This window comes from Peribacillus frigoritolerans (assembly GCF_040250305.1).
Taxonomy (GTDB): domain Bacteria; phylum Bacillota; class Bacilli; order Bacillales; family DSM-1321; genus Peribacillus.
The window spans coordinates 100,001-157,316 of sequence record NZ_CP158190.1; the positions used below are offsets into that span (position 1 = coordinate 100,001).

Sequence of the window (57,316 nt, forward strand, 5' to 3'; positions counted from 1 at the left end):
GTGAGAATGCCGGTATGAGTAGCGAAAGAAGGGTGAGAATCCCTTCCACCGAATGCCTAAGGTTTCCTGAGGAAGGCTCGTCCGCTCAGGGTTAGTCGGGACCTAAGCCGAGGCCGAAAGGCGTAGGCGATGGACAACAGGTTGATATTCCTGTACCACCTATACATCGTTTGAACGATGGGGGGACGCAGAAGGATAGGGTAAGCGCGCTGTTGGATATGCGCGTCCAAGCAGTTAGGCCGGAAACGAGGCAAATCCCGTTTCCATTAAGGCGGAGCTGTGATGGCGAGGGAAATATAGTACCGAAGTTCCTGATTCCACGCTGCCAAGAAAAGCCTCTAGTGAGATGTAAGGTGCCCGTACCGCAAACCGACACAGGTAGGCGAGGAGAGAATCCTAAGGTGTGCGAGAGAACTCTCGTTAAGGAACTCGGCAAAATGACCCCGTAACTTCGGGAGAAGGGGTGCTTTTTAGGGTGAATAGCCCAGAAAAGCCGCAGTGAATAGGCCCAGGCGACTGTTTAGCAAAAACACAGGTCTCTGCGAAGCCGCAAGGCGAAGTATAGGGGCTGACACCTGCCCGGTGCTGGAAGGTTAAGGGGAGAGGTTAGCGCAAGCGAAGCTTTGAACCGAAGCCCCAGTAAACGGCGGCCGTAACTATAACGGTCCTAAGGTAGCGAAATTCCTTGTCGGGTAAGTTCCGACCCGCACGAAAGGTGTAACGATCTGGGCACTGTCTCAACGAGAGACTCGGTGAAATTATAGTACCTGTGAAGATGCAGGTTACCCGCGACAGGACGGAAAGACCCCGTGGAGCTTTACTGCAGCCTGATATTGAATTTTGGTACAGCTTGTACAGGATAGGTAGGAGCCTGAGAAGCCGGAGCGCCAGCTTCGGTGGAGGCGTTGGTGGGATACTACCCTGGCTGTATTGAAATTCTAACCCGCGCCCCTTATCGGGGTGGGAGACAGTGTCAGGTGGGCAGTTTGACTGGGGCGGTCGCCTCCTAAAGAGTAACGGAGGCGCCCAAAGGTTCCCTCAGAATGGTTGGAAATCATTCGTAGAGTGTAAAGGCACAAGGGAGCTTGACTGCGAGACCTACAAGTCGAGCAGGGACGAAAGTCGGGCTTAGTGATCCGGTGGTTCCGCATGGAAGGGCCATCGCTCAACGGATAAAAGCTACCCCGGGGATAACAGGCTTATCTCCCCCAAGAGTCCACATCGACGGGGAGGTTTGGCACCTCGATGTCGGCTCATCGCATCCTGGGGCTGTAGTCGGTCCCAAGGGTTGGGCTGTTCGCCCATTAAAGCGGTACGCGAGCTGGGTTCAGAACGTCGTGAGACAGTTCGGTCCCTATCCGTCGCGGGCGCAGGAAATTTGAGAGGAGCTGTCCTTAGTACGAGAGGACCGGGATGGACGCACCGCTGGTGTACCAGTTGTCTTGCCAAAGGCATAGCTGGGTAGCTACGTGCGGACGGGATAAGTGCTGAAAGCATCTAAGCATGAAGCCCCCCTCAAGATGAGATTTCCCATGGCGCAAGCTAGTAAGATCCCTGAAAGATGATCAGGTTGATAGGTCAGAGGTGGAAGCATGGTGACATGTGGAGCTGACTGATACTAATAGATCGAGGACTTAACCAACGCTTTTTAAAAAATGAAATACCTTCTTATTATCTAGTTTTGAAGGAACAACGTTCCTTTTATGTTTGGTGGCGATAGCGAAGAGGTCACACCCGTTCCCATTCCGAACACGGCAGTTAAGCTCTTCAGCGCCGATGGTAGTTGGGGGTTTCCCCCTGTGAGAGTAGGACGCCGCCAAGCCATTTATTAAGATCAGCCATCCAGCTGGTCTTTTTTGATGTTCGTAATTAAAAAAGTTTTTTATTTCAGGGACAGCATGGGCTGGCCTTATTTTTGGTGAGCTGAGAATTGGGCAGAATTTAAGTTGTGAAACCTTAAGGAGAAGGAAAAAATAGCAGGTTTTGCATTTATCTTTTTAGGGTATTAATGTAAGATATTTCAACTTTAATGTTCAATGGGGTATGTAACTACATATAATTTGGAGAAAATGGATATTACAGAAAGAAAGTGCGTTTAAGTTGCAAAATGCATTTTTCCTTGTATAATAATAGTCAAATATAGTCAAAGTCAGAATGGAGGAGGCTGAGTGAGAAACATATCTGATGTTATCGAAACTTATTTGAAGCAAGTACTTGAAATAAGTCAAAAAGATATCTTGGAGATTAAAAGAAGTGAAATAGCAGATAAATTTCAGTGTGTTCCTTCTCAAATCAATTACGTAATCAATACCAGGTTTACCATCGAGAGAGGTTATGTTGTAGAGAGTAAGCGTGGGGGCGGCGGTTATATACGCATCATGAAGGTGGAATCACAGGATTCCGTGCAACTTATCAACCAATTATTATCGCTTATTGGTTCCAGGGTAACTCAATCGATGGCTGAAGGAGTAATTTCACGGCTGATGAATGAAGACGTCATTAATGAAAGAGAAGCAAAGATAATGATGAGCGTCATAGATAGATCGGTGATTTATATCGACCTACCTGACCGCGATGAACTTAGGGCTAGAATTTTAACTGCGATGCTTACGACTTTAAAATATAAATGAAACTGGCAGAGGTGATGAACGTTGATTTGCCAAGAATGTCATCAAAGGCCTGCTACCCTGCACTTCACCAAAATCATCAATGGAAAAAAGACTGAAGTCATGATTTGTGAGAAATGTGCTCAGGAAAAAGGCGAAATATTCATGGATGCAGGCGGACCTGGTTTTTCAATAAATAATTTATTAGCAGGATTGTTGAATATGGAGTCGAATATTCAACAGACGAAGGCAAATGCATTTCCTAAAACGGAAGAGAGGCGTTGTCCGCATTGTCATCGATCTTATAAAGAATTTGTCCATATTGGCAAGTTTGGCTGTGCCGAATGTTATAAAACGTTCAATGAACAGTTAAATCCCATTTTAAAGAGAGTTCATAGCGGAAATACAGCACATATAGGGAAAATTCCAAAAAGGATCGGTGGCACCATCTATCTTCGAAAGCAAATTTCAGATTTGAAAGAAGTTTTAAAGGCCCACATTGATCAAGAGGAATTCGAGAAAGCGGCAGAGGTAAGAGATAAGGTACGTTCCCTTGAAAAAAGGTATGAAGCCCAAGAGGGAGGCGAGGAATTATGAGCTTGGAAAAGTTTGTAGAAAACGCTTTGAGTTCCTGGATGAGTGCCGAAGGGCCGGAAATTGATATTGTATTGAGTTCGCGGATTCGGCTGGCCAGGAATTTCAAAGACTTTACCTTCCCAACCTCCTTTTCTAACGAAGAAGCTAAAAAAATAATTGAATTGGTCAAAAAAAGAAGTGAAGAGGAAGTGACTCCAGAGATTGGGAAACTGGAACTTTTAGAGATTGACCAATTGCAGCCACTGGAAAAGCGCGTTCTCGTTGAAAAACATTTAATCAGTCCTCATTTAGTCGAAGATTCAGCGAAAAGCGCATGTCTCCTTTCGGAAAATGAAGAAATAAGCATCATGATAAATGAAGAGGATCATCTCCGTATTCAATGTTTAATGTCGGGATTGCAGCTGAAGGAAACCTTAAAGATTGCAAATGTTCTTGACGATTGGATTGAAGAATCCATAGACTATGCATATGATGAAGAAAGAGGATACCTAACTAGTTGTCCGACTAATGTGGGAACAGGATTAAGGGCTTCAGTCATGATGCATCTTCCCGGCCTGGTCCTTACACAGCAGATGAATAATATCATACCGGCTATCAACCAATTGGGGTTGGTGGTTCGAGGGATTTATGGAGAGGGCAGTCAAGGTTTAGGGAATATTTTTCAAATCTCAAATCAAATTACTCTTGGAAAGTCGGAAAGGGATATCGTTGAAGACCTAAAAAGTGTAGTGCAACAAATCATAGCCCAGGAACGGTCAGCGAGGGATGCATTAGCGAGGACTTCCCACATACAATTAGAAGATAGAATTTTCCGCTCATATGGAATTTTGTCCAATGCTCGAATCATCGAGACCAAGGAGGCAGCTACCTGTATCTCCGACGTTAGGTTAGGGATAGATCTTGGGTATATAAAAAATATTTCCAAAAGCATTTTAAATGAGTTGATGATTTTGACGCAGTCGGGATTTTTACAAAAGTACGCAGGCGGCCCTTTAAGAACCCATGAAAGGGATATTCGTAGAGCAGCACTCATCCGGGAACGCTTGAATTTCACGGAATCTTCCTCCACTTAGAGGTCATTGACCTCTTTAGGGAGTATCAAATTTCATGTAATAGATATGGAGCAAGAATAAGCTTCTGCCATTACTTAGAGAATTGCCAGCAACTTTATTCAAAACGAAAATTCTTAAGGAGGAATTCCCTATGATGTTTGGTCGTTTTACTGAAAGAGCCCAGAAAGTATTAGCATTAGCCCAAGAAGAGGCAATCCGTTTAGGTCATAATAATATTGGCACGGAACATATTTTACTGGGTCTTGTCCGAGAAGGTGATGGTATTGCAGCCAAAGCGTTATATGCTCTTGGATTGGGTCCGGAAAAGATTCAGAAAGAAGTGGAAAATTTAATTGGCCGTGGACAGGATACGGCTCAAACGATACATTATACCCCGAGAGCCAAGAAAGTCATTGAACTTTCCATGGATGAGGCAAGAAAATTAGGTCACTCATATGTTGGGACAGAGCATGTTCTTCTAGGTCTTATACGAGAAGGGGAAGGTGTAGCTGCCCGCGTATTGAATAATCTCGGTGTAAGTTTAAATAAAGCCAGGCAACAAGTATTACAGCTTTTGGGCAGCAATGAATCAGGTGGTCATCAAGGTTCTGCCGCTTCAAATGCGAGCACACCGACACTGGATGGCTTAGCCCGTGATTTAACGGCGATTGCCAGGGAGGGAAGCCTGGATCCCGTTATCGGAAGAAGTAAGGAAATACAGCGTGTCATTGAGGTATTAAGCCGTCGTACAAAAAATAACCCAGTATTGATCGGTGAACCTGGGGTAGGTAAAACAGCCATTGCTGAAGGGCTTGCCCAACAGATCATCAATAATGAGGTACCTGAAATTTTACGCGATAAACGCGTAATGACACTTGATATGGGTACTGTTGTGGCTGGTACTAAATACCGTGGTGAATTTGAGGACCGGTTGAAGAAAGTCATGGATGAAATACGTCAGGCGGGTAATATCATCCTATTCATCGATGAATTGCATACATTGATTGGTGCAGGTGGTGCAGAAGGTGCCATTGATGCCTCCAATATCCTAAAACCATCATTGGCCCGTGGTGAATTACAATGTATCGGTGCTACAACATTGGATGAATACCGTAAGTATATTGAAAAGGATGCTGCGCTTGAACGTCGCTTCCAGCCAATCCAAGTCGATGAGCCGACTATTTTGGAATCCATCCAAATTCTCAAGGGGCTGCGTGACCGTTATGAGGCACATCACCGCGTATCGATTACTGACGAAGCGATTGATGCCGCAGTCAAATTATCCGACCGTTATATTTCCGATCGCTTTTTACCGGATAAAGCAATTGACTTGATTGATGAAGCTGGCTCCAAGGTTAGACTGCGCTCATACACAACGCCACCTAACTTAAAGGAACTTGAAGTGAAGCTAGATGATGTTCGCAAGGAAAAGGATGCTTCCGTTCAGAGTCAGGAATTTGAAAAAGCTGCTTCGCTTCGCGATACGGAACAACGCTTAAGAGAACAATTGGAAGAAACGAAAAAAACTTGGAAAGAAAAACAAGGGCAGGAGAACAGTGAAGTCACTGTGGATGACATTGCACATGTCGTATCCAGCTGGACGGGAGTGCCAGTCACTAAATTGGCGCAAACAGAGTCAGATAAACTGCTTAATATGGAGTCAATCCTCCATGATCGTGTAATTGGGCAGGAAGAGGCCGTCATTGCGGTTTCTAAAGCAGTACGACGTGCCAGGGCAGGTTTGAAAGATCCTAAACGTCCAATTGGTTCATTCATCTTCTTGGGACCTACAGGGGTCGGTAAAACCGAGCTTGCCCGTGCTTTGGCTGAATCCATATTTGGTGATGAAGATGCCATGATTCGCATCGATATGTCTGAATATATGGAGAAACATTCGACTTCACGTCTTGTTGGATCCCCTCCAGGATATGTTGGATACGAAGAAGGCGGTCAGTTAACGGAAAAAGTGCGGAGGAAACCATACTCCGTCGTTCTGCTTGATGAAATAGAAAAGGCGCATCCGGATGTCTTCAATATCCTTCTTCAAGTATTGGAAGACGGAAGACTGACAGATTCCAAGGGGCGTACTGTCGATTTCAGGAATACCATTCTGATCATGACATCGAATGTAGGTGCGTCGGCCTTGAAAACCGATAAGTATGTCGGCTTTAACATCCAGGATACTGGCCAGGACTATAAAAATATGAAAGGGAAAGTGATGGAAGAACTCAAACGTGCATTCCGTCCGGAATTCCTGAATCGTATTGATGAAACCATCGTGTTCCACTCATTAGAGAAGGATCATTTGAAACAAATCGTTACATTAATGTCAAATCAGCTTACTACCCGTTTGAAAGAACAGGAGATATACTTGGAGCTGACAGATGCGGCTAGAGAAAAAATTGCTACGGAAGGTTTTGATCCGGAATATGGGGCAAGGCCAATCCGTAGGGCGCTTCAGAAGCATGTAGAAGATTATCTATCCGAAGAGTTGCTTAAGGGCAACGTGAAAAAAGGGCAAACGGTCGTAATGGATGTCGTTAATAATGAGTTTGCAATCCGGCAAGGCGAGCCTGTTAATGTAAGTGAATAACCTGATCCTAAACTTCGAGGTACACGCAGATTCTTTTGCAGTGTACCTCTGTTTTTTATCTATAGGTAGATATGAGTATAAACGGGACAAGCAAAGTGAATATTTTTTTAAAAAAACTTAGCCTTAAGAAGGTTTAAATAAAACAGAGATATAATATCCTTAATATAGATATTTTTTCCAAAGGAAGAGGAGTAATTTATGGCTGTAAAAAAGAAAACAAAATTTATGTGTCAGTCTTGTGGATATGAGTCCGCGAAATGGATGGGGAAATGCCCAGGCTGCGGTGAATGGAACAAAATGGTCGAGGAAACCGAAATTGTTAAACCTGCTAGAAAGGGCGCTTTTACCCATTCGGAGGTTAGAGGTTCCGGGGAACGAGAGAAGGCAGCACCCATAACGACCATTCAATCAGAAAAAGAACCACGGATTAAGACGGATTTAATGGAATTGAATCGTGCTCTTGGGGGCGGGATCGTACAGGGGTCACTTGTATTGATCGGAGGGGACCCGGGTATCGGTAAGTCCACCCTGCTTTTACAGGTATCATCCCAATTGGCGCATAAACAGAAAAAAGTGCTATATATATCAGGTGAAGAATCAGTCAAGCAGACCAAATTGAGAGCGGACCGGCTTGGGACCATGTCGGAACATCTATTCGTTTATGCTGAAACCGATATGGACTATATCCAACAGGCCATTACAGAGGTAAAACCGGATTTGGTCATTATTGACTCCATTCAAACGGTATATCATTCGGAGGTTACATCTGCCCCGGGAAGCGTTTCACAAGTGAGGGAATGCACAGCCTCACTCATGCGCATAGCTAAAACGAACGGGATCGCGATTTTTATCGTCGGTCACGTTACAAAGGAAGGGGCCATTGCAGGGCCGCGACTGCTTGAGCACATGGTTGACACCGTTTTATATTTTGAAGGAGAAAGACACCATACATATCGAATTATACGCGCGGTCAAAAATCGCTTTGGTTCGACGAATGAGATGGGTATTTTTGAAATGAAAGAACATGGATTGGAAGAGGTTGCGAATCCATCGGAAATTTTCCTTGAAGAACGGTCGCAAGGAGCTTCGGGTTCCACGGTCGTCGCATCCATGGAGGGCACAAGGCCGGTGCTTGTCGAAATTCAAGCATTGATTTCACCTACGAGTTTTGGAAACCCAAGGCGAATGGCCACGGGAATTGACCACAATCGAGTTTCGCTTTTAATGGCTGTTCTGGAAAAGAGAGTGGGCTTGCTGCTCCAAAACCAGGATGCGTATTTAAAGGTTGCTGGTGGGGTCAAGCTTGATGAACCGGCGATTGACCTCGCTGTCGCAATAAGCATTGCATCAAGCTTCCGTGATAAACCAACAAACCCTGCCGATTGCATCATTGGTGAAGTGGGGCTGACTGGGGAAGTCAGAAGGGTGTCACGGATAGAACAAAGGGTGCAGGAAGCAGCGAAGTTAGGGTTTGAGCGGGTTATCATACCGGCTAATAATATAGGGGGATGGACCGCCCCGAAAGGTATTAAGATCGTTGGTGTTTCATCGGTTTCGGAGGCTCTTAAACAAACGTTAGGGGGTTAAGTATGACAGATAAAAAAGGGTATGAGAAAACAAAATTGGAAATTCTGCAAATTGTAGCACCGGGTACCCCGCTTCGGGAGGGCATTGAAAATGTCCTGAGGGCAAATACAGGTGGTTTGATAGTTGTCGGATATAACGAGAAGGTGCGAACGATCGTGGATGGCGGCTTCGAAATCAACTGCAACTGTACCCCCAGCACATTATATGAGTTGGCGAAGATGGACGGGGCCATCATTTTAAATGAAACGGCCGATAAGATCATTTTTGCAAATGCCCAATTAGTGCCGGATAATAGCACACCTTCCACTGAAACGGGAATGCGGCATAGGACAGCGGAACGTGTGGCAAGGGAGACCAAGTCGTTGGTCGTCGCAATCTCACAACGCCGGAATGTCATCACTTTATATCAGGGCAATTTCCGGTATGCCCTTAAAGATATAGGTGTCATACTCGCCAAGGCTAATTTGGCCATCCAGACCCTGGAAAAATACAAGGTGGTCCTGCAGCAGAGCATATCGGTTTTAGGAGCGCTCGAGTTTGAGGAAATCGTGACCTATGCCGACCTTTTGCAGGTATTTCATCGTTATGTAATGGTGCTCAGAATCAAGGCCGAGCTACTAACGTACCTTAATGAGCTTGGTACGGAAGGAAGATTGATCCGTTTGCAAATGAATGAAATCCTGGCAGATATTGAAACGGAAGGAAAATGGCTTATCAAGGATTATACCTCCAGTAATGATGAAAATCCCGAGGAAATCATTTTTAGGCTTCAAGAGTTGGCCATGCAGGAAAAACTGGATGAAAGCATTCTTCTAAAGGTGCTGGGCTATCATGGATACATACATCTTGATGAGTCAGTACATCCCCGTGGTTACCGTATTCTTCATAAAATCCCACGCCTGCCGGGTTTGATCATCGAAAATTTAGTGAAACAGTTCGGAAGCTTTAGTGAAGTCAATAAAGCAACGGTTGAAAACCTTGACGATGTGGAGGGTATAGGCGAAGTCCGCGCCAATAAAATCAAAGAAGGACTCCGCATTTTAAAAAATCAGCTGGTCACAAATAGAAGGATGTAAGGAGCAGCTGGCCTTTTAACATTCACCTGAACCAGCTTGAAATTGATTGGTGTTTATTTTTGACACTCAAAACTCAGGGTGCTAGGCTAATATTACGAAAAAGAGAAGAAGTCGTATTTGTAAATCCACTAATTCCTTAAGTGAATTTAACGTATATAATGAAAACGAATTTTCGAAGGTTTCATTTTATTTTATTGGTCAATAATGAGTAGAGGGAGGTGAAAGGGATGTTAAAACGCATTATACAAGCATGCTTCTTAATAGTCGGCGGAACACTTGGTATGTTACTAATTCCTGAATTATTAATTGTTTTACATGCAGACGATATTGCTTTATTAAACAATCCTTATGTAAGTGTACTGTTGGGTGCCATTATCTTTTATCTTATAACTTTTTGGGCAGTAGATCATGTGATCTATTTTATGAAGTGGCTGGAGGAACAGCTTGTTAAGATACCGATTACGGATATAATCTTTGGCAGCGTCGGCCTTTTAGTGGGACTGCTTGCGGCGTTCTTGGTTGGCTCCGCCTTCAGTGCCATCAAGGTTCCTATTTTAAATACAGTGGTACCTATCATCCTTACGCTTTTATTTGGTTATCTTGGTTTTCAGGTGGGCTTTAAAAAACGTGATGAGCTATTGAGTTTATTCATGAAAAGCAATAAGAAAAAGAATACTGATGGTGAAGCGAGCGAAGAGGATGAAGAGGGGTATAGCAAGCGGCTGAAGATTCTCGATACTAGCGTCATCATTGATGGTAGAATTGCGGATATCTGTCAGACGGGCTTTCTGGAGGGTACCATAGTCATTCCTCAATTCGTATTAAACGAACTGCAGCACATTGCCGATTCATCTGATGCATTGAAAAGGAATCGCGGAAGACGCGGTTTGGATATCTTGAATCGAATTCAAAAAGACCTACCGATTAAAGTGGAGATGTACGAGGGGGATTTTGAAGACATTCAGGAAGTGGACAGTAAACTAGTGAAGCTTGCCAAAATATCGGGCGGAATGGTCGTTACCAATGATTTCAATTTAAACAAAGTATGCGAGTTTCAAAATGTGGCGGTCCTTAATATCAATGACCTGGCCAATGCCGTAAAACCTGTTGTACTTCCTGGGGAAGAGATGAATGTTCAAGTCATCAAGGACGGGAAAGAGCAGAACCAAGGCATCGCTTATTTGGATGATGGCACCATGATTGTAGTCGAGGGTGGCCGTGATCATATCGGGAAACGGATCGATGTACTTGTCACAAGTGTATTGCAAACCTCTGCAGGCCGGATGATATTCGCTAAACCGAAACTATTAGAAAAAGCATTATAAAGAAGAGTAGGAGAAACCGTTATGTTTTATGAAGTAGTGATACCTGCAGCTGGACAAGGCAAAAGAATGAAGGCGGGCAAGAATAAACTTTTTATTGAACTATCGGGTATCCCGATCATTGTTTATACACTGCGTGTCTTCGAAGAAGATCCTGACTGTCGGGGGGTTATCCTTTCGATAAACCCGGCAGAAAAGGATTATTTCAATCAATTGATAGCAGCGTATGGGCTTAAAAAGGTCAAGAAACTGGTCATGGGCGGCAAGGAGCGCCAACAAAGCGTGTATAATGGACTGCAACATGCAGAAGAAGACATCATCCTGGTCCATGACGGTGCCCGCCCTTTTATCAATCTTGGGCAAATCAGTGAATTGACTACTTCCGCCTCCCTGCATGGAGGTGCCGTAATTGCAGTGCCCGTTAAGGATACGATTAAAAAAGCGGCAAACAAAGAGGTAGTGGAAACAGTGGAACGATCAAGCTTGTGGGCGGTACAAACTCCACAAGCTTTTCGTTTATCCATATTAAAAAATGCGTATGAACAGGCAGAAGCTGAAGCATTTTTAGGGACGGATGATGCAAGTTTGCTAGAGCGGATCAATGAACAGGTAGTTATTATTGAGGGCAATTATGATAATATTAAAATTACGACTCAGGAAGACCTTTATTTTGCAGAAGCGATTTTACATAAACAACAACATGGAAAAAGATGATTGGGGAGAATGATATGTTTAGAATAGGACAAGGATATGACGTTCATCAGCTTGTGGAAGGAAGACCTTTGATAATTGGCGGGATTACGATTCCGTATGAGAAAGGTCTGCTAGGTCATTCGGATGCGGATGTCCTTCTGCATACTGTTGCCGATGCTTGCTTGGGGGCAATTGGTGCAGGGGATATCGGTAAGCATTTTCCGGATACCGACCCTGAATTTAAAGATGCCGATTCGGCAAAACTGCTGCAGCATATTTGGGCGATCGTAAAAAAAGAAGGATATTCCCTAGGCAATGCGGACTGTACAATCATTGCACAAAGCCCAAAAATGGCACCGTATATCGAGGAAATGCGAGGCAGGATTGCTGAACTTTTAGATGCGTCGATAGACAGAATTAATGTAAAGGCGACCACTACCGAGAAACTTGGATTTACAGGCAGGAGCGAAGGAATCGCGGCACAGGCTGTAGTCTTATTGGTTAAATCAAACTAAATTCGTTTTTAGGGTGGATGCCTTTATCCCAATGTATTTAAATGATAATATATACAATAGAATTGAACGACTGGGAGGTCTATATATATCATGAGCAGCGATATTCGAGTTCGCTATGCACCGAGTCCGACTGGACATTTACATATTGGTAATGCACGGACTGCTTTATTTAATTATTTATACGCACGAAATAAAGGCGGGAAATTCATCATCCGTATTGAAGATACCGACCAAAAGAGAAATATTGAAGGCGGAGAGGAAAGTCAGCTTAAATATTTGAAATGGCTTGGCATGGATTGGGATGAAGGTGTTGATGTAGGCGGTGAATACGGGCCATATCGTCAATCCGAAAGGAACGACCTTTATCAGGAATTGTATCAAGAGCTTTTGGATAAGGGTTTAGCATATAAATGCTATTGTACGGAAGAAGAGCTTGAAGCAGAGCGTGAAGGACAGGTCGAACGCAATGAAACGCCAAAATATTCTGGGAAGTGCAAGCATTTAACTGAGGAAGAGCAAGCGGAACTAGTGGCACAAGGAAGAAAACCGAGCATTCGCTTTGCCGTTCCAGCTGGGAAGGTCCTTACTTTCAAAGATATGGTCAAGGATGAGGTTTCATTTGAAACAGATGGCTTTGGTGATTTTGTTATCGTTAAAAAAGATGGCATTCCAACTTATAACTTTGCAGTGGCCGTCGATGATCATTTGATGAAGATTTCACATGTCCTTCGCGGTGATGATCATATCTCCAATACTCCAAAACAATTGATGATTTATGAAGCTTTCGGCTGGGAACCGCCGGTATTCGGACATATGACGCTGATTGTAAACGAAAGCAGGAAGAAACTGAGTAAACGTGATGAGTCGATCATTCAATTCATTGAGCAATATGAAGAGCTAGGTTATGTTCCTGAAGCGTTATTCAATTTCATTACATTACTAGGATGGTCTCCGGTCGGGGAGGAAGAGATTTTCACGAAGGAAGAATTCATTAATAATTTCGATGCTGACCGGCTGTCTAAATCACCTGCACTTTTCGATAAACAAAAGCTTACATGGATGAATAACCAATATGTGAAGCAATTGGACGTCAATCGTGCAGTGGACTTGTCAATGCCTCACTTAATTAAAGCGGGGAAGGTTTCAGAGACACTGACCGCCGAAGAAGAAGAGTGGGTACATGGGCTAGTTTCCCTTTTTCAAGAGCAGATGAGTTATGGAGCGGAAATAGTCGAGCTATCTGAACTGTTTTTCAAGGATGAGGTCGTGTTCGAGGAAGAAGCTAAGGAAGTGCTGGCTGAAGAACAGGTGCCGGAAGTCATGAAAGCTTTCCTTCAGGAGATTGAAGGGCTTGAAGAATTTAACGCGGATGAAATCAAGAAGTCCATTAAAGCCGTACAAAAAGGCACAGGTCATAAAGGGAAAAAATTATTCATGCCTATAAGGGCTGCCGTCACGGGCCAAACACATGGTCCTGACTTGCCTAAGGCGATTTCATTACTGGGCAAGGAAAAAATTAAACAGCGTATTCAGAGTATTTTATATTAACAATTTGTCGAAAATGTAATATAGTATTTAATAATCTTACAAAAGAACGCGTAGATGGGGAGAAGTAAGTAAACGAAGCTTTTTAGAGAGAACCATAACCTGCTGAAAGTGGTTCAAGCCTCTCGTTTTCTGAAATGCACCCTTGAGTCCTTTGCTGAACTAACTTATAGTAGGCACAGGCGGAATTTCCTCCGTTACAGGGATTAAAGTTGGGGATGAAAAAAACAGGAAAAAGCTTTATCTGGTTTTTACATTCCAAACAGAGTGGAACCGCGCTTCAAGCGTCTCTGTCTATTTGGACAGAGACGCTTTTTTATATGCTTTAAAAGCTTCAAAAGGGGATGTTGGAAAAGGACGGCACATAGGGGGGAATCATTTTGTTAAAGATGTTTAAAGAGGATATCGAAGTGGTTTTTGATCAAGATCCTGCTGCGCGCAGCTATTTGGAAGTCATATTGACGTACGCGGGTTTACATGCGATTTGGAGTCATAGGATGGCTCACGCACTATTCAAGAAGAAATTCTTTTTCCTGGCAAGAAGTATATCTCAAATCAGTCGGTTTTTTACCGGAATTGAAATTCATCCAGGGGCTACGATTGGCCGTCGTTTCTTCATTGACCATGGAATGGGGATCGTCATTGGCGAAACTTGTGAAATTGGCGACAATGTATCCGTCTTTCAAGGTGTAACCCTCGGGGGGACAGGAAAGGAAAAGGGAAAACGTCATCCTACGATAAAGGATAATGTCCTGATTGCTACAGGAGCAAAAGTGCTGGGTTCCATCACTGTTGGGGAAAACTCAAAAATCGGTGCAGGATCGGTTGTTTTAAAAGAGGTGCCGCCTAATTCTACAGTGGTTGGCATTCCAGGTAAAGTGGTCATTCAAGATGGTATCAAAATCAACAAAGACCTAAATCATTGTGATCTTCCTGATCCAATCGCTGATCGCTTTAAGGAATTGGATAGTGAACTCAGGGCCTTAAGAGAGAAGTTGGCTGAACAGAAGCAGGAAGAAAGGAGTCTATAATATGGCGATTAAAATATATAACACAGCAACAAGAAAAAAGGAAACCTTCGTCCCGATTGAAGAGGGAAAGGTGAAGATGTATGTATGCGGGCCCACTGTCTATAATTACATTCATATAGGTAATGCAAGACCGGCAATCGTATTCGATACCGTTCGTAGGTATTTGGATTACCGTGGATATGATGTGCAATTCGTTTCGAACTTTACGGATGTGGATGATAAGCTGATTCGCGCGGCAAAAGAATTGGGTGAAGATGTACCGACCATCTCAGAGCGTTTCATCAAGGCTTATTTTGAAGACGTGTCGGCATTGGGCTGCAAAAAAGCGGATGCTCACCCAACCGTAATGGAGAACATGGATGCAATCATTGAATTCATCTCGGCATTAATTGAAAAAGGATTCGCTTATGAATCTGAAGGGGATGTGTATTACCGCACTCGTAAGTTTGAAGGATATGGAAAGCTTTCACATCAGTCCATCGATGAGCTGCGAGTGGGGGCCCGTATTGAAATAGGGGAGAAAAAACAAGATGCCCTTGATTTTGCCCTTTGGAAAACGGCCAAGGATGATGAAATATCTTGGGAGAGCCCATGGGGTAAGGGGCGTCCTGGCTGGCATATAGAATGCTCCGCAATGGTCAAAAAGTATTTGGGCGATACGATCGATATTCATGCAGGGGGTCAAGATCTGGCTTTTCCGCATCATGAAAATGAAATTGCACAATCCGAGGCATTGACGGGTAAGACCTTTGCGAATTATTGGATGCATAACGGGTATATAAATATTGAGAATGAAAAAATGTCTAAGTCCTTAGGCAATTTCGTCCTTGTGCATGACATCATTCAGAAGCATGATCCACAAGTGTTACGCTTCTTCATGTTATCTGTACATTACCGTCATCCCATCAATTATAGCGAAGAAGTGCTTGAAAATGTAAAAGCGTCCCTTGAACGCTTAAGGACATCTTATCAAAACTTAAAGCATCGTCTTCAAGTAAGTGACGGATTGACTGAGAATAATGATGTTTGGTTGGAGAAGCTTAATGAATTACAGGAACAATTCATTAAGGAAATGGACGATGATTTCAACACAGCTAATGCAATATCCATGCTCTTTGAACTTTCCAAACAGGCGAATTATTACTTGATGGAGAAAAACACAGACAAGGAAGTAATTAATGCTTTCCTTGATAAATTCAACATCTTATTTTCTGTCCTGGGGTTATCCCTTGAAGAAGAGGGGCTTTTGGATGAAGAAATTGAAGGGTTGATACAGCAGAGAATTCAAGCGCGGAAAGACCGCAATTTTGGGTTATCTGATGAAATTCGTGATCGCTTGAAAAACATGAATATCATATTAGAGGATACCCCTCAAGGTACAAGATGGAAAAGAGGGTAATTAATGCTTCATTACGATAGTAAGGTAGATGCAAAAATGCTGAACAGTCTTGCTTTAGCATATATAGGTGATGCCGTATTCGAAACATATATACGGCATCACCTCATTCAAAAAGGATCGGTCAAGCCTAATCTACTTCATAAAAAAGCTACATCTTTTGTAGCGGCTAAGGCGCAAAATAAAGTCATCCACTTTTTCCTGGAGTCAGATTGTTTATCGGAAGAGGAATCCGCAGTCGTTAGGCGCGGGCGAAATGCAAAATCCGGTACGGTACCGAAGAATACAGATGTGCAAACGTATCGCTACAGTACAGCCTTCGAGGCACTTATGGGATTTTTGTATTTATCCGGCCGAATAGAAAGAATGGAAGAACTCATCAAAAAATCCATTGAATACATTGAAGAAGAAAAGGGGAGTAACCCATGAGCGAAGAATATATCATTGGCAGAAACCCCGTATTGGAAGCTCTTCGCTCCGAACGGGATATTAACAAAATTTGGATAGCCGAAGGCTCGCAAAAAGGCTCGATGCAACCACTCATCGGTCTGGCGAAGGAAAAGAAGGTATTCGTGCAAATCGTACCGAAGAAAAAAATTGACCAAATGGCAGAAGGCATCCATCAAGGCGTTGTCGCACAAGTTGCTGCATATGAATATGTGGAGCTGGATGATTTATTCGCAAAAGCGGCTGAACGGGACGAAGCACCTTTTTTCATGATTCTTGATGAAGTTGAAGATCCGCATAATTTAGGGTCGATCATGAGGACGGCTGATGCAGTCGGTGCCCATGGAATCATCATTCCAAAAAGGAGAGCGGTGGGCTTGACTGCAACAGTGGCAAAAGCCTCGACGGGTGCAATCGAGTATATTCCGGTAGCTCGCGTTACAAATTTGGCAAGAGCGGTTGAAGAGTTGAAAGAGCGTGGGGTATGGATAGTCGGTACCGATGCGAAAGGCAGCGATGATTACCGTAACATGGATGGAAAGATGCCTATCGGACTTGTTATCGGCAGCGAAGGAAAAGGCATGGCCCGGTTAATGAAGGATAAATGTGATTTTCTCGTCCGTCTCCCTATGGCAGGTCAAGTAACTTCGTTAAATGCATCGGTAGCAGCCGGTTTATTGATGTATGAGGTTTATAGAAAAAGAAATCCTCTAGGGCAATGATGAAATGAATATTCTGTTGGTGGACGGTTATAACATTATTGGAGCTTGGCCGGAACTGAGAGAATTAAAGGAACGGGATCTTGCTGCTGCAAGGGACCGGTTGATAGAAATGATGGCGGAATATCAAGCATTTACCGGATACCGTGTAATTGTCGTATTTGACGCTCAATATGTTCAGGGAATTGCCCGCATATTCAAAAATCACAAAGTTGACGTAATTTTTACAAAAGAAAATGAAACTGCGGATGAAAGAATTGAAAAGATGGCCATTGAACTGAATAATGTCAAAACGCAAATTCAAGTGGCAACCTCTGACTTCACGGAACAGTGGGTGATCTTCGGCCAAGGGGCCCTAAGGAAATCCGCTCGTGAACTGCTTATTGAAATGGAAGAAATTCAAGGCGAAATCAAGAAAGATGTAAGAAAAACAACGACGATAAGACCCGTGGCTAAAATTCCTTTAAGTGAAGAAGTGGCAGAAATTTTCGAAAAATGGCGCCGGGGTAAAATATGAACCATTGACGGGTAAAATTTACCTGCTGTATAATATTTCTATCTGAGTCAGGTCAGGGGGATATAATGTGGGTCTCAAATTCGGAATGAAGCTTAACGAAAAGTATCTGCAGTTTGAGGATGATGAATTGATAGGGTTGGTGCACACTGGAGACAGTGAAGCGCTGGATTATTTGATCCAAAAGTATCGTAATTTTGTAAGAGCGAAGGCAAGGACTTATTTCTTGATTGGTGCCGATAAGGAAGACATCGTGCAAGAAGGTATGATTGGTTTATATAAGGCCGTCCGTGATTTTAAAGGGGATAAATTATCTTCTTTTAAAGCATTTGCAGAACTATGCATTACGAGGCAGATCATTACAGCTATCAAAACAGCAACACGTCAAAAACATATTCCGCTCAATTCCTATGTTTCCCTGGACAAGCCCATTTACGATGAGGAATCGGATCGAACTCTAATGGATATTATATCGGGTACGAAAGTTTTGGACCCGGAAGAACTGATCATCAACCAAGAAGAGTTTGACGATATCGAATTAAAGATGGCCGAGCTCCTGAGTGATCTTGAGAGAAAAGTGTTAGCTCTTTACCTGGATGGACAAACCTACCAAGAAATTTCGGAAGAGTTGAACCGGCATGTTAAGTCAATCGACAACGCCCTTCAGCGGGTGAAAAGAAAGCTCGAGCGCTATCTGGAAGTAAGGGAAATCAGTTTATAATCCCTCCGCTTTTTCCGCTTAATTTCATCTGTCCCTTCTCCACATGGAAGTTTATTATTCACAAAGATTTTTAATGGATGTCAAGTAAACCGATATTCTGATTTCCGGTGCCCATAATCGTCGAAACCCGCTTTGATATTGACAATAAAAAACAGCCGTGATAAGGTTTTATGGATATAGTAGATAGGATAGGTGTATCTAATGCGAAAAAAAATAGTTCTTGCCTGCACTGATTGCGGTACAAGGAATTATAGTTATGAGAGCAAACAATCGACAAGCGGCGAACGACTGGAAATCAAGAAATTTTGCAGTACGTGCAACTCACACTCGATTCATAAGGAAACGAAATAACCGTTCTATAAATAGATTGACAGAAGCTTCTAATGCTTGGAGGTACATTCATGAAACGTTTTACCGAATTTTTCAGCGGAGTCGCCCGCGAAATGCAAAAAGTAAGCTGGCCGAAACGCAAGGAGCTTACCAAATATACAATCGTGGTGGTAACGACTGTAGTATTTATGGCTTTATTCTTTACAGTGGTGGATTTGGGCATTTCCGAATTAATTCGCTTAGTTATTGAATAAGAGATTCGAAAATAAGGTATAATAGTGATAGAATAATATGTGTCAGCAGAAAAGCCCGGAAACGGGTTTTTTAATTTGTCTTTTTTAATAAGTGAAGAAGTTCAAAATCGAGCACTGCTGTAATATGTTCACCACAATATATTCTAGTTAAGTCGGGATGACGCCGTATGGTTTTTTGGCTAAAACGTTCAAAGATAAAGATTAATAAAGAAAATGATTGATTGCAGGGAGGGAAGGACGTTAAAGTCCTAACACATGGAAAAGAATTGGTATGTAGTTCACACCTATTCAGGTTATGAGAACAAAGTTAAGGCTAACTTGGAAAAACGTGTTGAAACTATGGGGATGGAAGACAAGATCTTTCGCGTTGTAGTTCCAGAAGAAGAAGAAACAGAAGTGAAAGATGGCAAAAAGAAAGTGACCAAAAAGAAAGTATTTCCAGGATATGTGTTGGTTGAGATCATCATGACTGATGATTCATGGTATGTTGTCCGGAATACGCCTGGAGTAACAGGTTTCGTAGGTTCATCTGGAGCTGGTTCAAAACCGACTGCATTGCTGCCGGAAGAAATTGAAGTCGTTCTTAAACGAATGGGCGTAGATGAAAGCAAAATCGAGGTTGATTTTGAAATCGGTGATACGGTTCAAGTTAAGGAAGGACCATTTGCAACATTTGCCGGCCCTATTGAAGAACTTGATAAAGACAAAGGTAAAGTAAGGGTTCTAGTCAATATGTTCGGCCGTGATACACCGGTTGAACTTGATTTTAATCAAGTGGAAAAATTATAAACGGAAAAAAACTTGAAATTGCCTTTTGAAAGTGGTAAAATTTCAAAGGTCAGTATGTTTCAATTTTTAGGCCTCAACGATACAAGCATTCTTTATTAATATATAAAGAATTCAAGATGAGTGGGAGGGTATTACCCTATTACCACATCACGGACTTATAAGGAGGTGTGTCTCGTGGCTAAAAAAGTAATTAAAATGGTTAAATTGCAAATTCCTGCTGGTAAAGCGAATCCGGCACCGCCAGTCGGTCCTGCATTAGGTCAAGCTGGTGTAAACATCATGGGATTCTGTAAGGAGTTCAACGCTCGTACAGCAGATCAAGCTGGTCTAATTATTCCTGTTGAAATCACGGTATTTGAAGACCGTTCATTTACATTCATTACAAAAACTCCACCGGCTGCAGTATTGCTTAAGAAAGTAGCTGGTATCGAGTCTGGTTCTGGTGAACCTAACCGTAATAAAGTTGCTACAGTCAAGCGTGATCAAGTGCGCGAGATTGCTGAAACTAAAATGCCTGACCTAAACGCTGCAAGCGTTGAAGCTGCAATGCGTATGGTTGAAGGTACTGCTCGCAGCATGGGTATTGTCATCGAAGACTAATCCATGTAATTGCTATTTGTTTCTACGGGGTTGCGATTGATACTCGCAACCTTTATTCGTGGGAGGTCATTCCGTTAAAACCACAATTTAGGAGGATTTATATCATGGCTAAAAAAGGTAAAAAGTATCTTGAAGCAGCTAAGCTTGTAGAAGTATCTAAGGCTTATGCTGTAACTGAAGCAATCGAAGTTGCTAAAAAAGCAAACTTCGCAAAATTCGATGCGACTGTTGAAGTTGCTTTCCGTTTAGGCGTAGACCCTAAGAAAGCCGACCAACAAATTCGTGGAGCTGTTGTTCTTCCGAATGGTACTGGTAAAACTCAACGCGTATTAGTATTCGCAAAAGGCGAAAAAGCAAAAGAAGCGGAAGCTGCTGGTGCTGACTACGTTGGCGAATCTGACTACATCAACAAAATCCAACAAGGATGGTTCGAATTCGATGTAATCGTTGCGACTCCAGACATGATGGGTGAAGTTGGTAAACTTGGCCGTGTATTAGGACCTAAAGGTTTAATGCCTAACCCTAAAACTGGCACAGTAACTTTCGATGTAACGAAAGCTGTTAATGAAATCAAAGCTGGTAAAGTTGAATACCGCGTAGATAAAGCTGGTAACATCCACGCTCCAATCGGTAAAGTATCTTTCGAAGATGCTAAACTAGTGGAAAACTTCACTACTATCTATGATACATTATTGAAAGTTAAACCTGCGGCTGCTAAAGGAACTTACATGAAAAACGTTTCTGTAACAACTACAATGGGCCCTGGTGTGAAAGTTGATCCTTCTTCTTTCAAATAAATAATTGACATACCAAAACTATTATTGTTATAATAAGTTTTGTTGTGAATAAATGAATACTATTTGTACCGTAGACAGTAGGTGCTCATTACGAGCTTAATTCCCTGCCGAGGTAATTCGATAATAATAGTCCTGGACTATGACTTTTGAAATTACTGCCTTCATGTCTGCAATAGAGATGAAGGCTTTTTCTTTGAAACGGTATAAATGTTTTCAAGCAAATCTACAGGAGGTGTAAGGATGAACGCAATTATTGAACAAAAGCAAAAAATCGTTGCTGAGATTTCTGAAAAGTTAACTTCAAGCCAATCAACAGTAGTTGTTGACTACCGTGGATTGACTGTTGCTGAAGTAACAGAACTTCGTAAGCAACTTCGTGAAGCTGGCGTTGAGTTTAAAGTTTACAAAAACTCTATGACTCGCCGTGCTGCTGAAAGTGCTGAACTTAGCGCTTTGAACGAATCATTAACAGGTCCAAACGCAATTGCATTCTCAACTGAAGATGTTATTGCGCCAGCAAAAATCCTTAACGATTTTGCGAAAAAACATGAAGCTTTAGAAATCAAAGCTGGAGTAATCGAAGGAAATGTTGCAACTGCTGAAGAAATTAAAGCTCTTGCAGAACTACCTTCACGCGAAGGCCTACTTTCAATGCTACTCAGCGTGCTACAAGCACCTATGCGCGGACTTGCTCTTGCTACAAAAGCTGTTGCAGAGCAAAAAGAAGAACAAGGCGCGTAAGCTGACCGCTTATTTAGCCTGCTGATTCAAAAAAAAACCAACCATTTCGAGGAGGAAATAAAAATGACTAAAGATCAAATCATTGAAGCAGTTAAAAATATGACTGTTTTAGAATTAAACGACCTTGTAAAAGCTATCGAAGAAGAATTCGGCGTAACTGCTGCTGCACCTGTAGCTGTAGCTGCTGCTGGTGGCGCTGCTGCTGAAGAAAAAACTGAGTTTGATGTAATCCTTACATCTGCTGGAGATCAAAAAATCAAAGTTATCAAAGCTGTACGTGAAGTTACAGGTCTTGGACTTAAAGAAGCAAAAGAACTTGTTGACAACACTCCAAAAGCAATCAAAGAAGCTGCTTCTAAAGAAGAAGCTGAAGAAATCAAAGCTAAACTTGAAGAAGTTGGAGCTGGCGTTGAAGTTAAGTAATCTTGCATAAACAAAAAGCTCGCTATCACTGGCGGGCTTTTTTTCTTCATTTTTAAAGAAATGACGGAAATTAGCCGTTAATGGTTTGATAACGAGGATTTCGTTATTACGACATTCCGGCATGCAAGCATCCATTCTTCAATTCTCTTCTCTCATTAAATCTTCAATATTCCTTTCTGATAGGGGGAGATGACTCTGACAGAGCATTACTACTCACAAAAACCGGATGTCGTAAGCAATCCGAAATTTTGGGATTTCACATTAAAGGGACGTACATTTCGCTTCAAAAGTGATAATGGTGTTTTTTCGAAAAAGGAAGTTGATTTCGGATCGCGTCTTTTGGTTGAGAGTTTTAACCTTAATGAGGCTGTGGAAGGAAATATTCTCGATGTTGGTTGCGGTTATGGACCAATTGGAATATCGATTGCGGCAGCTTATCCCAATAGAACGATAGAAATGATTGATATAAATAGCCGGGCAGTTGAATTGTCAAGAGAGAACGCTGCATCTAATGGGATCGCAAACGTGAAGATTTACGAAAGTGATCGTTTTGACAAAGTTGCCTCCAATCAATTCGCAGCGATTCTTACGAACCCTCCCATTCGCGCAGGTAAAAGTGTAGTCCACGAAATTTTAGAAGAAAGCTATCGCAGTTTGGTAGCTGGTGGAGAATTATGGGTTGTCATTCAAAAAAAACAAGGAGCTCCATCCGCAATGGATAAAATGGAGCAATTATTTGGAAATGTTGAGGTGCCCGTTAAGAAAAAGGGTTACTATATACTATTATCCAAAAAGGTTTGACTCTAAATTTTCGCTATGTTAGTATTATAAAATGCATATATATAATTCCGTAACTATGCAATTTTTATACCATTGGTGTATAATCAATGGATAATATGGGAAAAATATATAAATAATAGTTCGTTTTATGAGAAATAGTGGTTTTTAAAATAAAAACCATTTTCTTTTTGTCTATGGAAATGATTCCTTTTCCGAGGCAAATGGATCCTTATAACGCTTGATTTAAGGGGTGAATCAGTTGACAGGTCAACTTGTTCAGTATGGACGACACCGCCAACGTAGAAGTTATGCAAGAATCAGTGAGGTTTTGGACCTTCCGAATCTGATTGAAATTCAAACAGCTTCTTATCAATGGTTTCTAGATGTAGGTTTAAAGGAAATGTTCCAGGATATTTCTCCTATTGAGGATTTTACAGGTAATTTATCGTTAGAATTCATCGATTACAGCTTAGCTGAGCCGAAGTATTCTGTGGAAGAAACAAAGGAACGCGATGTTACGTATTCTGCACCACTTCGTGTGAAAGTGCGCCTTGTTAACAAAGAAACAGGGGAAGTGAAAGACCAGGATGTATTTATGGGTGACTTCCCGCTGATGACTGAAACAGGTACATTTGTCATCAATGGTGCTGAACGGGTAATTGTATCCCAATTAGTGCGCTCACCGAGTGTTTACTATAATGGGAAAATGGATAAAAACGGTAAGCTTGGATTCTCTGCGACCGTTATTCCTAATCGTGGCGCATGGCTCGAATATGAAACAGACGCCAAGGATGTTGTGTATGTTCGAATCGACCGCACCAGGAAATTACCGATCACGGTATTAATGCGTGCTCTTGGATTCGGAACAGATCAAGAAATCATCGATTTGATCGGAGACAACGAATACCTTCGCAACACTCTTGAAAAGGATAACACCGAGAGTGTGGAAAAAGCATTACTGGAAATCTATGAGCGTCTACGCCCAGGTGAACCGCCTACTGTCGAAAACGCGAAAAGTCTTTTAGTATCACGCTTTTTTGATCCAAAACGTTATGATTTAGCTAATGTAGGCCGTTATAAAATAAACAAAAAACTGCATATCAAGAACCGTTTATTCGGACAACGTATTGCAGAGACTTTGATTGATCCTGAAACAGGTGAAATCATCGTTGAAAAAGGTACAATGCTTGATCGTCGGACTCTTGATAGGATCCTGCCTCATATCGAAGGTGGAATCGGATTCAAAACATTCCATCCATCAGGTGGTGTAGTGGAAGAAGAAACTCTTCTACAACCTATTAAAGTGTTTGCACCAAACGATGCCGAAGGCGAAAAAGTGATCAATATCATCGGTAATGCATATGTGACCGACCAGGTCAAAAACATTACACCGGCTGATATCATTTCTTCCATCAGTTATTTCTTTAACTTATTGCATGGTGTGGGAATCACGGATGACATTGACCATTTAGGTAACCGTCGTCTGCGTTCCGTTGGTGAATTGCTGCAAAACCAATTTAGAATTGGTTTATCCCGTATGGAGCGTGTTGTTCGTGAAAGAATGTCCATTCAGGATACGAATACAATCACTCCGCAGCAACTAATCAACATTCGCCCGGTCATTGCATCAATTAAAGAGTTCTTTGGAAGCTCACAGCTTTCCCAGTTCATGGATCAAACGAATCCGCTTGCTGAATTGACGCATAAACGTCGTCTATCTGCATTGGGACCTGGTGGTCTGACACGTGAGCGTGCTGGCTTTGAAGTACGTGACGTTCATTATTCCCACTATGGTCGCATGTGTCCGATTGAAACGCCTGAGGGACCGAATATTGGTTTGATTAACTCGTTATCCAGTTTTGCAAAGGTAAACCCATATGGCTTCATTGAAACACCATATCGTCGTGTGGACCCTGAAACAGGTAGAATTACAAGCCAAATCGATTACTTAACAGCTGATGAGGAAGATAATTATGTAGTTGCCCAAGCGAATGTACGACTGTCGGATGACGGCTCATTCCTTGATAATGATGTTGTTGCACGTTTCCGCGGTGAAAATACCGTTGTTCCGCGTGACCGCGTAGATTACATGGATGTATCTCCTAAACAAGTTGTATCTGCTGCGACTGCATGTATTCCTTTCTTGGAAAACGATGACTCCAACCGTGCCCTTATGGGAGCGAACATGCAACGTCAAGCAGTTCCTTTGCTTCAACCGGAAGCCCCTCGAGTCGGAACGGGTATGGAGTATGTTTCAGCGAAAGACTCCGGTGCTGCTGTAATCTGTAAACACCCTGGTATCGTAGAGCACGTTGAATCACGTGAAGTATGGGTACGTAGGGTAAGTGAAGTAGACGGACAGCAAGTAAAAGGAAATCTTGATAAATATCGTCTATTAAAATTCATTCGTTCCAACCAAGGAACGTGCTATAATCAACGCCCTATCGTCAGTGTTGGCGACAACGTCGTAAAAGGTGAAATTCTTGCTGATGGTCCTTCAATGGAAAAAGGTGAGTTGGCACTTGGACGTAACGTATTGGTTGCCTTCATGACATGGGATGGATATAACTATGAAGATGCCATCATCATGAGTGAACGATTGGTTAAAGATGATGTGTACACTTCTATTCATATTGAAGAATATGAATCTGAATCACGCGATACAAAATTAGGGCCTGAAGAAATCACCCGTGATATCCCTAACGTAGGGGAAGATGCGCTTCGTAATCTTGATGAGCGCGGAATTATCCGTGTGGGTGCTGAAGTGAAAGACGGAGACCTTCTCGTTGGTAAAGTAACGCCTAAAGGTGTAACGGAACTGACTGCCGAGGAACGTCTATTACATGCAATCTTCGGTGAAAAAGCACGTGAAGTAAGGGATACATCACTTCGTGTACCTCACGGCGGCGGAGGAATCGTTCTTGATGTTAAAGTATTCAACAGAGAAGACGGCGATGAACTGCCTCCTGGTGTAAACCAACTCGCACGTGTATATATCGTTCAAAAACGTAAAATCCATGAAGGCGATAAAATGGCTGGACGACATGGTAACAAAGGGGTAATCTCCAGGATTCTTCCTGAAGAAGATATGCCTTATTTACCGGATGGCACTCCAGTCGACATCATGTTAAACCCATTGGGTGTACCTTCACGTATGAACATCGGTCAGGTGCTGGAGCTTCACTTAGGTATGGCTGCACGCGCACTTGGCATCCATGTAGCATCTCCTGTATTCGATGGTGCCACAGAGGAAGATGTTTGGGGTACGATTGAAGAAGCCGGGATGTCCCGTGATGCAAAAACTGTCCTTTATGATGGCCGTTCAGGTGAAGCTTTCGATAACCGTGTATCAGTTGGTGTCATGTATATGATCAAACTGGCACATATGGTCGATGATAAACTTCATGCACGTTCAACTGGTCCTTACTCCCTTGTTACGCAGCAACCACTTGGTGGTAAAGCGCAATTTGGTGGACAGCGTTTCGGTGAGATGGAAGTATGGGCACTTGAAGCTTATGGTGCTGCTTATACATTACAAGAAATCCTAACCGTTAAATCAGATGATGTCGTAGGTCGTGTGAAAACGTACGAAGCGATTGTCAAAGGTGAAAATGTCCCTGAACCAGGCGTTCCTGAGTCATTCAAAGTATTGATTAAGGAGCTTCAAAGTTTAGGATTGGATGTTAAAATCCTCAATGCCGAAGATCGTGAAATCGAAATGCGTGATTTGGAAGATGAAGATGAAGCCAACCAAGCAGACAAATTAAGCCTTGATTCAGAAACTAAAGATATGGTTGCTTCCGAAGTAGGGGCACCTGTCAAAGAATAAAATTAAATATAAACATATCTAGTTATATATTACCCGCTCTGACTGGCAGCGAGATGTTCATTGGAAGATCATGCTGCCTTGTTAGAGCCTTATTGATTCAATCAACCATCATCCGGTGTAAGATTGCCTGATATTTGACGGCAATCAAGGGTTAAACCTGGAGATTAAAAGGGAGGTAGGCCCCTTGTTAGACGTTAATAATTTTGAGTATATGAAAATTGGTCTTGCTTCACCAGACAAGATTCGTTCTTGGTCCCATGGAGAAGTTAAAAAACCAGAAACAATCAACTATCGTACGCTAAAGCCAGAAAAAGACGGTTTATTCTGTGAGAGAATTTTTGGACCTCAAAAGGACTGGGAATGTCATTGCGGAAAATATAAACGTGTTCGTTATAAAGGCGTAGTCTGTGACCGATGTGGCGTTGAAGTCACTCGTGCTAAGGTGCGTCGTGAGCGTATGGGTCATATTGAGCTGGCAGCTCCAGTTTCTCACATATGGTATTTTAAAGGAATTCCTAGCCGTATGGGACTTGTACTTGACATGTCTCCACGGGCTTTGGAAGAAGTTATTTACTTTGCATCTTACGTCGTAACTGAAACGGGCGATACAACTTTAGAAAAGAAACAGCTTCTTTCTGAAAAAGAATATCGTACATACCGTGAAAAATACGGTAAGAAATTCCAAGCTGCCATGGGTGCGGAAGCTATTAAAAAACTTTTACAAGATATTGATACGGAAAAGGAAGTAGAGTCGTTGAAAGAGGAGCTTAAAACAGCTCAAGGACAACGCAGAACCCGTGCAATCAAACGCTTGGAAGTGCTTGAAGCATTCCGTAACTCCGGAAATGAGCCTTCATGGATGATCCTTGACGTGCTTCCGGTAATTCCACCGGAACTTCGTCCTATGGTTCAACTTGATGGAGGACGTTTTGCCACATCTGATCTAAATGATTTATATCGCCGTGTTATCAACCGTAATAATCGTTTGAAAAGATTACTGGATCTTGGAGCACCAAGCATTATCGTTCAAAATGAGAAGCGTATGCTGCAAGAAGCTGTCGATGCTCTTATCGATAATGGCCGTCGCGGCCGTCCGGTAACTGGACCTGGTAACCGTCCGTTAAAATCTTTATCTCACATGTTAAAAGGTAAACAAGGTCGTTTCCGTCAAAACCTTCTTGGTAAACGTGTTGATTACTCTGGCCGTTCCGTTATCGTAGTAGGACCAAACTTAAAGATGTACCAATGTGGTCTTCCTAAAGAAATGGCGATTGAATTATTCAAACCATTCGTTATGAAGGAGCTTGTTCAAAGAGGTCTAGCGCATAACATCAAATCCGCTAAGCGTAAAATTGAACGTTTATCTCCTGAAATATGGGATGTGCTTGAAGAAGTTATTAGAGAACACCCAGTACTATTGAACCGTGCACCGACTCTTCATAGACTTGGTATCCAAGCGTTTGAACCAACGTTGGTTGAAGGTCGCGCAATTCGTTTGCATCCGCTCGTATGTACAGCTTACAACGCTGACTTTGACGGTGACCAAATGGCGGTCCACGTTCCTCTATCTTCTGAAGCCCAAGCCGAAGCACGTATGCTTATGCTTGCAGCACAGAACATTTTGAACCCTAAAGATGGTAAACCTGTCGTTACACCTTCTCAAGATATGGTGTTAGGTAACTATTACTTAACGTTGGAAAGAGAAGGCGCTATCGGCGAAGGTATGATCTTTAAAGATACAAGTGAAGCATTGCTTGCATACCAAAACGGATATGTACACTTACATTCCCGTTGTGCCGTACATGCATCATCACTGAATAATGAAACATTCACTGAAGAACAAAACCGCCAACTGCTTATTACCACTGTCGGTAAATTGATCTTCAATGAAATTTTACCAAAATCATTCCCGTATATTAACGAGCCGACACGATATAATTTGGAAACCAAAACTCCAGAGAAATATTTTGTGGAAAAAGGCGCTAATATCCCTGAATTGATTAAGGCTCAACCTGCTATCGATCCTTTCAAGAAAAAAATTCTTGGAAATATCATCGCGGAAGTCTTTAAACGCTTTAAAATTACCGAAACATCCAAAATGCTTGACCGGATGAAAGATCTTGGATTCAAATATTCGACAAAAGCCGGTATTACCGTTGGTGTGGCTGATATTGTCGTTTTAAAAGAAAAACAAGAAATCATTACTGAGGCTCAAACCAAAGTGGATAACGTCTTGAAACAGTTCAGACGTGGTCTAATTACAGAGGATGAGCGTTATGATCGCGTCATTTCCATCTGGAGTGCTGCCAAGGATACCATCCAGTCCAAACTTATGGACTCACTGGACCGACGCAACCCGATCTTCATGATGAGTGACTCCGGTGCCCGTGGTAATGCTTCCAACTTTACGCAGCTTGCGGGTATGCGTGGTTTGATGGCCAACCCGGCTGGACGTATCATTGAATTACCGATCAAATCAAGTTTCCGTGAAGGTTTAACAGTGTTGGAGTACTTCATCTCTACACATGGTGCGCGTAAAGGTCTTGCCGATACAGCCCTTAAAACAGCCGATTCCGGTTACCTTACCCGTCGACTTGTTGACGTTGCCCAAGATGTCATCATCCGTGATGACGATTGTGGAACGGACCGCGGCTTGAAAATTTCAGCCTTAAGAGAGGGTACTGAAATAATCGAGCATCTTGAAGAGCGCCTAGTGGGCCGTTATGCAAGAAAAGCGATCAGACATCCAGAAACAAATGAAGTAATCGTGGCTGAAAACGATCTTATTACTGAAGATCTTGCTAATTATATTGAATCACTTGGAATTGAAACAGCATGGATCCGTTCTGCCTTTACATGTAACACCAGCCATGGTGTATGTAAAAAATGTTATGGACGCAACTTGGCTACCGGTCAAGAAGTTGAAGTGGGTGAAGCAGTCGGTATTATTGCCGCTCAATCCATCGGAGAACCTGGTACACAGTTGACGATGCGTACATTCCATACAGGTGGGGTTGCCGGGGACGATATCACTCAAGGTCTTCCTCGTATCCAAGAAATATTTGAAGCGAGAAATCCTAAAGGTCAAGCTGTCATTTCTGAAATTGAAGGAACGATTGTTTCGATCAATGAAATTCGGGATAAACAACAGGAAATCGTCGTTCAGGGTGCTGTTGAATCACGCACGTATACTGCGCCGTACACAGCGCGTCTAAGAGTAACTGTTGATACACCTGTCCGTCGTGGTGAAGAGTTGACAGAGGGTTCCATCGATCCGAAAGAATTGCTGAAGGTTACAGACGTGCTTACTGTTCAGGAATACCTGCTTCATGAAGTTCAAAAAGTATACCGGATGCAAGGTGTTGAAATCGGTGATAAACATATCGAGGTAATGGTTAGACAAATGATGCGTAAAGTCCGTGTGCTTGATGCAGGTGAAACTGAAGTACTTCCAGGAACATTATTGGATGTTAACCAGTTCACTACTGCAAACACAGATGCATTGCTGACCAACAAATTACCAGCTACAGGCCGCCCTGTATTGCTAGGTATCACAAAAGCATCTCTAGAAACGGATTCCTTCTTGTCCGCAGCGTCATTCCAAGAAACGACTAGAGTCTTGACTGATGCAGCAATAAAAGGGAAACGTGATGAATTGCTTGGTCTTAAAGAAAATGTCATCATCGGTAAACTTGTCCCAGCAGGAACGGGAATGCTTAGATACAGAAAAGCAAACCCTGTCGTCGTTGGTGACGAAAGTGCCGATACAGTAACAGTGGATTAAAGGAAAATGGACCAGCTCAATCATTTATACTGAAAACCGCGCTCCTGTTTACTATTGGAGCTGAAGGATCAGAATTTATTGAGCTGGTCTCTCTTATTACTCATGGCCGGCTGAAAAGCCTTATGAGGATTTGATATATTCCGTTTAGGCAAATTAATAATCTTGATAGAATTATGTAAGGAAAACCTTTTGCTAGAATTATTTTTTTGAAAGAAGTTGACAGTATCCGACTAATAATGATACTATAGCAAAGGTGCTCCTATGTTACCCTGTAACTTTGGAGGATATGGACCATGTCTTATGAAAAAGTAATACAGGCAAAGTCAGTGATTATAGGGACGAAGCAAGCAGTTAGAGCTCTTAAAAACAATTTAATTCAAGAAGTTATCATCGCTGATGATGCAGATATATACTTGACTGGGCGTGTCGTTGAGACTGCCAAAGAATTGGATGTTCCTATCACATATGTTGATTCGATGAGAATGCTTGGCAAAGCATGTGGTATTGATGTCGGAGCAGCAACTGTTGCCATCAAAAAGTAAAGATGTTTTTGCAATAATATTTGCAAAGACTTTGTTTTTACCCATTTATGAACCACCTGGATGTGTGGTACTAGAAATGAAAACGTGAAGGGAGGAAAAATGTAATGCCTACTATTAATCAATTAGTGCGTAAAGGACGCGAGTCTAAAGAGGTTAATTCAAAATCTCCAGCACTTAACAAAGGCTACAACAGCTTTAAAAAAGCACAAACTAACGTATCATCTCCGCAAAAACGTGGTGTTTGCACTCGTGTGGGTACTATGACACCGAAAAAACCAAACTCCGCGTTACGTAAATATGCGCGTGTACGTTTAACAAACGGTATCGAGGTAACAGCTTATATCCCAGGTATCGGTCACAACCTACAAGAACACAGCGTGGTTCTTATCCGTGGCGGTCGTGTAAAAGATTTACCAGGGGTACGTTACCATATCGTACGTGGTGCTCTTGATACAGCTGGAGTTAACAATCGTATGCAAGGCCGTTCTAAATACGGTACTAAGCGTCCGAAAGCAGCAAAAAAATAATCTTAAACAAAAATTGAACTTTCTTGAAAGGAGGAAATACAATGCCTCGTAAAGGACCTGTAACGAAAAGAGACGTATTACCAGATCCAATATATAATTCAAAACTTGTGACTCGCTTAATCAACAAATTAATGGTTGATGGACAAAGAGGTAAATCACAAAAAATTCTTTACTCTGCATTTGATTTAATCAAAGAACGTACTGGCAATGAGCCGATCGAAGTTTTCGATCAAGCACTTAAAAACATCATGCCTGTACTAGAAGTAAAAGCACGCCGTGTGGGTGGAGCTAACTACCAAGTACCAGTTGAGGTGCGTCCAGATCGCAAATCGACTCTAGGACTTCGTTGGTTAGTAAACTACTCTCGCCTTCGTGGAGAAAAAACGATGGAAGAACGTTTAGCTTATGAAATCATGGATGCTGCCAACAACACTGGAGCAGCAGTTAAGAAACGTGAAGATACACACAAAATGGCTGAAGCCAACAAAGCTTTCGCACATTATCGCTGGTAAGATCAATCACTATAAAATCCTTATAGAAGGAAGGAGAAAGACAAATGGCAAGAGAGTTCTCCTTAGCAAACACTCGTAATATCGGTATCATGGCTCACATCGATGCCGGTAAAACGACAACAACAGAACGTGTTCTATATTACACTGGTAAAATCCACAAAATTGGTGAAACGCACGAAGGTGCATCTCAAATGGACTGGATGGAACAGGAACAAGAACGCGGAATCACGATCACTTCCGCTGCAACAACTGCACAGTGGAAAGGTCACCGTGTAAACATCATCGATACACCAGGACACGTAGACTTCACAGTTGAAGTTGAACGCTCTTTGCGCGTACTTGATGGAGCTGTAGCTGTACTTGATGCCCAATCAGGTGTTGAGCCTCAAACTGAAACAGTTTGGCGCCAAGCTACAACTTACGGTGTACCACGTGTTGTATTCGTAAATAAAATGGACAAAATCGGTGCAGATTTCTTGTATTCAGTTGGAACAATCCACGATCGTTTACAAGCTAACGCTCACCCAGTTCAGTTACCAATCGGAGCAGAGGATCAATTCTCTGCAATCATCGACCTTATTGAAATGAAAACTCATTTCTATGGTAATGACCTAGGAACTGACATCACTGTCGGTGAAATTCCTGAAGAACACCGGGAATTAGCTGAAGAATACCGTGAAAAGTTAATTGAAGCAGTAGCGGAAGTAAATGAAGACTTAATGGAAAAATACCTTGGCGGCGAAGAAATCAGCATTGCTGAATTGAAAGCAGCTATTCGTACAGCAACCGTTAATGTTGAGTTCTTCCCTGTTATTTGTGGATCAGCTTTCAAAAACAAAGGTGTTCAATTAATGCTTGATAACGTTATCGACTTCCTTCCATCTCCATTGGATGTACCAGCTATCAAAGGTACATTACCGGATTCAGAAGAAGAAGTAGAACGTCATTCGGATGATTCTGAACCGTTCTCAGCTTTAGCGTTTAAAGTTATGACTGACCCTTACGTTGGTAAACTTACATTCTTCCGTGTGTACTCAGGTACATTAGAATCAGGATCTTATGTAATCAACTCAACTAAAGGAAAACGTGAACGTATTGGACGTATCCTTCAAATGCACGCTAACAGCCGTGAAGAAATCTCTACTGTATACGCAGGGGATATCGCAGCTGCAGTCGGATTGAAAGATACTACAACTGGAGATACTCTATGTGATGACAAGAACCAAGTAATTCTTGAATCCATGGTGTTCCCAGAGCCAGTTATCTCACTATCAGTTGAACCGAAATCAAAAGCAGACCAAGACAAAATGTCTCAAGCTTTACAAAAGCTACAAGATGAAGATCCAACATTCCGTGCGCATACTGACCAAGAAACTGGTCAAACAATCATCGCTGGTATGGGTGAACTTCACTTGGACATCCTTGTTGACCGTATGCGTCGTGAATTCAAAGTGGAAGCAAACGTTGGTGCTCCTCAAGTAGCATACCGTGAAACTTTCCGTGGTTCAGCAAAAGTTGAAGGTAAATTCGTTCGCCAATCTGGTGGTCGTGGACAATTCGGACACGTATGGATCGAATTTGGTCCAAACGAAGAAGGTAAAGGTTTCGAATTTGAAAATGCTATCGTCGGTGGTGTAGTACCACGTGAATACATCCCTGCTGTACAAGCTGGATTAGTTGATTCACTTGACCGTGGTGTACTTGCTGGTTACCCGCTAGTCGACATCAAAGCAAAATTATTCGACGGATCTTACCATGACGTTGACTCCAATGAAATGGCATTTAAAATCGCTGCATCAATGGCACTAAAAAATGCAGCATCTAAATGTAGTCCTGTCATCCTTGAACCTATCATGAAAGTGGAAGTAGTTATTCCAGAAGATTACCTAGGCGACATCATGGGAGATATCACATCTCGTCGTGGTCGTGTAGAAGGTATGGAAGCTCGCGGTAACACGCAAATGGTTAAAGCGATGGTTCCACTATCTGAAATGTTCGGATATGCTACATCTTTACGTTCTAACACTCAAGGACGCGGAACATTCTCTATGCACTTCGATCATTATGAAGAAGTACCTAAGAGCATTTCTGAAGAAATCATCAAAAAAAATAAAGGTGAATAATTGATTTTCATCTCTTATTAAAGTATAACTATCTTATGTAAGCTGTGATGGAAGAATTAGTCTTCTTTCACAGCCCTTATATACTTAATCTTTTATTTATAATTTTAAGGAGGAATTCCTAATGGGAAAAGCTAAATTTGATCGTTCAAAACCGCACGTTAACGTTGGAACAATTGGTCACGTTGACCATGGTAAAACAACTCTAACTGCTGCAATCACAACTGTACTTGCTAAATCTGGTGGCGCAGAAGCTCGCGCTTATGACCAAATCGATGGTGCTCCAGAAGAAAGAGAACGTGGTATCACAATCTCTACTGCACACGTTGAGTACGAAACAGCTACTCGTCACTATGCACACGTTGACTGCCCAGGACATGCTGACTATGTTAAAAACATGATCACTGGTGCTGCACAAATGGACGGCGGAATCTTAGTAGTATCTGCTGCTGATGGCCCAATGCCACAAACTCGTGAGCACATCCTTCTTTCTCGTCAAGTAGGTGTACCATACCTAGTAGTATTCATGAATAAATGCGACATGGTAGATGACGAAGAACTTCTTGAATTAGTAGAAATGGAAATCCGTGATCTTCTATCTGAATACGAATTCCCTGGCGATGACATTCCAGTTATCAAAGGATCTGCACTAAAAGCTCTTCAAGGAGAAGCAGCATGGGAAGAAAAAATTCATGAATTAATGACAGCTGTTGACGAGTATATCCCAGAACCAACTCGTGACACTGACAAACCATTCATGATGCCAGTTGAGGATGTATTCTCAATCACTGGTCGTGGAACAGTTGCTACTGGTCGTGTTGAGCGTGGACAAGTTAAAGTCGGTGACGTTGTTGACATCATCGGATTCAACGAAGAGTCTAAACCAACAACAGTAACTGGTGTTGAAATGTTCCGTAAACTTCTTGACTATGCTGAAGCTGGTGACAACATCGGTGCACTACTTCGTGGTGTATCCCGTGAAGATATCCAACGTGGACAAGTACTTGCTAAACCAAGCACTATCACTCCACACACAAAGTTCAAAGCTGAAGTTTATGTTCTTTCTAAAGAAGAAGGTGGACGTCACACTCCATTCTTTACAAACTACCGTCCTCAGTTCTACTTCCGTACAACTGACGTAACTGGTATTTGTAACCTTCCTGAAGGCGTAGAAATGGTTATGCCTGGAGACAACATTGAAATGACTGTAGAACTTATCGCTCCAATCGCTATCGAAGAAGGTACTAAATTCTCTATCCGTGAGGGTGGACGTACTGTAGGCGCTGGCGTAGTTGCTACAATCCAAGAATAATTGATTCGTAAAACAATATTGGAAGGGACGCCTTCCGGGAGAAGCAGATGGGACGCCATCTGCTTCTTTTCTTTTTCTAAAGAATATTGAATCTTTCTTCTATAATACCTGTAAAAGTGAAGTGTATTTAATCGGTATCATGAGGATTATCGAATTGAAGAAAATGGATATGAAAGACCATATAGAATGTACTTGTAAATACTTGTGATAGTATGTATAATAATAAAAGTGTGCTGCACAAGAAAAATTCAAGTTTAACTTGCGTTCTGCTTGTGTTTTATGTATAATAGACAATGTTGGTCTTTGACTGCGATGATATGGAAGGTTGCTGACACACCCGGCCGCTTTGCCATGGCGAGTGTGTGGGAAATTTCCATTGAGAAGGTCTATTTCAAAATAGGCGAAAAGGAGGGAAAATTATGGCAAAACAAAAAATTCGTATCCGTTTAAAAGCATATGATCACAGAATTCTTGATCAATCTGCTGAGAAAATTGTTGAAACTGCAAAACGTTCTGGTGCGGCTGTATCTGGTCCAATTCCATTACCTACTGAAAGATCGGTATATACGATCCTACGTGCGGTTCATAAATACAAAGATTCTCGTGAACAATTCGAAATGCGTACGCATAAACGTCTAATCGACATCGTTAATCCAACTCCACAAACAGTTGATTCATTGATGCGTTTAGATTTACCATCAGGCGTTGACATTGAAATCAAATTATAATTCATATAAATATGAACAATTACTCTAGGAGGTGTGACTTATGACCAAAGGAATCTTAGGAAGAAAAATCGGTATGACTCAAGTTTTTGCTGAAAACGGTGAACTTATTCCAGTAACAGTTATCGAAGCTGCTAATAACGTGGTTCTTCAAAAGAAAACTGTTGAAACTGATGGCTATGAAGCAGTTCAAGTTGGTTTTGAAAACAAACGTGAAAAGCTTTCTAACAAACCTGAAAAGGGCCATGTTGAAAAAGCAAATACTACTCCTAAGCGCTTCATTCGCGAATTCCGCGGAACGGATCTTACTGAATATGAGATCGGTCAAGAAGTCAATGTAAGTATTTTCGCTGAAGGCGATTTAGTAGATGTATCAGGAATTTCAAAAGGTAAAGGATTCCAAGGCTCTATCAAGCGTCATGGACAATCTCGCGGACCTATGTCTCATGGTTCTCGTTACCACCGTCGCCCAGGTTCAATGGGTCCTGTAGCTCCAAACCGCGTATTCAAAGGTAAACTTTTACCAGGACGTATGGGTGGAGAGCAAATCACTGTTCAAAACTTAGCTATCGTTAAAGTTGATGTTGAACGTAACCTACTATTGATCAAAGGTAATGTACCTGGTGCTAGAAAAGCATTGATCAAAGTTAAAACTGCTGTTAAAGCAAAGTAATTTCTGAGAAAGGAGGAGCAATAGAATGCCAAAAGTTACATTGTTCAACCAAACAGGTTCACAAGTTGGCGACATCGAACTAAATGAATCCATCTTTGGTATCGAACCTAATAATCACGTATTATTTGAAGCAATCATCATGCAACGAGCTTCCTTACGTCAAGGAACTCATAAAGTTAAAAACCGTTCTGAAGTTGCAGGCGGTGGACGTAAACCTTGGAAACAAAAAGGAACTGGACGTGCGCGTCAAGGTTCTATCCGTTCTCCACAATGGCGTGGCGGTGGCGTTGTTTTTGGACCAACTCCAAGATCTTACGCTTACAAGCTACCTAAAAAGGTACGTCGTTTAGCTATTAAATCTGCATTGTCTGCAAAGGCATTGGAAGAGAACATTTTGGTACTTGAAAGCTTGTCTTTCGAAGCTCCAAAAACAAAAGAGTTTGTAGCTGTACTTAAAAACCTTTCTGTTGATACTAAAACGTTGGTAGTTACTGACGGTTTAGATGAGAAAGTTGCTCTTTCTGCACGTAACATCCCTGGTGTTACTGTAGTTGAAGCTGATGGTCTTAATGTTCTTGATGTTGTTTCACACAACAAATTGATCTTGACTAAATCAGCTGTCGAAAAAGTAGAGGAGGTGCTTGCATAATGGATGCACGCGATATCATTAAGCGCCCCGTAATCACTGAACGCTCTTCAGACATAATGGCTGAAAAGAAATATACTTTTGAAGTTGATGTTAGAGCTAATAAAACTCAAGTTAAAGATGCTGTTCAAGAAATTTTCGGCGTTAAAGTTGAGAAAGTAAACATCATGAACTACAAAGGTAAATTCAAACGCATGGGCAAACATGCAGGCTATACTAACAAGCGCCGTAAAGCTATTGTTAAATTAACTGCTGACAGCAAAGAAATCGAGCTATTCGAGGCTTAATTCATTAGAGAAGGAGGGAAATACAAATGGCGATTAAGAAGTATAAACCTACCTCTAACGGTCGACGTAATATGACAACTTCCGATTTTGCTGAGATCACTACAGACAAACCGGAAAAATCATTACTTGCTCCTTTACACAGCAAAGGCGGCCGTAATAACCAAGGTAAGTTAACAGTTCGTCATCAAGGTGGCGGCCACAAGCGTCAATACCGTATCATCGATTTCAAACGGAATAAAGATGGTATACCAGGACGCGTTGCTACTATTGAGTACGATCCAAATCGTTCTGCAAACATTGCATTAATTAATTACGTTGATGGAGAAAAACGTTATATCCTAGCTCCGAAAAACCTAGAAGTAGGTTTGGAAGTTATGTCAGGTCCAGAAGCTGACATCAAAGTGGGTAACGCACTTCCTCTTATTAACATCCCAGTTGGTACAGTAATTCATAACATCGAACTTAAACCAGGAAAAGGTGGACAATTAGTCCGTTCAGCAGGAACATCTGCTCAAGTACTTGGTAAAGAAGGTCGTTATGTACTTGTACGTTTAAACTCAGGTGAGGTTCGTATGATTCTTGCTACTTGCCGTGCTTCAATCGGTCAAGTTGGTAATGAACAACATGAACTTATCAACATTGGTAAAGCTGGCCGTAACCGTTGGTTAGGTAAACGCCCAACAGTTCGTGGATCTGTAATGAACCCGAATGATCACCCACACGGTGGTGGTGAAGGTAAAGCGCCAATCGGACGTAAATCACCAATGTCTCCATGGGGTAAACCTACTCTTGGATTCAAAACTCGTAAGAAGAAAAACAAATCCGATAAATTTATCGTACGTCGTCGTAAAAAATAACGGGATTGAGCTACGGTTCATATATAGAACCGTAGAACAGTCACGAAGGGAGGTACTCGCATGGGTCGTAGCTTAAAAAAAGGGCCTTTTGTTGATGATCATTTATTGGTAAAAGTTGAAAAATTAAATGAAGCTGACAAGAAACAGGTAGTAAAAACTTGGTCTCGTCGCTCAACAATCTTCCCGCAATTCATCGGACACACAATCGCCGTTTATGACGGTCGTAAGCATGTGCCGGTTTATGTAACAGAAGATATGGTAGGTCACAAACTAGGCGAATTCGCGCCTACACGCACTTATAAAGGTCACGCAAGTGATGACAAGAAAACAAGACGTTAATGAGAGGAGGGCATCTCATGCAAGCTAAAGCTGTCGCTAAAACAGTTCGTATTGCTCCTCGTAAAGTGCGTTTAGTCGCAGATTTAATTCGAGGAAAACAAGTAGGTGAAGCAGTAGCGATTCTTCGCTTAACACCAAAATCTGCTTCTCCAGTCGTAGAAAAAATTCTGAAATCTGCTATCGCAAATGCAGAACACAACTACGAAATGGATATTAATAACCTAGTCGTTTCAGAGGCATACGTTAACGAAGGACCAACATTAAAACGTTTCCGTCCTCGCGCTCAAGGTCGTGCGAGTGCAATTAACAAACGTACTAGTCATATTACAATCGTTGTATCAGAAAAGAAGGAGGGGTAATCTGTGGGTCAAAAGGTAAATCCAATCGGTATGCGTATCGGGATAATCCGTGACTGGGAATCCAAATGGTACGCTGATAAAGACTACGCAGTTCTTTTGCATGAAGACATCAAAGTTCGTGAATATATCGCGAAACGTCTAAATGATGCTTCTGTTTCAAAAGTTGAAATCGAGCGTGCAGCTAACCGTATCAATGTATCTGTCCACACTGCTAAACCAGGAATGGTTATCGGTAAAGGCGGTACTGAGGTCGAAGCACTTCGTAAAGCTTTGAACCAGTTGACTGGCAAAAGAGTTCATATCAATATCATCGAAATTAAAAGAGCAGATCTTGATGCAAAATTGGTTGCAGAAAACATCGCTCGTCAATTAGAAAACCGTGTTTCATTCCGTCGCGCTCAAAAGCAAGCTATCCAACGTACTATGCGTTCTGGAGCAAAAGGAATCAAAACACAAGTTTCTGGTCGTCTTGGCGGTGCTGATATTGCTCGTGCTGAACATTACAGCGAAGGAACAGTTCCACTTCACACACTTCGTGCAGACATAGATTATGCTCATGCTGAAGCAGATACTACTTACGGTAAGCTAGGCGTGAAAGTTTGGATCTACCGTGGAGAAGTTCTTCCTACTAAGAAGAAATCTGAGGAAGGAGGAAAATAATATGTTATTGCCAAAACGCGTAAAATACCGTCGTGAACACCGCGGTAAGATGAGAGGGATGGCTAAAGGCGGCACTGAAGTTCATTTCGGAGAATTTGGACTTCAAGCTCAAGAAGCTTCCTGGATCACGAACCGTCAAATCGAAGCAGCTCGTATTGCGATGACTCGTTATATGAAACGTGGAGGGAAAGTTTGGATCAAAATCTTCCCAAGCAAACCTTACACAGCTAAGCCGCTTGAAGTACGGATGGGTTCCGGTAAAGGTGCTCCTGAAGGTTGGGTAGCAGTAGTTAAACCGGGCAAAGTTATGTTTGAAATCTCTGGTGTATCTGAAGAGGTGGCAAGAGAAGCATTGCGCCTTGCAGCACACAAACTTCCAATCAAATGCAAGTTTGTAAAAAGAGAGGAAATTGGTGGTGAAACAAATGAAAGCTAATGAAATCAAAGATCTAACCACTGCTGAAATTGAACAAAAACTAAAATCTCTTAAAGAAGAACTATTTAATCTTCGTTTCCAGTTAGCTACTGGACAACTTGAAAATACAGCTCGCATCCGTGAAGTTCGCAAATCGATTGCTCGTATGAAAACAGTTGTTCGTCAAAGAGAGATCGGTGTCACTAATCGATAATGAATGGAGGTTTGCAGAATGAGCGAACGCAACCAACGCAAAATCTACACTGGACGCGTAGTATCCGACAAAATGGATAAAACAGTTACAGTTGTTGTAGAAACCTATAAAAAGCATTCTTTATACGGTAAACGCGTGAAATACTCTAAAAAGTTTAAAGCTCATGACGAGCTAAACGAAGCTAAAGCAGGCGACGTAGTACGTATCATGGAAACTCGTCCACTTTCAGCTACAAAACGCTTCCGTCTTGTAGAAGTAGTAGAAAAAGCAGTAATCATTTAATATAGTTCGGATTAAGCTAATTCCGAAGGGAGGTACCGTACATGATTCAACAAGAATCTCGTTTAAAAGTCGCTGACAATTCTGGTGCTCGTGAAGTGCTAACAATTAAAGTCCTAGGTGGTTCTGGCCGTAAAACTGCAAACATCGGTGATATCATCGTTTGTACAGTCAAACAGGCAACACCAGGAGGCGTTGTTAAAAAAGGTGAAGTCGTTAAGGCTGTTGTTGTCCGTACAAAACGTGGTATGCGTCGTCCTGACGGTTCTTACATTCGTTTCGATGAAAACGCATGTGTAATTATCCGTGACGATAAGAGCCCACGTGGAACGCGTATTTTTGGACCTGTTGCTCGTGAATTACGTGACAATAGTTTCATGAAAATCGTTTCTCTTGCTCCAGAAGTTCTATAATATGTAAAATTTGTATAAAGCCTTTCAAGGAGGTGCCAAGCTAATGCATGTTAAAAAAGGTGACAAAGTCGTAGTCATCTCTGGTAAGGACAAAGGCAAACAAGGAACAATTCTTTCTGCATATCCGAAACAAAATCGTGTGCTTGTTGAAGGAATTAACATCGTGAAAAAGCATTCCAAGCCATCTCAACTTAATCCACAAGGTGGAATTATAAGCAAAGAAGCTGCTATTCACGTATCCAATGTAATGCCACTTGATCCTAAATCAGGTAAACCGACTCGTGTTGGATATAAGATCGAAAATGGTAAAAAAGTACGCGTAGCTAAAATATCAGGTGAATCTTTAGATAAATAAGTCATAAATGAAGGGAGGTACACTAAGCAATGAGCCGCCTTAAAGAAAAATTCAGAAGTGAAATTACACCGTCATTGATGGGTAAATTCAACTATCAATCAGTAATGCAAGTACCAAACATTGAGAAAATCGTTATTAACATGGGTGTGGGTGACGCAGTTTCTAACTCGAAAGCTTTAGATACAGCTGTTGAAGAACTTACATTGATCACTGGTCAAAAACCAGTTATAACAAAAGCAAAAAAATCAATCGCAGGTTTCCGTTTGCGTGAAGGTATGCCTATCGGAGCGAAAGTTACATTACGTGGAGAGCGTATGTATCAATTCCTTGATAAGCTAGTATCTGTATCTTTACCGCGTGTACGTGATTTCCGCGGCGTTTCAAAGAAATCCTTTGACGGACGTGGGAACTATACATTAGGCGTTAAAGAACAACTTATCTTCCCTGAGATTGATTACGATAAAGTGAGCAAAGTTCGTGGTATGGACATCGTTATCGTAACGACTGCCAACACTGACGAAGAAGCTCGTGAACTACTTACTCAAGTTGGAATGCCGTTCCAAAAGTAATCTCTAAATAAAGGGAGGCGAAATCGTGGCTAAAAAGTCTATGATCGTAAAGCAAAAACGCGAACAGAAGTTTAAAGTACAAGAATATACACGTTGCGAACGTTGCGGACGTCCACATTCAGTACTACGTAAATTTAAACTTTGTCGTATTTGTTTCCGCGAACTTGCATATAAAGGACAAATTCCTGGCGTTAAAAAAGCTAGCTGGTAAAACCCGAGTTTGGGAAGGAGGTAAAATATAATGGTCATGACAGATCCTATTGCAGATATGCTTACTCGCATCCGTAATGCGAATATGGTTCGTCACGAAAAACTGGAAGTTCCTGCTTCAAAGATCAAAAAGGAAATTGCTGAGATCTTAAAAAGTGAAGGCTTCGTACGTGACTTTGAATTAATCGAAGACAACAAACAAGGTATCATCCGTATCTTCTTAAAATACGGTGCAAACAACGAACGTGTTATCACTGGTCTAAAACGTATCAGCAAACCTGGTTTGCGTGTATATGCAAAAACTGGAGAGGTACCACGCGTTCTTAACGGTTTAGGTATCGCAATTGTTTCTACTTCTCACGGAGTTTTAACAGACAAGGAAGCTCGCTCTAAACAAGTTGGCGGAGAAGTTTTAGCATACGTTTGGTAATACATTTTCACAAGAATGGAGGTGCACATTATGTCTCGTATAGGTAAAAAACCTATTGAAATCCCTGCAGGCGTGACAGTTACTATTACTGGAAGTGAAGTAACTGTTAAAGGACCTAAAGGTGAATTAACTAGATCATTCAATCCTGACCTTTCAATCGTTGTTGAAGAGAACGTGTTAACTGTTACACGTCCGTCTGACGAGAAGGCTCACCGTTCTTTACACGGTACTACTCGCGCACTTATCTCTAACATGGTTGAAGGTGTATCAACAGGTTTCGTAAAATCACTTGAACTTATTGGGGTTGGGTACCGTGCACAAAAGCAAGGTAACAAGCTTGTCCTTAACGTAGGATATTCCCACCCTGTAGAAATAGAGCCAGAAGCTGGCGTTGAAGTCGAAGTTCCTTCTAATACAAAAGTAATCATCAAAGGTGCAAGCAAAGAACGTGTAGGAGCTCTAGCAGCTAATATCCGTGATGTTCGCCCGCCTGAGCCGTATAAAGGTAAAGGTATCCGTTACGAAGGCGAATTCGTTCGTCGTAAAGAAGGTAAAACTGGTAAGTAATGCCGCATAAGTAAACGAAAGGAGTGACGTAAATGATTACGAAGCTTGATAAAAATGCTACTCGTCAGAAAAGACATGCGCGTGTACGTGCTAAGCTTTCTGGAACAGAAGCTCGTCCTCGTTTAAATGTGTTTCGTTCAAACAAACACATTTACGCACAATTAATTGACGATGCAAAAGGCGTAACATTGGCAAGTGCTTCAACTCTTGATAAAGAGATCAATATCGAAGCAGGTAGCAATGCTGAAGCAGCTCAAAAAGTTGGCGAACTTATTGCGAAACGTGCTGTTGAAAAAGGTTTCAAAGCTGTGGTGTTTGACCGCGGTGGTTACCTCTTCCATGGTCGTGTAAAAGCATTGGCTGACGCTGCTCGTGAAAACGGCTTAGAATTTTAATGGATAAGGAGGGACATAACAGATGCGTAGCATTGATCCTAATAAATTAGAACTTGAAGAACGCGTAGTTACAGTTAATCGTGTAGCTAAAGTTGTTAAAGGCGGACGTCGTTTCCGTTTCACTGCACTAGTTGTTGTTGGTGATAAAAATGGTCATGTTGGATTTGGTACTGGTAAAGCTCAAGAAGTTCCGGATGCTATCCGTAAAGCTATTGAGGATGCTAAGAAAAATCTAATTACTGTACCGATGGTTGGTACTACTATTCCTCATCTTGTGAACGGTCGCTATGGCGCAGGTCACATTCTATTGAAACCAGCTTCTGAAGGTACAGGAGTAATTGCTGGTGGTCCTGTTCGTGCGGTACTTGAATTAGGCGGAGTTAGCGATATCTTGTCTAAATCACTAGGTACTAATACACCTATTAATATGGTTCGCGCAACAATTGAAGGATTGAAGCAATTGAAACGTGCTGAAGACGTAGCTAAGTTACGTGGAAAATCAGTACAAGAACTGTTAGGATAAGGAGGGAAATCGAATTATGGCTAATAAATTAGAAATCACCCTCACTCGCAGCTTGATTGGTCGTCCTGAAGATCAACGTGTTACAGTTAACACTTTGGGTTTACGCAAAATGCATCAAACGGTTGTTCAAGAAGATAACCCTGCGATTCGCGGTATGATTACCAAAGTTGCTCATCTTGTTACTGTAAAAGAACAATAAAATAATTTTTAACTTAACAAGGAGGTGCCAACATGAAACTTCATGAGTTAAAAGCTGCAGAAGGTTCTCGTAAAGAACGTAAACGTAAAGGTCGCGGTATTGGATCTGGTAACGGTAAAACAGCAGGTAAAGGACACAAAGGACAAAACGCTCGCTCCGGCGGCGGTGTGCGTCTTGGATTTGAAGGGGGTCAAACTCCTCTATTCAGACGTTTACCTAAACGTGGATTTACCAACATCAACCGTAAAGACTATGCTATCGTGAATCTTGATACGTTAAATCTTTTCGAAGACGGTACTGAAGTAACACCAGCTCTTTTACTTGAGACTGGGGTTGTAAGTAAAGAAAAAGCAGGAATCAAAATTCTTGCCAAAGGAAGCATTGAGAAAAAGCTTACTGTTAAAGCTCACAAATTCTCGTCTACTGCTAAAGAAGCTATCGAAGCTGCTGGCGGTAATACAGAGGTGATCTAATGTTTCGCACGATCTCCAATTTTATGCGCGTGGGTGAAATAAGGAATAAGATTATTTTTACCCTACTAATGTTAATCGTCTATCGCATCGGTACATTTATACCTGTACCGCATGTGAATGCCGATTTTCTCGCTGAACAGGACCAGCTGAGCGTCATCGGTCTTTTAAATACCTTTGGCGGCGGAGCACTGCAAAACTTTTCGATATTAGCGATGGGTATCATGCCTTACATCACGGCATCCATCATCGTTCAGCTGTTACAGATGGATGTTGTTCCTAAGTTCACTGAATGGTCTAAACAAGGGGAAGCAGGGCGCCGTAAATTAGCTCAATTCACTCGTTACTTCACTATTATCCTAGGATTTATCCAAGCTGTTGGTATGTCTTATGGGTTCAATAATATGTCAGGTGGACAGTTGATTGAAAATCCTGGAATTGCAACATACTTGCTTATTGCGACTGTCTTAACGGCAGGAACAGCTTTTCTTTTGTGGTTAGGGGAGCTGATCACTGCTAAGGGTGTGGGTAATGGGATCTCCATCATCATCTTTGCTGGTATCGTAGCTAGTTTGCCAACTACGGCAAATCAGATTTACGCCCAACAATTTGAAAATGCCGGTGATCAATTATTCTTACGAATCATAACGATTATCCTCATTGTTTTAGCAGTATTAGCAATCGTGGTTGCTGTTATCTTCATTCAGCAGGCATTACGTAAAATTCCTATTCAGTATGCGAAACGTGCTGCGGTAGGTCGTACACAAATGGGTGGCCAGTCTACTCATTTACCATTGAAAGTAAATGCTGCGGGGGTTATTCCGGTAATCTTTGCAATGGCATTTATCATTACTCCCACTACAATCGCTTCTTTCTTTGGAAAGAACAGCGTGACTAGTTGGATATCAACAAATCTTGATTATACCAAGCCAATTGGTATGATCATATATGTTGCTCTTATCATTGCTTTTGCGTATTTTTATGCATTCATTCAGGTTAACCCTGAACAAATGGCTGAGAATTTGAAAAAGCAAGGTGGCTATGTGCCTGGGATCCGTCCAGGTAAGAGTACACAAGAATATTTAACACGTGTTTTATACCGTCTGACGTTTGTAGGCTCTATATTTTTAGCCATCATTGCCGTTTTACCGGTATTTTTCATTAAGCTTGCTGATCTGCCTCAATCTGCACAGATTGGTGGAACCAGTTTGCTGATCGTAGTGGGGGTTGCCCTTGATACGATGAAGCAGCTGGAATCACAACTTGTGAAGAGACACTATAAAGGCTTTATAAAGTAATGAGTTTTGGGAACGGCTTGTTCCCTTTACCCATTATAGAGTTTGAGGGGGAAGAAAATTGAATCTAGTGTTAATGGGTCTGCCTGGTGCTGGTAAGGGCACTCAAGCTGAACAAATCGTAGAAAAATATAATATCCCTCATATCTCTACTGGAGATATGTTCCGAACAGCTATCAAAGATGGAACAGAATTAGGTCTAAAGGCGAAATCATTCATGGACAAAGGCGAGTTGGTACCTGATGAAGTTACCATTGGCATCGTACGTGAACGGTTAAGCAAGGAAGACTGCCTCAAAGGATTTTTGCTTGATGGATTTCCACGTACTGTGGCACAGGCGGAAGCACTTGAGGGCATTCTTGCTGATTTAGATCGCAAAATGAATTTTGTCATTAATATCGATGTTGATAAAAGCATCTTAATGGAAAGATTGACAGGACGTCGTATTTGCAAATCATGTGGTGCGACATACCATCTTGTTTTCAATCCTCCTGCTAAAGATGATGTATGCGACCGCTGCGGCGGAGAATTATATCAACGTGCCGACGATAATGCAGAAACGGTTCAAAATCGCTTAGATGTGAATTTGAAACAAACCAAGCCACTTCTTGATTTCTACGGAGATAAAGGATACTTGGTCAACATTAACGGACAGCAAGATATTAATAAGGTATTTGAAAATATCGATGTGTTGCTTGGTGCTTTACAAAATTAATCATTCGTATTGATTTATGAAATTCATACCATTTTTATAACTTACTAGTTAAACTTGGTGCATTCCTATATTACAAAGGGTATAATGGATTTCGCGAGAGCATTCGCACATTTATTAATCAGGTTCTTGTACTTGGTATTCCCTGAATTGGGCGATTACTTTTTAAGTGATCTTCATGGACATATCCGGTCGGCAAAATTGATGAAGAAATGCAGTGACTCTATTGGGATTCCTAAAGAGTCGTGATATAGAGGGTTGAAAGAAGCTATGTCAGGCGTGCGCCTTTCAAACATCTCCCATGCTATTCAAACCTATGTCGAGACTAATTGCTTCTCTATTTCGAGAGTATGTCGGTCACGGAATCGGTCAAGACTTACATGAGGGCCCATAAAATCCTCATTTCGGTCCAACTGATAAAGGTCCTCAGTTAAAGCCTGGTTCTACAAAATGGTGAATACTTGATGCAGAATTGTAAGACTTATGAGGATGATTGGACTGTAGTAATGTTGACGGAAAGATGTGTACCTTTAATAGGTTCACGCATAGAGAAGGGAGAATCACTTTAATGGCGAAAGATGATGTAATTGAAGTAGAAGGCACAGTACAAGAGACTTTGCCAAATGCAATGTTTAAGGTAGAATTAGAAAATGGTCATACTGTTTTAGCTCATGTATCCGGTAAAATTCGTATGCACTTTATTCGCATTTTGCCTGGAGATAAAGTTACGGTTGAGCTTTCCCCGTATGATCTAACTCGCGGCAGAATCACATACCGGTTCAAATAATCCGGTTTCGCTCCGATCTGTATAAGGAGGTTAGATAGCAATGAAAGTCAGACCATCAGTCAAACCAATCTGCGAAAAGTGTAAAGTTATCCGCAGAAAAGGTAAAGTTATGGTTATTTGCGAAAACCCTAAACATAAACAAAAACAAGGCTAAATAGAAGGAGGTGCACTCAAGCATGGCACGTATTGCTGGAGTAGATATTCCCCGTGACAAACGTATTGTTATCTCATTAACATATATATATGGTATTGGAAAACAAACAGCGATCAAGATTCTTGCAGAAGCAGGCGTTTCTGAAGAAACTCGCGTTCGTGACTTAACGGAAGACGAATTGAACAAAATTCGTGATATCATTGACAAGCTTAAAGTAGAAGGCGACCTTCGTCGTGAAATCTCCCTAAACATCAAACGTTTAATGGAAATCGGTTCATACCGTGGTTTACGTCACCGTCGTGGTCTTCCTGTTCGCGGTCAAAATACAAAAAACAATGCTCGTACGCGTAAAGGACCTCGTCGTACTGTAGCTAACAAGAAAAAATAATTAGTAAAGGAGGTTACTTTTCATGGCACGTAAAACTAATACACGTAAACGTCGTGTGAAAAAGAATATAGAAACTGGTATTGCACATATTCGTTCAACATTCAATAACACTATCGTTACGATCACTGACTCTCATGGTAATGCTATTTCTTGGTCAAGTGCTGGAGCTCTAGGATTCCGTGGATCTCGTAAATCCACTCCGTTCGCTGCACAAATGGCTGCTGAAACAGCTGCTAAAACATCAATTGAACATGGTATGAAAACTCTTGAAGTTACAGTTAAAGGACCTGGTGCTGGACGTGAGGCTGCTATTCGTGCACTTCAAGCTGCTGGCCTAGAAGTAACTGCAATTAAAGATGTAACTCCAGTTCCACATAACGGATGCCGTCCACCAAAACGTCGCCGTGTTTAATTTTTCTGTATAGATTTTGTATTCCTGTCAATAATGGGATATAATACTGAGTTTGCGTTCTTACAGAGGATTAATTTTCAGTTGTTGCGCACAGCGGGAACGTATACATGGGGAATTTCGGTTTAAGTGAATTCGTTTTACTTGCCGGGGTTTTGACGTTTTGAAGGAGGGTTTATTGATGATCGAAATAGAAAAACCAAAAATCGAAACGGTTGAAATCAACGACGATACCAAATACGGTAAATTCGTCGTAGAGCCACTAGAGCGTGGGTATGGTACTACATTGGGTAACTCCTTACGTCGTATCCTTTTATCCTCACTCCCAGGTGCTGCTGTCACAGCTATACAAATTGATGGAGTGCTACATGAGTTCTCAACAATTGAAGGCGTCGTGGAAGATGTAACATCTATCATTCTTAATGTGAAAAAACTAGCTCTTAAGATTTACTCTGATGAAGAGAAGACGCTGGAAATTGACGTTCAAGGTGACGGAGTCATCACGGCTGCTGATATCACTCATGATAGTGATGTAGAAATTCTTAATCCGGATTTATATATTGCTACAATTGGTAAAAACGGTCATATGCGTATGCGTTTATCTGCACGTCGCGGCCGCGGCTACACTCCTGCTGTTCAAAACAAGAGAGAAGACCAGCCAATTGGTGTAATTCCAATCGATGCTCTTTACACTCCAGTTTCACGCGTATCTTTCCAAGTTGAAAATACACGTGTTGGACAGTTGTCTAACTTTGACAAGTTAACGTTCGATGTTTGGACTGATGGCAGTACTGGTCCGCAAGAAGCGGTAGCACTTGGAGCTAAGATTTTAACAGAGCATTTAAATATCTTTGTTGGTTTAACCGATGAAGCTCAAAATGCTGAAATCATGGTTGAAAAAGAAGAAGATCAAAAAGAAAAAGTTCTTGAGATGACGATCGAAGAATTAGACCTTTCTGTTCGTTCTTACAACTGCTTGAAACGTGCTGGAATCAATACCGTTCAAGAGCTAGCTCATAAAACGGAAGAAGATATGATGAAAGTACGTAATCTAGGACGTAAATCACTTGAAGAAGTGAAAGCGAAACTAGAAGAATTAGGCTTAGGTCTTCGTAAAGACGACTGATAACATGGCGGAATCAATCCATTATGTTGTGAGCCTTGTTATAGACACACAATATAGAACTTCAACAAAGGAGGGAATCTCTAATGGGTTACAGAAAGTTAGGACGCACTAGCGCACAACGTAAAGCATTACTTCGTGATTTAGCTACGGATCTTATTATCCATGAGCGCATTGAAACTACTGAAGCACGTGCAAAGGAATTACGTTCTGTAGTAGATAAAATGATCACTCTTGGTAAACGTGGTGACTTGCATGCACGCCGTCAAGCTGCATCTTTCATCCGTAACGAAATCGCTGACGCTGAGAATGGCACAGATGCCCTTCAAAAACTATTCAGTGACGTGGCTCCACGTTATGAAGAACGTCAAGGTGGATACACTCGTATCATGAAAGTTGGTCCACGCCGCGGTGACGGTGCACCAGTCGTGGTTATTGAATTAGTTTAATAACAACGATGAAAAAGGGCGGGACAAATGAATATACTCACTTGTTCTATGCCCTTTTTCTTTTTTTAAAATAGAAATTCTGTACTTTAGAAATTCGCATTGAGTGTTACGATGGCTGGCGGAACCTGTATCATGCAGGGAGCCTTCACGTCTAGCTCAAGCATCCCTTCCCGCTTTTGATAAGCGATTATAAGATAACCTGTTTTTCGTAACAGGCCCGCTGTTAGCTGCTCTTAATTTACCGAAAATTCTTTCGGTGGAAGGGGTGCAGCGTTTTTTTATATTTTCAGAAGGAAAAACTACTATATTTATATTGAGTGAGCAGAGTTAGTTTAGACGAGTGCAGTCGAGAATGAGGAGGGCCACATGGTGAAGAAGCTGGTTTCTTTAAATAATATTGTTTTTAAATATGAGGGTCAGTCTCGAAACGCCTTGGATGATGTTTCTTTTGATATTCATCAGGGGGAGTGGCTTGCGATTGTCGGACATAATGGCTCTGGCAAGTCGACATTAGCGAAGTTACTGAATGGTCTTCAGTTCGCTAACTCAGGTACCATTACGATTAATGATCAACTTTTGACAGAAGAATCCGTTTGGGATGTACGCCAGAAAATTGGCATGGTTTTTCAAAACCCAGATAATCAATTTGTAGGCACTACAGTTCAGGATGATGTGGCTTTTGGTTTAGAAAACGCCGGTGTTTCTCAGCAGGTTATGGTGGAGCGTGTTCATGGTGCGTTAAATAAGGTTAAAATGAATGCCTTTCTTAATCAAGAGCCGCACCATCTATCCGGCGGTCAAAAGCAAAGAGTGGCCATAGCAGGTGTAATAGCCCTGCAGCCAGACATAATCATCTTAGATGAAGCAACCTCCATGCTTGACCCAAGAGGCCGTGAAGAAGTGCTTGAAACAGTTAGGGAATTAAAGCAGGAAAACGATATTACTGTCATATCAATCACCCATGATCTTGAGGAAGCTGCGAAAGCTGATCGAATGATAGTCATGAACCAAGGTCGGCTATATCGTGAAGGATCGCCTCAGGATATTTTTGAGTTAGAGGAAGAATTGATTGCTCTTGGTCTGGATATTCCCTTTTCAGTGAAACTAACCAAGGAGTTACAAAAAAATGGTGTTCGTGTAGTTGATGGGCATTTGACAGAGGAAGAGTTGGTGAAGGATTTATGCGAATTACACTCGATGATGTAGAATACCGCTATCAGGTGAATACTCCTTTTGAACATCTAGCCCTTCATGATGTCAATATTTCAATGGAGCCGGGAACCTATACCGCAATCATCGGGCATACAGGGTCCGGGAAATCCACGCTACTGCAGCATTTGAATGCTCTTTTAAAACCGACGAAGGGTCGGGTTTTCATTGGGGATCGGACGATTGAAGCCGGAAGAAAAGAAAAGGCTTTGCGGCCAATAAGACAAAAGGTCGGAATTGTTTTTCAGTTTCCGGAACATCAGTTATTTGATGAAACGGTTGAAAAGGATATATGTTTCGGTCCGATGAACTTTGGCGTTTCTGAAATCGATGCTAAGAAACTGGCCAGGAAAGCCATAGCGCAAGTCGGACTGAATGAGGAAGTTCTAGAAAAATCTCCATTCGACTTATCCGGCGGACAAATGCGACGGGTGGCCATCGCTGGGGTACTTGCCATGGAGCCGGAAGTATTGGTGCTTGATGAGCCTACAGCGGGTCTGGATCCGCGAGGACGCAAAGAAATCATGGATATGTTTTATGATCTGCATAAAGCAAGAGGCATTTCAACGATTCTGGTGACTCATAGCATGGAGGATGCAGCCAAGTACGCGGATGACATCATTATCATGCATAAGGGTACGGTGTTCAAAAAAGGAACCCCGCAGGAAATTTTCTCGGAGCCGGAACAATTAATGGAGCTTGGCCTGGATGTTCCTGATACGGTCCGCTTTCAGCTAAAGCTCCAGAAGGAACTTGGTGTTCGATTTGATCATCCATGTCTTAATATCGGTGATTTAGCGATAGAAATAGATAAAGCCATGAAACGGGGGAACCGCTGATGCTGGATAAAATGATTATCGGGCGTTATGTCCCTGCAAATTCACTGATGCACAAGATGGATCCAAGGGCTAAATTGCTCCTCGTGTTCCTGTTTGTTTGTGTCGTCTTTTTGGCGAATAATGTCGTTTCTTACGGTTTGCTTGCTGTATTCACCATCCTTTTGATCATTCTTTCCAAAATACCGCTTCGTTATCTTTATAATGGGTTAAAACCGATCTTTTTCTTGATTGTATTTACATTCCTTCTCCATATATTTTTTACGAAAGAAGGGGATTTGCTTTTTGAATACGGTTGGTTTGAAATCTATGAAGGCGGTCTGATTCAAGGTTTTTTCATATCAGTAAGATTTACTTTATTAATCCTTGTTACGTCACTTTTAACTTTGACGACATCCCCGATATCCATTACAGATGGGATGGAAGAGCTGTTGGGGCCCTTGAAAAAGTGGAAGATGCCTGTACATGAACTGGCATTGATGATGTCCATTGCCCTTCGTTTCATTCCAACGCTAATGGAGGAAACGGAAAAAATCATGAAGGCTCAAACTGCAAGGGGCGTTGACTTTTCATCTGGCCCGATAAAGGACAGGGTTAAATCGATTGTACCGCTGCTTGTTCCTTTATTTGTTAGTTCGTTCAAACGGGCTGAGGAATTGGCAACTGCCATGGAATCAAGAGGATACCGTGGCGGGGAAGGCCGCACGAAATATCGCCAATTGAACTGGAAGATGAGTGATAGTCTTTTGATGGTCTCAATCGGTGTTCTAACGGTCATGTTATTTTTATTACGTTCATAATAAGGAAGAGAACTATGCCAAAATATAAATGTGTGATTGCTTATGACGGCACGGATTTTGCTGGTTATCAGGTGCAGCCTGAGAAGCGCACCATACAAAGTGAATTCGAGGCAGTCTTGGCCCAAATGCATAAAGGCACAATTATAAAAGTGACTGCTTCAGGCAGGACAGATTCAGGGGTCCATGCAAAGGGGCAGGTGCTTCACTTTGAATCGCCCCTTACATTCCCTACGGAAAATTGGGTAAAGGCGTTCAGCGCCCTCCTTCCGACCGATATCATCGTTCTGGAAGTCGACATCGTGCCTGACGATTTTCATGCAAGGTTCCATACGACTGGGAAAGAGTACCGGTATATCATAGCCCGCTCGAAACTGCGGGATCCGTTCCAGCGAAATTACTCTTATCATTATCCCTACCCATTAGATGGGGAGGCGATGAAGGAAGCAATCTCCTACTTGATCGGGACACATGACTTTACAAGTTTTTGTTCGGCTAAAACGGAAGTGGTCGATAAAGTTCGAACGATACAAGTGATGGATTTTGAAGAGAGCGATGGTTTCATGATTTTCCGCTTCGTTGGCGAAGGTTTTTTGTATAACATGGTGCGTATCTTGGTTGGGACGCTCCTGGATGTCGGCAGCGGCAAGATGTCACCCCATGATATGAGCGGGATTTTGACCAAAAAGGACCGCAGTTTTGCAGGGAAAACAGCACCAGCCCAAGGCTTATATTTATGGAAAGTTTTTTACAAATAAAATTATTTTCGAAGTGATACCAGTTTTTTTACAACTGGGAAACGAGATGAACTCAGTAATGGAGCGGTTTGACGCTACACTGAACTTTTCATGGAGTTGCAGAGAGTGTTTTATAGACAACTTATCCTAGTGTAACATTCCCTTGACAATGAATCTGGGAGAAGTTAATATAATATGGTATGTATTTTAATCCCACGATAAGCCCCGGAAGTTTATTGTGATTGAAAATAAATATAAAAAATTAAAAAGTTTTTTAGGAGGTTAACCATGCGTACGACATTTATGGCGAAAGCTAATGAAGTAGAACGTAAATGGTATGTGATTGACGCTGAAGGCAAAACTTTGGGTCGCCTTTCTACTGAAGTAGCATCCATCTTACGTGGTAAACATAAACCAACTTTTACACCGAACATTGACACTGGTGATCATGTAATTCTAATCAATGTTGAAAAAATCCACTTGACTGGTAAAAAATTGACTGACAAAATTTATTACCGTCACACTATGCATCCAGGCGGTCTTAAAACTAGAACTGCTCTTGAAATGCGTACAAACTACCCTGAGAGAATGCTTGAACTTGCTATCAAAGGTATGCTTCCAAAGAATTCTCTTGGTCGTCAAATCTACAAAAAATTACACGTATACGCTGGAGCTGAGCACCCACACGCTGCTCAACAACCAGAAGTATACGAATTACGCGGATAATTACTAAGGAGGTTACTATCTTGGCACAAGTTCAATATTATGGTACTGGTCGCCGTAAGAGCTCAGTAGCTCGTGTACGTTTAGTACCAGGCGAAGGTCGCATCGTTATTAACGGTCGTGACATCAATGAATATATTCCTTTCGCAGCATTACGTGAAGTTGTAAACCAACCACTAGTTGCAACAGAAACTACTGGAAATTACGACGTTCTAGTAAACGTTAGCGGTGGTGGATACACTGGTCAAGCTGGAGCAATCCGTCACGGTATCGCTCGTGCATTGCTTCAAGTTGATCCAGAATACCGTCCATCTCTTAAAACTGCTGGTTTACTAACTCGTGACCCACGTATGAAAGAGCGTAAAAAATACGGTCTTAAAGGCGCACGTCGTGCACCTCAGTTCTCAAAACGTTAATTCCATTACCGTTTCAAAGACTCTCAACCATTTTGGTTGGGAGTCTTTTTTATGCCCGGAAAATGTGTGTAACTGAAATATTAAAAAGCATATCCGGGATCTCCCGGATATGCTTTATTTTAAATACTCATTTAATAATTTTAGTTATGAGATTCACCTTGGCTTTTTTTGATTGCGGCTTTTCCCGGCATGAAGCATGCAAAAATTAACGCCACAAAAGATAAGACTAACATGAAAACATAGGCATCACTTGAGCCAAAAATGGAGGCTAATGCCTCTAGTTGTATAGCTGTAATGTTTTCATTTTGCATTGATAGCTCAGAAGCATGTGAAGTTGCCTGCATTGTATATACTGTGATGACAACTGCTGTTCCGATGGCACCTGACAATTGGCGAATGGTATTATTTACAGCTGAACCATGGGAACCCAATTCTCTTGGTAAAGCATTCAACCCTGCTGTATTTAATGGCATGGTAATGAAGCTCAAGCCAATTCGTAATATTATGGTACGAACCATTATATAGCTATAGGTTGTGGATTCGCTTATATCTATGACTCCCCACATCGACACAATGATAAATACCAAACCTGTAATAAAGAGTGGTTTAGCACCATATTTATCAAACATTTTACCTGTGACAGGGGATAAGAAGGCATTAATCACAGCTCCGGGTAATAGCAGTAAACCTGCTTCAAATGCTGTAAAACCTCGTCCATTCTGCAAGTAGATTGGTAAAAGAATTAAATCCGCATACATGATCATCGTAATTAGTACATTGATGAAGGATGTAAGCGTGAAAACTTTATACTTGAATACAGATAAATTTAATAGTGGATCGCTGGATTTCATTTGTCGTATACAGAATAGAGTCGACACGATCATTCCGACGAGTATTGCAGTGATGACAACGGGATCATTCCATCCCTTGCTTCCTGCGCTACTAAATCCAAATAATATACAGCCAAAACCAATCGTCGATAAAATGACACTTGTGATATCTAATTTTGCTTTTGTTGTCTCTGCAACATTCATTAAATATTTGAACGCTAGAACGATGACGATTATTAAGAATGGGATTAACCCAATGAATAGCCATCTCCATGAAACATATTCAATGATAAAACCAGATAATGTAGGGGCTATGGCCGGAGCAAAAATTATCGCAAAGCCGATTGTCCCCATAATGCTTCCACGCTTTTCGCTAGGATATAAATATAAAATAACCGTCATCATTAGAGGTATAATAATCCCGGCACCAATTGCTTGTATCATTCTGCCCGTTAACAGCACGCCAAAATTCCCCGCCCATGCACAAAGTACAGATCCGATTAACAAAAAGAACATCGAGCTAATAAAAAGCTGCCTTGTTGTAAACCGTTTCATTAAAAAGGCAGTGATGGGCACTAAAACACCGTTCACTAGCATAAAACCTGTTGATAACCATTGTACAGTTGCAGCCGTTACATGAAATACGTCCATTAAACCACTCAATGCAACATTTAATAAAGTTTGATTTAATGTTGATAAAAAACACCCGGCAATCAGTACAATTAATAAAACTTTTTTATTTCTTTCAGTTATGTCCATTCGTAAACCCCTTCATTTTTGACTTGCTTTATCAACACCGTGTCGATAAAATCGATAGTAACAAAAATATATGTTACTTACCATGAACAGTTTTCTTGAAAATGTTCACTAATCGACATAGAAATATATGCTGTTGAGAAAGTTAAAGAAAATCTATAAAGGAGATTAAAATGTCTATACCTAAAAAAGAAGATCCTCGTACAATTCGGTCAAGGGAAATGTTTGAAAACGCTGTCATTGCTCTCTTATGCGAGGACCCCATAATATCAAATTTAACAGTTCAGAAAATTGCAGCCAAAGCAGGGTTGAATCGGACAACATTTTACTTACATTATCAGGATATTCAAGATTTA

The 57,316-nt window shown here is 41.7% G+C and carries 68 protein-coding genes, 2 rRNA genes and 2 other annotated features (2 of these 72 cut by a window edge); of the genes, 69 read left to right on the top strand and 1 reads right to left on the bottom strand.

Annotation, left to right across the window (positions count from 1 at the left end):
• The 68 genes from ABOA58_RS00535 to rpsI all read left to right on the top strand — a co-directional run.
• Positions 1–1,642, top strand: a 23S ribosomal RNA gene (locus ABOA58_RS00535) (it extends 1,291 nt beyond the left edge of the window).
• A gap of 64 nt (positions 1,643–1,706) precedes the next feature.
• Positions 1,707–1,822 (top strand): 5S ribosomal RNA (gene rrf / locus ABOA58_RS00540).
• 346 nt (positions 1,823–2,168) lie between these two features.
• Positions 2,169–2,630: a CtsR family transcriptional regulator gene (locus tag ABOA58_RS00545; RefSeq protein WP_048677843.1), complete on the top strand. Its 462-nt coding sequence runs from the start codon at positions 2,169–2,171 to the stop codon at positions 2,628–2,630.
• A gap of 21 nt (positions 2,631–2,651) precedes the next feature.
• Entirely contained in the window at positions 2,652–3,203 is a 552-nt protein-coding gene (locus ABOA58_RS00550) for a UvrB/UvrC motif-containing protein (protein ID WP_350300864.1), read from the top strand.
• Entirely contained in the window at positions 3,200–4,276 is a 1,077-nt protein-coding gene (locus ABOA58_RS00555; RefSeq protein WP_350300865.1) for a protein arginine kinase, read from the top strand. Before ABOA58_RS00550 ends, ABOA58_RS00555 begins: the two co-directional genes overlap by 4 nt.
• Before the next feature lie 130 nt (positions 4,277–4,406).
• Complete coding sequence (gene clpC / locus ABOA58_RS00560) at positions 4,407–6,848, top strand: ATP-dependent protease ATP-binding subunit ClpC (protein WP_305161971.1); 2,442 nt, start codon at positions 4,407–4,409, stop codon at positions 6,846–6,848.
• A gap of 198 nt (positions 6,849–7,046) precedes the next feature.
• Positions 7,047–8,435, top strand: coding sequence for a DNA repair protein RadA (gene radA, locus ABOA58_RS00565; RefSeq protein ID WP_350300866.1), 1,389 nt, complete (start codon positions 7,047–7,049; stop codon positions 8,433–8,435).
• Between the two features lie 2 nt (positions 8,436–8,437).
• Entirely contained in the window at positions 8,438–9,511 is a 1,074-nt protein-coding gene (gene disA / locus ABOA58_RS00570) for a DNA integrity scanning diadenylate cyclase DisA (RefSeq protein ID WP_063235780.1), read from the top strand.
• 227 nt (positions 9,512–9,738) lie between these two features.
• The gene (locus ABOA58_RS00575; RefSeq protein ID WP_137016904.1) at positions 9,739–10,836 is read left to right on the top strand and encodes a PIN/TRAM domain-containing protein; all 1,098 of its coding nucleotides are present in this window, start codon (positions 9,739–9,741) and stop codon (positions 10,834–10,836) included.
• A gap of 21 nt (positions 10,837–10,857) precedes the next feature.
• Positions 10,858–11,547, top strand: a complete 690-nt coding sequence (gene ispD / locus ABOA58_RS00580; protein WP_350300867.1) for a 2-C-methyl-D-erythritol 4-phosphate cytidylyltransferase — start codon at positions 10,858–10,860, stop codon at positions 11,545–11,547.
• A 14-nt stretch (positions 11,548–11,561) separates the two neighbouring features.
• Positions 11,562–12,041 carry a 2-C-methyl-D-erythritol 2,4-cyclodiphosphate synthase gene (gene ispF, locus ABOA58_RS00585; RefSeq protein ID WP_283916485.1) on the top strand — a complete coding sequence of 160 codons (480 nt, stop codon included), beginning with the start codon at positions 11,562–11,564 and terminating at the stop codon, positions 12,039–12,041.
• 90 nt (positions 12,042–12,131) lie between these two features.
• Positions 12,132–13,589: a glutamate--tRNA ligase gene (gene gltX / locus ABOA58_RS00590; RefSeq protein WP_350300868.1), complete on the top strand. Its 1,458-nt coding sequence runs from the start codon at positions 12,132–12,134 to the stop codon at positions 13,587–13,589.
• Between the two features lie 42 nt (positions 13,590–13,631).
• Positions 13,632–13,881 (top strand) — a binding site (T-box leader).
• 85 nt (positions 13,882–13,966) lie between these two features.
• Positions 13,967–14,617, top strand: a complete 651-nt coding sequence (gene cysE / locus ABOA58_RS00595) for a serine O-acetyltransferase (protein ID WP_101225864.1) — start codon at positions 13,967–13,969, stop codon at positions 14,615–14,617.
• Between the two features lies 1 nt (position 14,618).
• Positions 14,619–16,016, top strand: coding sequence for a cysteine--tRNA ligase (cysS, locus tag ABOA58_RS00600; protein ID WP_350300869.1), 1,398 nt, complete (start codon positions 14,619–14,621; stop codon positions 16,014–16,016).
• A 3-nt stretch (positions 16,017–16,019) separates the two neighbouring features.
• Positions 16,020–16,442 (top strand): Mini-ribonuclease 3, encoded by a 423-nt coding sequence (locus tag ABOA58_RS00605; protein ID WP_350300870.1) that lies wholly within the window; start codon positions 16,020–16,022, stop codon positions 16,440–16,442.
• Positions 16,439–17,182: a 23S rRNA (guanosine(2251)-2'-O)-methyltransferase RlmB gene (gene rlmB, locus ABOA58_RS00610; RefSeq protein ID WP_350300871.1), complete on the top strand. Its 744-nt coding sequence runs from the start codon at positions 16,439–16,441 to the stop codon at positions 17,180–17,182. Before ABOA58_RS00605 ends, rlmB begins: the two co-directional genes overlap by 4 nt.
• 4 nt (positions 17,183–17,186) lie before the next feature.
• Positions 17,187–17,696, top strand: coding sequence for an NYN domain-containing protein (locus tag ABOA58_RS00615; RefSeq protein WP_034305067.1), 510 nt, complete (start codon positions 17,187–17,189; stop codon positions 17,694–17,696).
• An 85-nt stretch (positions 17,697–17,781) separates the two neighbouring features.
• On the top strand, positions 17,782–18,414 hold the full coding sequence (sigH, locus tag ABOA58_RS00620; RefSeq protein WP_094246690.1) for an RNA polymerase sporulation sigma factor SigH: 633 nt from the start codon (positions 17,782–17,784) through the stop codon (positions 18,412–18,414).
• Positions 18,415–18,615: 201 nt separating this feature from the next.
• A complete protein-coding gene (gene rpmG / locus ABOA58_RS00625) occupies positions 18,616–18,765 on the top strand; it encodes a 50S ribosomal protein L33 (protein ID WP_101225867.1) in 150 nt (49 codons plus the stop codon).
• Positions 18,766–18,815: 50 nt separating this feature from the next.
• A complete protein-coding gene (gene secE, locus ABOA58_RS00630) occupies positions 18,816–18,998 on the top strand; it encodes a preprotein translocase subunit SecE (RefSeq protein ID WP_034305062.1) in 183 nt (60 codons plus the stop codon).
• A 255-nt stretch (positions 18,999–19,253) separates the two neighbouring features.
• Complete coding sequence (nusG, locus tag ABOA58_RS00635) at positions 19,254–19,787, top strand: transcription termination/antitermination protein NusG (RefSeq protein ID WP_048677866.1); 534 nt, start codon at positions 19,254–19,256, stop codon at positions 19,785–19,787.
• 174 nt (positions 19,788–19,961) lie between these two features.
• The gene (rplK, locus tag ABOA58_RS00640; RefSeq protein WP_034305057.1) at positions 19,962–20,387 is read left to right on the top strand and encodes a 50S ribosomal protein L11; all 426 of its coding nucleotides are present in this window, start codon (positions 19,962–19,964) and stop codon (positions 20,385–20,387) included.
• Between the two features lie 104 nt (positions 20,388–20,491).
• Positions 20,492–21,184, top strand: a complete 693-nt coding sequence (gene rplA / locus ABOA58_RS00645) for a 50S ribosomal protein L1 (RefSeq protein ID WP_048677868.1) — start codon at positions 20,492–20,494, stop codon at positions 21,182–21,184.
• Between the two features lie 50 nt (positions 21,185–21,234).
• Positions 21,235–21,385: a sequence feature (ribosomal protein L10 leader region), on the top strand.
• Between the two features lie 39 nt (positions 21,386–21,424).
• Complete coding sequence (gene rplJ, locus ABOA58_RS00650) at positions 21,425–21,925, top strand: 50S ribosomal protein L10 (RefSeq protein WP_048677870.1); 501 nt, start codon at positions 21,425–21,427, stop codon at positions 21,923–21,925.
• Between the two features lie 63 nt (positions 21,926–21,988).
• A complete protein-coding gene (gene rplL / locus ABOA58_RS00655) occupies positions 21,989–22,348 on the top strand; it encodes a 50S ribosomal protein L7/L12 (RefSeq protein ID WP_034305050.1) in 360 nt (119 codons plus the stop codon).
• Between the two features lie 195 nt (positions 22,349–22,543).
• The gene (locus ABOA58_RS00660; RefSeq protein WP_350302758.1) at positions 22,544–23,149 is read left to right on the top strand and encodes a class I SAM-dependent methyltransferase; all 606 of its coding nucleotides are present in this window, start codon (positions 22,544–22,546) and stop codon (positions 23,147–23,149) included.
• Between the two features lie 238 nt (positions 23,150–23,387).
• The gene (gene rpoB / locus ABOA58_RS00665; protein WP_241593943.1) at positions 23,388–26,957 is read left to right on the top strand and encodes a DNA-directed RNA polymerase subunit beta; all 3,570 of its coding nucleotides are present in this window, start codon (positions 23,388–23,390) and stop codon (positions 26,955–26,957) included.
• Between the two features lie 184 nt (positions 26,958–27,141).
• Positions 27,142–30,741 carry a DNA-directed RNA polymerase subunit beta' gene (rpoC, locus tag ABOA58_RS00670; RefSeq protein WP_241593944.1) on the top strand — a complete coding sequence of 1,200 codons (3,600 nt, stop codon included), beginning with the start codon at positions 27,142–27,144 and terminating at the stop codon, positions 30,739–30,741.
• A gap of 293 nt (positions 30,742–31,034) precedes the next feature.
• Positions 31,035–31,283, top strand: a complete 249-nt coding sequence (locus tag ABOA58_RS00675; protein ID WP_034305040.1) for a 50S ribosomal protein L7ae-like protein — start codon at positions 31,035–31,037, stop codon at positions 31,281–31,283.
• Positions 31,284–31,387: 104 nt separating this feature from the next.
• The gene (gene rpsL / locus ABOA58_RS00680; RefSeq protein WP_034305038.1) at positions 31,388–31,810 is read left to right on the top strand and encodes a 30S ribosomal protein S12; all 423 of its coding nucleotides are present in this window, start codon (positions 31,388–31,390) and stop codon (positions 31,808–31,810) included.
• Positions 31,811–31,851: 41 nt separating this feature from the next.
• Positions 31,852–32,322, top strand: coding sequence for a 30S ribosomal protein S7 (gene rpsG, locus ABOA58_RS00685; protein ID WP_048677878.1), 471 nt, complete (start codon positions 31,852–31,854; stop codon positions 32,320–32,322).
• 44 nt (positions 32,323–32,366) lie between these two features.
• Positions 32,367–34,445, top strand: a complete 2,079-nt coding sequence (gene fusA / locus ABOA58_RS00690) for an elongation factor G (RefSeq protein ID WP_053537044.1) — start codon at positions 32,367–32,369, stop codon at positions 34,443–34,445.
• Between the two features lie 121 nt (positions 34,446–34,566).
• On the top strand, positions 34,567–35,754 hold the full coding sequence (gene tuf, locus ABOA58_RS00695; RefSeq protein ID WP_054398381.1) for an elongation factor Tu: 1,188 nt from the start codon (positions 34,567–34,569) through the stop codon (positions 35,752–35,754).
• A 419-nt stretch (positions 35,755–36,173) separates the two neighbouring features.
• A complete protein-coding gene (rpsJ, locus tag ABOA58_RS00700) occupies positions 36,174–36,482 on the top strand; it encodes a 30S ribosomal protein S10 (RefSeq protein WP_019244375.1) in 309 nt (102 codons plus the stop codon).
• A 40-nt stretch (positions 36,483–36,522) separates the two neighbouring features.
• Positions 36,523–37,152: a 50S ribosomal protein L3 gene (rplC, locus tag ABOA58_RS00705; RefSeq protein ID WP_034305028.1), complete on the top strand. Its 630-nt coding sequence runs from the start codon at positions 36,523–36,525 to the stop codon at positions 37,150–37,152.
• A 25-nt stretch (positions 37,153–37,177) separates the two neighbouring features.
• Positions 37,178–37,801, top strand: coding sequence for a 50S ribosomal protein L4 (gene rplD / locus ABOA58_RS00710; RefSeq protein ID WP_034305025.1), 624 nt, complete (start codon positions 37,178–37,180; stop codon positions 37,799–37,801).
• Positions 37,801–38,085 (top strand): 50S ribosomal protein L23, encoded by a 285-nt coding sequence (gene rplW, locus ABOA58_RS00715; protein ID WP_034305023.1) that lies wholly within the window; start codon positions 37,801–37,803, stop codon positions 38,083–38,085. Before rplD ends, rplW begins: the two co-directional genes overlap by 1 nt.
• A gap of 26 nt (positions 38,086–38,111) precedes the next feature.
• Positions 38,112–38,942 (top strand): 50S ribosomal protein L2, encoded by an 831-nt coding sequence (rplB, locus tag ABOA58_RS00720; RefSeq protein ID WP_034305021.1) that lies wholly within the window; start codon positions 38,112–38,114, stop codon positions 38,940–38,942.
• Between the two features lie 60 nt (positions 38,943–39,002).
• A complete protein-coding gene (gene rpsS, locus ABOA58_RS00725) occupies positions 39,003–39,281 on the top strand; it encodes a 30S ribosomal protein S19 (protein WP_034305018.1) in 279 nt (92 codons plus the stop codon).
• A 17-nt stretch (positions 39,282–39,298) separates the two neighbouring features.
• A complete protein-coding gene (gene rplV / locus ABOA58_RS00730) occupies positions 39,299–39,640 on the top strand; it encodes a 50S ribosomal protein L22 (protein WP_034305017.1) in 342 nt (113 codons plus the stop codon).
• 3 nt (positions 39,641–39,643) lie between these two features.
• Complete coding sequence (rpsC, locus tag ABOA58_RS00735) at positions 39,644–40,300, top strand: 30S ribosomal protein S3 (RefSeq protein WP_034305014.1); 657 nt, start codon at positions 39,644–39,646, stop codon at positions 40,298–40,300.
• 1 nt (position 40,301) lies between these two features.
• On the top strand, positions 40,302–40,736 hold the full coding sequence (gene rplP, locus ABOA58_RS00740) for a 50S ribosomal protein L16 (protein ID WP_034305012.1): 435 nt from the start codon (positions 40,302–40,304) through the stop codon (positions 40,734–40,736).
• Entirely contained in the window at positions 40,726–40,929 is a 204-nt protein-coding gene (gene rpmC / locus ABOA58_RS00745; RefSeq protein WP_034305010.1) for a 50S ribosomal protein L29, read from the top strand. Before rplP ends, rpmC begins: the two co-directional genes overlap by 11 nt.
• 18 nt (positions 40,930–40,947) lie before the next feature.
• Positions 40,948–41,211 carry a 30S ribosomal protein S17 gene (gene rpsQ / locus ABOA58_RS00750; protein WP_048677887.1) on the top strand — a complete coding sequence of 88 codons (264 nt, stop codon included), beginning with the start codon at positions 40,948–40,950 and terminating at the stop codon, positions 41,209–41,211.
• A gap of 41 nt (positions 41,212–41,252) precedes the next feature.
• Positions 41,253–41,621, top strand: a complete 369-nt coding sequence (gene rplN, locus ABOA58_RS00755; protein ID WP_034305005.1) for a 50S ribosomal protein L14 — start codon at positions 41,253–41,255, stop codon at positions 41,619–41,621.
• A 43-nt stretch (positions 41,622–41,664) separates the two neighbouring features.
• Positions 41,665–41,976 (top strand): 50S ribosomal protein L24, encoded by a 312-nt coding sequence (gene rplX / locus ABOA58_RS00760; protein WP_034305002.1) that lies wholly within the window; start codon positions 41,665–41,667, stop codon positions 41,974–41,976.
• Positions 41,977–42,005: 29 nt separating this feature from the next.
• Positions 42,006–42,545, top strand: a complete 540-nt coding sequence (gene rplE, locus ABOA58_RS00765; protein WP_034305000.1) for a 50S ribosomal protein L5 — start codon at positions 42,006–42,008, stop codon at positions 42,543–42,545.
• A gap of 25 nt (positions 42,546–42,570) precedes the next feature.
• Entirely contained in the window at positions 42,571–42,756 is a 186-nt protein-coding gene (locus tag ABOA58_RS00770) for a type Z 30S ribosomal protein S14 (RefSeq protein ID WP_034304998.1), read from the top strand.
• 30 nt (positions 42,757–42,786) lie between these two features.
• Complete coding sequence (gene rpsH / locus ABOA58_RS00775) at positions 42,787–43,185, top strand: 30S ribosomal protein S8 (RefSeq protein WP_034304995.1); 399 nt, start codon at positions 42,787–42,789, stop codon at positions 43,183–43,185.
• 30 nt (positions 43,186–43,215) lie between these two features.
• Positions 43,216–43,752, top strand: coding sequence for a 50S ribosomal protein L6 (gene rplF, locus ABOA58_RS00780; protein ID WP_192207445.1), 537 nt, complete (start codon positions 43,216–43,218; stop codon positions 43,750–43,752).
• Positions 43,753–43,784: 32 nt separating this feature from the next.
• Entirely contained in the window at positions 43,785–44,147 is a 363-nt protein-coding gene (gene rplR / locus ABOA58_RS00785) for a 50S ribosomal protein L18 (RefSeq protein ID WP_101225873.1), read from the top strand.
• A 22-nt stretch (positions 44,148–44,169) separates the two neighbouring features.
• Positions 44,170–44,670, top strand: coding sequence for a 30S ribosomal protein S5 (gene rpsE, locus ABOA58_RS00790; RefSeq protein ID WP_034304987.1), 501 nt, complete (start codon positions 44,170–44,172; stop codon positions 44,668–44,670).
• Positions 44,671–44,686: 16 nt separating this feature from the next.
• A complete protein-coding gene (gene rpmD / locus ABOA58_RS00795) occupies positions 44,687–44,869 on the top strand; it encodes a 50S ribosomal protein L30 (RefSeq protein WP_034304984.1) in 183 nt (60 codons plus the stop codon).
• Between the two features lie 32 nt (positions 44,870–44,901).
• Positions 44,902–45,342 (top strand): 50S ribosomal protein L15, encoded by a 441-nt coding sequence (gene rplO / locus ABOA58_RS00800; protein ID WP_034304982.1) that lies wholly within the window; start codon positions 44,902–44,904, stop codon positions 45,340–45,342.
• The gene (gene secY, locus ABOA58_RS00805) at positions 45,342–46,637 is read left to right on the top strand and encodes a preprotein translocase subunit SecY (RefSeq protein ID WP_034304981.1); all 1,296 of its coding nucleotides are present in this window, start codon (positions 45,342–45,344) and stop codon (positions 46,635–46,637) included. Before rplO ends, secY begins: the two co-directional genes overlap by 1 nt.
• Positions 46,638–46,695: 58 nt before the next feature.
• Complete coding sequence (locus tag ABOA58_RS00810) at positions 46,696–47,349, top strand: adenylate kinase (protein WP_350300872.1); 654 nt, start codon at positions 46,696–46,698, stop codon at positions 47,347–47,349.
• A gap of 565 nt (positions 47,350–47,914) precedes the next feature.
• Complete coding sequence (infA, locus tag ABOA58_RS00820; RefSeq protein WP_028390440.1) at positions 47,915–48,133, top strand: translation initiation factor IF-1; 219 nt, start codon at positions 47,915–47,917, stop codon at positions 48,131–48,133.
• 40 nt (positions 48,134–48,173) lie between these two features.
• The gene (gene rpmJ / locus ABOA58_RS00825) at positions 48,174–48,287 is read left to right on the top strand and encodes a 50S ribosomal protein L36 (RefSeq protein WP_003156543.1); all 114 of its coding nucleotides are present in this window, start codon (positions 48,174–48,176) and stop codon (positions 48,285–48,287) included.
• 22 nt (positions 48,288–48,309) lie between these two features.
• Positions 48,310–48,675, top strand: coding sequence for a 30S ribosomal protein S13 (rpsM, locus tag ABOA58_RS00830; RefSeq protein ID WP_034304978.1), 366 nt, complete (start codon positions 48,310–48,312; stop codon positions 48,673–48,675).
• Between the two features lie 22 nt (positions 48,676–48,697).
• Complete coding sequence (gene rpsK, locus ABOA58_RS00835; protein ID WP_028390438.1) at positions 48,698–49,087, top strand: 30S ribosomal protein S11; 390 nt, start codon at positions 48,698–48,700, stop codon at positions 49,085–49,087.
• Positions 49,088–49,265: 178 nt separating this feature from the next.
• Positions 49,266–50,210 carry a DNA-directed RNA polymerase subunit alpha gene (locus ABOA58_RS00840; protein WP_034304976.1) on the top strand — a complete coding sequence of 315 codons (945 nt, stop codon included), beginning with the start codon at positions 49,266–49,268 and terminating at the stop codon, positions 50,208–50,210.
• Positions 50,211–50,293: 83 nt separating this feature from the next.
• Positions 50,294–50,656 (top strand): 50S ribosomal protein L17, encoded by a 363-nt coding sequence (gene rplQ, locus ABOA58_RS00845; RefSeq protein WP_034304973.1) that lies wholly within the window; start codon positions 50,294–50,296, stop codon positions 50,654–50,656.
• Positions 50,657–51,022: 366 nt separating this feature from the next.
• Complete coding sequence (locus ABOA58_RS00850; RefSeq protein ID WP_101225875.1) at positions 51,023–51,862, top strand: energy-coupling factor ABC transporter ATP-binding protein; 840 nt, start codon at positions 51,023–51,025, stop codon at positions 51,860–51,862.
• Positions 51,838–52,704, top strand: coding sequence for an energy-coupling factor ABC transporter ATP-binding protein (locus tag ABOA58_RS00855; RefSeq protein ID WP_053537046.1), 867 nt, complete (start codon positions 51,838–51,840; stop codon positions 52,702–52,704). Before ABOA58_RS00850 ends, ABOA58_RS00855 begins: the two co-directional genes overlap by 25 nt.
• On the top strand, positions 52,704–53,501 hold the full coding sequence (locus ABOA58_RS00860) for an energy-coupling factor transporter transmembrane component T family protein (RefSeq protein ID WP_137024085.1): 798 nt from the start codon (positions 52,704–52,706) through the stop codon (positions 53,499–53,501). The genes ABOA58_RS00855 and ABOA58_RS00860 overlap by 1 nt, the downstream gene beginning before the upstream one ends.
• Positions 53,502–53,515: 14 nt before the next feature.
• The gene (gene truA, locus ABOA58_RS00865; protein WP_350300873.1) at positions 53,516–54,256 is read left to right on the top strand and encodes a tRNA pseudouridine(38-40) synthase TruA; all 741 of its coding nucleotides are present in this window, start codon (positions 53,516–53,518) and stop codon (positions 54,254–54,256) included.
• A 267-nt stretch (positions 54,257–54,523) separates the two neighbouring features.
• Complete coding sequence (rplM, locus tag ABOA58_RS00870; RefSeq protein ID WP_034304960.1) at positions 54,524–54,961, top strand: 50S ribosomal protein L13; 438 nt, start codon at positions 54,524–54,526, stop codon at positions 54,959–54,961.
• Between the two features lie 20 nt (positions 54,962–54,981).
• Positions 54,982–55,374, top strand: a complete 393-nt coding sequence (rpsI, locus tag ABOA58_RS00875) for a 30S ribosomal protein S9 (protein ID WP_034304957.1) — start codon at positions 54,982–54,984, stop codon at positions 55,372–55,374.
• 140 nt (positions 55,375–55,514) lie between these two features.
• Here the strand turns inward: rpsI and ABOA58_RS00880 are convergent, their stop codons facing one another.
• A complete protein-coding gene (locus ABOA58_RS00880; RefSeq protein ID WP_350300874.1) occupies positions 55,515–56,963 on the bottom strand; it encodes a DHA2 family efflux MFS transporter permease subunit in 1,449 nt (482 codons plus the stop codon).
• A gap of 170 nt (positions 56,964–57,133) precedes the next feature.
• Here ABOA58_RS00880 and ABOA58_RS00885 point away from each other — a divergent pair, with 170 nt between their 5' ends.
• Positions 57,134–57,316, top strand: the start of a protein-coding gene (locus tag ABOA58_RS00885) for a TetR/AcrR family transcriptional regulator (RefSeq protein WP_350300875.1). 366 nt of this gene lie beyond the right edge of the window; the window shows 183 of its 549 coding nt (coding positions 1–183); its start codon is at positions 57,134–57,136; the stop codon falls past the right edge of the window.

Coding starts and splice junctions, on each gene's coding strand:
- rplL (WP_034305050.1), top strand. CDS start 21,989: ATGACTAAAGATCAAATCATTGAAGCAGTTAAAAATATGACTGTTTTA.
- ABOA58_RS00575 (WP_137016904.1), top strand. CDS start 9,739: ATGTTAAAACGCATTATACAAGCATGCTTCTTAATAGTCGGCGGAACA.
- rpmC (WP_034305010.1), top strand. CDS start 40,726: ATGAAAGCTAATGAAATCAAAGATCTAACCACTGCTGAAATTGAACAA.
- rplB (WP_034305021.1), top strand. CDS start 38,112: ATGGCGATTAAGAAGTATAAACCTACCTCTAACGGTCGACGTAATATG.
- radA (WP_350300866.1), top strand. CDS start 7,047: ATGGCTGTAAAAAAGAAAACAAAATTTATGTGTCAGTCTTGTGGATAT.
- ABOA58_RS00850 (WP_101225875.1), top strand. CDS start 51,023: ATGGTGAAGAAGCTGGTTTCTTTAAATAATATTGTTTTTAAATATGAG.
- rpsM (WP_034304978.1), top strand. CDS start 48,310: ATGGCACGTATTGCTGGAGTAGATATTCCCCGTGACAAACGTATTGTT.
- ABOA58_RS00615 (WP_034305067.1), top strand. CDS start 17,187: ATGAATATTCTGTTGGTGGACGGTTATAACATTATTGGAGCTTGGCCG.
- ABOA58_RS00840 (WP_034304976.1), top strand. CDS start 49,266: ATGATCGAAATAGAAAAACCAAAAATCGAAACGGTTGAAATCAACGAC.
- rplV (WP_034305017.1), top strand. CDS start 39,299: ATGCAAGCTAAAGCTGTCGCTAAAACAGTTCGTATTGCTCCTCGTAAA.
- rpmD (WP_034304984.1), top strand. CDS start 44,687: ATGGCTAATAAATTAGAAATCACCCTCACTCGCAGCTTGATTGGTCGT.
- fusA (WP_053537044.1), top strand. CDS start 32,367: ATGGCAAGAGAGTTCTCCTTAGCAAACACTCGTAATATCGGTATCATG.
- gltX (WP_350300868.1), top strand. CDS start 12,132: ATGAGCAGCGATATTCGAGTTCGCTATGCACCGAGTCCGACTGGACAT.
- rpsH (WP_034304995.1), top strand. CDS start 42,787: ATGGTCATGACAGATCCTATTGCAGATATGCTTACTCGCATCCGTAAT.
- rpsS (WP_034305018.1), top strand. CDS start 39,003: ATGGGTCGTAGCTTAAAAAAAGGGCCTTTTGTTGATGATCATTTATTG.
- rpsQ (WP_048677887.1), top strand. CDS start 40,948: ATGAGCGAACGCAACCAACGCAAAATCTACACTGGACGCGTAGTATCC.
- rlmB (WP_350300871.1), top strand. CDS start 16,439: ATGAGCGAAGAATATATCATTGGCAGAAACCCCGTATTGGAAGCTCTT.
- secY (WP_034304981.1), top strand. CDS start 45,342: ATGTTTCGCACGATCTCCAATTTTATGCGCGTGGGTGAAATAAGGAAT.
- ispD (WP_350300867.1), top strand. CDS start 10,858: ATGTTTTATGAAGTAGTGATACCTGCAGCTGGACAAGGCAAAAGAATG.
- rplO (WP_034304982.1), top strand. CDS start 44,902: ATGAAACTTCATGAGTTAAAAGCTGCAGAAGGTTCTCGTAAAGAACGT.
- sigH (WP_094246690.1), top strand. CDS start 17,782: ATGAAGCTTAACGAAAAGTATCTGCAGTTTGAGGATGATGAATTGATA.
- ABOA58_RS00880 (WP_350300874.1), bottom strand. CDS start 56,963: ATGGACATAACTGAAAGAAATAAAAAAGTTTTATTAATTGTACTGATT.
- ABOA58_RS00605 (WP_350300870.1), top strand. CDS start 16,020: ATGCTTCATTACGATAGTAAGGTAGATGCAAAAATGCTGAACAGTCTT.
- rplW (WP_034305023.1), top strand. CDS start 37,801: ATGGATGCACGCGATATCATTAAGCGCCCCGTAATCACTGAACGCTCT.
- rplM (WP_034304960.1), top strand. CDS start 54,524: ATGCGTACGACATTTATGGCGAAAGCTAATGAAGTAGAACGTAAATGG.
- cysS (WP_350300869.1), top strand. CDS start 14,619: ATGGCGATTAAAATATATAACACAGCAACAAGAAAAAAGGAAACCTTC.
- ispF (WP_283916485.1), top strand. CDS start 11,562: ATGTTTAGAATAGGACAAGGATATGACGTTCATCAGCTTGTGGAAGGA.
- rpsE (WP_034304987.1), top strand. CDS start 44,170: ATGCGTAGCATTGATCCTAATAAATTAGAACTTGAAGAACGCGTAGTT.
- rpmG (WP_101225867.1), top strand. CDS start 18,616: ATGCGAAAAAAAATAGTTCTTGCCTGCACTGATTGCGGTACAAGGAAT.
- rpsJ (WP_019244375.1), top strand. CDS start 36,174: ATGGCAAAACAAAAAATTCGTATCCGTTTAAAAGCATATGATCACAGA.
- rplP (WP_034305012.1), top strand. CDS start 40,302: ATGTTATTGCCAAAACGCGTAAAATACCGTCGTGAACACCGCGGTAAG.
- truA (WP_350300873.1), top strand. CDS start 53,516: ATGCCAAAATATAAATGTGTGATTGCTTATGACGGCACGGATTTTGCT.
- ABOA58_RS00555 (WP_350300865.1), top strand. CDS start 3,200: ATGAGCTTGGAAAAGTTTGTAGAAAACGCTTTGAGTTCCTGGATGAGT.
- secE (WP_034305062.1), top strand. CDS start 18,816: ATGAAACGTTTTACCGAATTTTTCAGCGGAGTCGCCCGCGAAATGCAA.
- rplQ (WP_034304973.1), top strand. CDS start 50,294: ATGGGTTACAGAAAGTTAGGACGCACTAGCGCACAACGTAAAGCATTA.
- tuf (WP_054398381.1), top strand. CDS start 34,567: ATGGGAAAAGCTAAATTTGATCGTTCAAAACCGCACGTTAACGTTGGA.
- rpmJ (WP_003156543.1), top strand. CDS start 48,174: ATGAAAGTCAGACCATCAGTCAAACCAATCTGCGAAAAGTGTAAAGTT.
- infA (WP_028390440.1), top strand. CDS start 47,915: ATGGCGAAAGATGATGTAATTGAAGTAGAAGGCACAGTACAAGAGACT.
- rpsK (WP_028390438.1), top strand. CDS start 48,698: ATGGCACGTAAAACTAATACACGTAAACGTCGTGTGAAAAAGAATATA.
- rplJ (WP_048677870.1), top strand. CDS start 21,425: ATGAACGCAATTATTGAACAAAAGCAAAAAATCGTTGCTGAGATTTCT.
- rplN (WP_034305005.1), top strand. CDS start 41,253: ATGATTCAACAAGAATCTCGTTTAAAAGTCGCTGACAATTCTGGTGCT.
- rplX (WP_034305002.1), top strand. CDS start 41,665: ATGCATGTTAAAAAAGGTGACAAAGTCGTAGTCATCTCTGGTAAGGAC.
- rplR (WP_101225873.1), top strand. CDS start 43,785: ATGATTACGAAGCTTGATAAAAATGCTACTCGTCAGAAAAGACATGCG.
- disA (WP_063235780.1), top strand. CDS start 8,438: ATGACAGATAAAAAAGGGTATGAGAAAACAAAATTGGAAATTCTGCAA.
- rplF (WP_192207445.1), top strand. CDS start 43,216: ATGTCTCGTATAGGTAAAAAACCTATTGAAATCCCTGCAGGCGTGACA.
- rplA (WP_048677868.1), top strand. CDS start 20,492: ATGGCTAAAAAAGGTAAAAAGTATCTTGAAGCAGCTAAGCTTGTAGAA.
- ABOA58_RS00855 (WP_053537046.1), top strand. CDS start 51,838: ATGCGAATTACACTCGATGATGTAGAATACCGCTATCAGGTGAATACT.
- clpC (WP_305161971.1), top strand. CDS start 4,407: ATGATGTTTGGTCGTTTTACTGAAAGAGCCCAGAAAGTATTAGCATTA.
- rpsL (WP_034305038.1), top strand. CDS start 31,388: ATGCCTACTATTAATCAATTAGTGCGTAAAGGACGCGAGTCTAAAGAG.
- ABOA58_RS00860 (WP_137024085.1), top strand. CDS start 52,704: ATGCTGGATAAAATGATTATCGGGCGTTATGTCCCTGCAAATTCACTG.
- ABOA58_RS00675 (WP_034305040.1), top strand. CDS start 31,035: ATGTCTTATGAAAAAGTAATACAGGCAAAGTCAGTGATTATAGGGACG.
- rplC (WP_034305028.1), top strand. CDS start 36,523: ATGACCAAAGGAATCTTAGGAAGAAAAATCGGTATGACTCAAGTTTTT.
- nusG (WP_048677866.1), top strand. CDS start 19,254: ATGGAAAAGAATTGGTATGTAGTTCACACCTATTCAGGTTATGAGAAC.
- rplD (WP_034305025.1), top strand. CDS start 37,178: ATGCCAAAAGTTACATTGTTCAACCAAACAGGTTCACAAGTTGGCGAC.
- rpsG (WP_048677878.1), top strand. CDS start 31,852: ATGCCTCGTAAAGGACCTGTAACGAAAAGAGACGTATTACCAGATCCA.
- rplE (WP_034305000.1), top strand. CDS start 42,006: ATGAGCCGCCTTAAAGAAAAATTCAGAAGTGAAATTACACCGTCATTG.